The following is a 57671-nucleotide window of genomic DNA, read 5'->3' as shown; positions in this document are numbered from 1 at the left end:
CTTCACTTTCCGGGACAAGGACTTCCTTGCCCAAGACGTCACACAAAATCTGCCGCCATACCGGGGACCGGGCAAAGCCGCCGGAGGCACGGAAATCCTTGGCTGGCCCGGCGAGGTCTCTGAGAGCGACTCCGATGGAGAAGACATTCATGACCACGCCTTCCAGTACGGCGCGGATAAAGTGTTCCCGCTTGTGGTGCAAGCCGATACCGAAGAAGGAACCGCGGGCGTTGGCGTTCCAATAGGGCGCCCGTTCACCGGACAGAAAAGGGAGGAACAAGAGGCCTTCCGATCCGGGGGGTACCTTTTCCGCGTACTCGATCATAAGGTCGTAGGGGTCTTTGCCCAACCGTTTGGCTACTTCCATCTCCGGCGCGGCAAATTCGTCACGCAGCCAACGCAGCAGGATACCACCGTTGTTGCTCGGTCCGCCGACCACCCATTGACGGTCCGTCAGAGCGTAACAGAACGTCCGGCTCTTCTCGTCGGTCCGGGGACGATCGGTCACCGTGCGGACTGCGGCAGAAGTACCGATGGTGACAGCCACTTCCCCAGGATCGACGGCACCGACTCCCAAGTTGGCCAAAACGCCGTCGCTAGCTCCGATTACCCACGGAGTTTCCGGAGACAGGCCCATTTTTTTCGCCCACTGGGGATCCATCCCCTCCAGGGTGTAGGTGGTGGGGACCGGGACGGACAGCTGTTCCTGATGGACGCCGGCAATGGAGAGGGCTTCGGAGTCCCAGTCTAGTGCCTCCAGGTTGAACAACCCCGTCGCCGAGGCGATGGAGTAATCAATGACATACCGGTTGAAAAGGCGGTGGAAAAGGTACTCCTTGATGGAGATGAACTTGGCGGATTTGGAGAATACTTCCGGGTCCTCTTCCCGCATCCAGAGGAGTTTGGGCAGAGGAGACATCGGGTGGATAGGCGTCCCTGTTCGCCGGTAGACATCATCCCCGGACAATTTGTTTTTAATCCGTTTCGATTGCTCGATGCTTCGGTTGTCCGCCCAGATTATGCTTCGGGTCAGTGGCTGCCCTTGACGGTCGACGGCCAAAAGGGAATGCATGGCTGAACTGACCCCCACCGCTGCCACATCCTGAGCGTCCGCGTTTGACTTGTCCAAAGCATGGCGAATAGCGCTACAGACCGCTTCCAGGATCTCGTCAGGGTCTTGTTCCGCCCAGGAAGGTTGCGGGTGAATCAAGTCATATCCCACAGCATGCTTACCGCGGATCCGCCCCCGCGGCCCGAATACGACGGCTTTGGTGCTGGTCGTTCCGATATCCAAACCGATGATGACTTGCCAGTCTTGCATGCGGTTTCCCCCGTTTCTCTTATCTCTATGTATCCGCTTTCAATAAACCATTATATAAAATTATTTTTTATTAAACAAAGGCAAAAGAGAAATAATTTTTTTCCAATTGGTTACTCCCGTTTCATCGAGATGACATCCCGGATCTTGCTCAGGTTGGATAGGGTGACATCCTGGCGTAGCAGGGAGAGGCCGACGTAGATCGTGTCGAGCAGGCAGAGTTGGGCAATGCGGGCCGAGATGGCCTCCGTCCGGAAGTTGGTTTCCCGGGTGGATGTGTACAGCGTAACTTCGGCCAGCCGACTGAGCAGGGATCTTTTGTAGCTGGTGATGGCCAATATCCGTGCGCCGGCGGATTTGGCCACCCGGCATGCTTCTAGAATATCCTTGTTGCTGCCGGAATGGGAGATGGCGACGATCACGCTGTTTTTCGGCAGTAGAGCGGCAGACATCACCTGCATGTGGGCATCCGTATGGGCTATGCAGTTCAACCCGGTGCGCATCAGCTTGTGGTAGGCATCCACCGCGATAGGACCCGATCCTCCGGTACCGTAAAACTCCACATGATCAGCCTCGTGGATCATACGTATCGCTTTTTCCAAGGCCTCGGGTTCGAGCAGGTTCAGGGTATCGTTCAACCCGGACAGGTTGGCGTGGAACACTTTGTGAGCCACGGCCATCATATCGTCGTCCTGGTTAACTTCTTCATGAATGTTTTGCAAAGGTTCTTCCGCCAAGTCCTGGGCCAGGGTGATTTTCAAATCTTGGTATCCTCGAAATCCCAGCTGCTTGCAAAGGCGGAAAATGGTCGCCTCGGATGAACCGGTCACCTCCGCCAACTCGTTGATAGACAGGTGAACCACGTCCTGGGGATTGGCCAGAATATGGTCGGCGATCCATTGCAGTTTGGTGGTCAGTCCGGGATAGGCAGCCCGGATCCGTTTTAAACTGCTGGAAGGTTGAGTTTTACCCATGGCATCCTCCACACTTTCGATTTCACATTTTTGTGCAAGATTATATCATACCTTGCAGTTATCGCCCCACACCGACTCCGCTGCCGATTCATTTTGCCGCGTAAGATGATATGAAACGGAAACACAGAGGGTCTTGAATGCGCGGTTTTCGGCGGCCTGGCCCTGTTTCTTACTGTACTGGTCGATTTTTTCGCCACCCCATTAGGACTGAAAGAAAGTTCTTGGTAAGTCATTGACTTCATATGCAACATGTATTCCGGACTCGATGGCACCTTGGATCCAACCGTGGGTAGATGAAGCGTGTTCGCCAGCAAAATGAACCCTTCCTTCGGGAGTAGAAATATAGGGACCTAGTTCTGTTGCCTGTTCTGGTTTAAACATCGTAAAAGCTCCACCAGAATACGGATATCGAATCCAGCTGTGGCTCGCTCCTGTTAGAAACTCACGAATTATTTGTTTACCATGGATAATGGCCAAGTTTTTTAATGCATATTCCAAGCGGTTTTCACTGCTCAAACTGTCCCAAGGTATAGCATCATCCTCCCATGTATAACTAGCCACAACAACACCCGGTTCTGATGTACCGAGACCATGGCTCGGGTATAGAGTATACGTAATAGGGAGATCAGAAACTGTTTTCCCACCATACATACCTTCCCTTTCCCAGAACCTGCTTTTAAACTGGATGCCGGTCTTCGTAGATCCCACATAGTGTAATTCCCGAATCGCCTTCCATTTGTTATGAGAAATAGAGTTACGCGGTTCAAAATCTACAAATTGCAAGATGGAAAAAGGAATGGTCACAATCGCAAGGTCACCGGTGATTTGAAATGGCTGCATGAGTTTTGTATGGACAGAATGAATGGTTACTTGGTTGTTGTGCTGCACAATTTTCGTCACCTTTTGTCCGTACATGAGATCATCTTTCAATTGTGAGACAAATGCTTTAGGAAGTTTGTCGTTCCCACCCGTGATCTCATAGAAGCGAATATTGGGGGCAAACAAGACCATGATTTCTTTTAACAGTTCCAGGAAAGAAAGCTCCGGAAATCCTTCCTGTGAAAGAATTAATTTGATCATGTCGATGGCTCCCGGAGATAGCGTGGTTCCAAACGGGTTATATCGCAAATAAGCGATCATCGAGTATTTATCAAATTCTTTTACGACCAAAGGCCAATTTCTCCGCGGGTTTTGGTTAATAAAATCCGTCACGGGTTTTGTTGCGTATTTGAGCAACTCCGTAGCGGTTTTCCCCCTTTCATGTGGGGCTACTGGAAAGCCCAAAATATCAGGGTTCTGCTCATACATCTTTAAACGGGTTTTGGTTCCTCTGGCATAGATAATGTCGTTGGGAGTTTCATTGATAAACCGATTAACCGGAAGGCGAAATTTTCTTATATATTCCAAAGTCAAAAAATGAATATTAGGAATACGCAACGCACCAGCTTCAAGATACTGCTCATCCATAAAATCGGATCGCAACGTATAAACCCGTCCTCCCACCCTATCAGAAGCTTCAAGGATGGTAACATTGTGTCCAGCTTGCTTGAGTAAAGAGGCCGAGACGAGTCCTGCCATCCCTGCACCAACAATGATGATCTTCTTGGGTATTTTGGTTTTTTTAAGTCCCTTTCTAATGATTGAAATCATTTTATCGGATGATAACTGAGGAAATATGTAATTTGACATACTTTTCATCCTCCACAATGCTCATTAGACCATGAGCTGACCAAAAGGTGGCTTAACTGTCACCTTATTCAGCTAGAAAGCAGTTATGCAAAAAAAGAGCAGCATACAATACATGCTGCTCAAGGCTGCTGACAGAGGGGATTACAGATGGGGTAAAAGCGTGGATGGATTTACTCGATAAAGTGGTTATTCCCAAGAGGCGCCTCCTTACACCAAAGAAGACCCACTAGTTACCGCTATGTATATCTCTGTATGTCTTTGTAGGGGCAATCGTGGCAAGCGGAGCGTGGAATAATTCCCGAGCATGCTGTGGACAATATTGCAGTAAACGGTGGAGCCCCAACACGCCCGAAGATTATACCATTGGGTACGAACCGATGGAATCGTGGAAGAAGTCGGTCACCCGGCATTCAGCTAGCCCATGCCGGACGGAAGGCGTCCACGTACAGGCCCTGGAAACAGAAGGAGTTCGGGCTTTCGGTGTCCGACGAAGCAGGGGGTTGGGATGTGGTTGGCCCCAGCGCGTTGCCCTTCTCAAAGCAAAGCCGGACCCCTGTCGAACTTACCATCGACGAGATCCGAGAGATCCAGGAATCCTTCCGTGTAGCGACCATCCGGGCGAGAGAAGCGGGTTTTCAGTGGGTGGAATTTCATGCAGCTCATGGTTATCTCGCCCACAGCTTTTATTCACCGCTTTCCAACAAACGCGGGGATAAATACGGGGGAAGCTTTGAAAACCGAATCCGGTTCACTCTGGAAACCGTCCGCAGTATGCGCAGGGAATGGCCGGAAGAGCTGCCGTTTTCGGTGCATTTGTCCTGTTCGGATTGGGTCGAAGGGGGATGGACGATCGAAGATTCCATCGAGCTCTCTAAGCGGTTGAAAACGGAGGGTGTCGACCTGATCGATTGCAGTTTCGGAGGAAATGCCATTGATGCTAAGATCCCGGTGGGTGCAGGCTATCAAGTCCCTTTTGCGGAGGCGATCCGCCAATCCGCGGAAATGTTGACGGCCGCCGTCGGAATGATAACCAAAGGTATGCAGGCAGATGAGCTGATCAGAAATGGCAGGGCCGATCTGGTATTACTGGGCCGGGAAATGTTGCGAGACCCGTATTGGCCATTACGTGCTGCGCAAGAGGTGCATCAAAAAGATGCCTTGCCCGTTCCCCCGCAGTACGAACGGGCCTGGTAAAAAAACACCGATACGTTTCGCTTTTATAAAGTGGTCATCATTCGGCGGAGAGGAACGCCGAATTTCTTTTATCTACTCCGGGCACTTTGGACATGATCCTTTTGCTAATCTAGAAGATCCCCCCGGATTTTAACGGTTGCGATAATAACGATGAACGTTATATCGTGGCCAATCCCAAAACTTAGTACCTTGGGCGATGATAAAATGGTCGAATAACAAATAACCACCATCTTGATACCCAATAGGATACCACGAGGATGGATGGAGACCAGCAACTTGATTCTTTATGATCTCTGATACTCGATACAGTTCAAACTGCCCCCCAAACCAGGGCTGAAAGAGAATCACCCCATTATGGAGTCGTAAGAAGGTTTGGTAATCTTCTGGCAATTGCACTCCTGTTGAGTGAATAAATCCTTGGATCTCCTCATCCGTTGCGGGTTCCCGAAATTGAAACTCCATCTCTTCCACAAACCCTTCATTATTCTGAACCGTTAATTTACCGTCAACCAAACGTTTCTGAAGTCCGGTTAGGGTTTTTTCGAAAAGAGGAGATTGCATGGTTATATCCCCCTAAAGATCTATCTGCACCCAGTATAAACCAGGTATAGATATTTTTTCAGCTCAATCCCTTTATTCAGATTCAGATGCAAATCGGATCATACAAAAGCATTAGAACGATAATACGAGAAATTAACGGATTATTGTCTATTTTTCAAAATTGAAAAAAGAAAGAGGGTTTGGTAGTTTTGATTTGAAACGTTTTAAAATTCGATCAAATAAATTACAAAAACTCTTATTCTAGTAATTAAAAACGTTTGTATATGCAGTCCGTATGGGGGTGGCCTAAATGGCGACGATCAAAGATGTGGCGGAGCGGGCTGGGGTGTCGATTTCCACAGTGTCGCTGGCTCTGAACAATCAGCCCCATGTTCGGCCGGAGACGAGAAGAAGGGTGTTGAAAGCGGCCAAACAACTCAATTACCGGCCTAACGGCATCGCCCGGGACTTGAAGTCGAGCAAGACTGAAACGATTGGACTGATTTTGTCCGATCTGGCGGGTCCCTTTTATTCGGAGTTGATCCGGGGGATTCAGGATGTGACGGCAGCCTATGGCTATGATCTGGTGGTCGTGAGCGCCATCGGAGACAGTCCCAAGTCCGCACGCTACATCCAGGAAAAGCGGACCGACGGGATGGTGGTTCTGGCGCACAGCATCCCATCCGATCTGATTCTGGAGGCGGCCCGTCCCGAATTTCCCATTGTTGTCTTGGACCGAGAACTGAAGTCGGACCATGTCTACAGCGTCGTGGTGGACAACCGGAAAGCCGCCTTCGATGCGACGATGTACCTCTTGGATAAGGGATATCGACAAGTGGCCTATCTTGGTGGTCCGTCCGATTCGGCAGACAACGCCAAACGGTTCGACGGCTTCCGGGAGGCGATCATGTCCCGCCAACTTACCGTCGAGCCCAAGTGGCTCCTGCAAGGGAACTTTACCAAGGAGGGGGGGCACCGGGCTGTCCGGCTGCTCGCCGCTCAGGGTCTCCTGCCGGAAGCCATCTTTTCCGCCAACGATGAGATGGCGATCGGGGCGATGGAAGCACTGGCGGAGCTTGGGGTGAAAGTTCCGGAGGAAGTGGCTGTCGTCGGCTTTGACGATATCCAGCTGGCCCGGTATGTGCGGCCGGGGTTGACCACGGTGCATCAGCCGATGTACGACATGGGCACCATTGCCGCCAATCTGTTGTTCAGGCGATTGCAGGGGGACGACAGTGTCCGGTCCGTGGTGATGGAGACGAAACTGGTTGTTCGGGAATCCTGCGGGGCAAAAAGTCGTCCGGGTACCGGCTCTGCATGATCCGGGCACCGATGCCTTTACTACGGTCCTTTGATGGTGTAAGGGACGGACGGATACTAATACGATAATCCCTTGTTTCGATAAACCATCATTTTTTCGAGGAGGTCGGGCAGATGAAAAAAATGAAAACGCTTGCGGCACTGGGAATGGCGCTGGTGTTGGCCGCGGGAGTTTTGGCGGGATGCAGCACCGTTTCCCCCGGGCAGGTGTCCAAGGCGGACCGGGAGGAGGCCGAAGTCGATCCGAAAAAGCTGGAGGCAGATATTTCGGTGGTGGTGCCTCGGGGGGATTACCTGGACTTCATGAAAAAAGAAGTGGTGCCCCAGTTTGAGAAAGCGTATCCCAAAGTGACGGTCAAGGTGGAGCCTGAGCCGGACGGCGGCCAGCTGGATGCCCGGATCGCGGCGGGGGACGCCCCCAATCTCTGGGTAGGGGTCTTCGGATACCTTCCAGCCAAATATGCCAAAGTGGGCAAGCTGGTCGACATGGACGACCTACCGGGTTCGAAGGAGCTCTTTAACCGTATCGATGAGAACTTCATCCACAGGGATTACGGCGGCCTGTATTACGTGCCCTGGAACGCGACCACCCAGATGCTGATTTACAACAAGGATCTTTTCAAAAAAGCGGGGCTGGATCCCAACAAGCCGCCGAAAACCTTTGACGAATACCTGGAATACGCCAAGAAGATCGATGCGCTTCCCGCCCAGGACGGCAAGGAAGTATACGGCAACACTTTCTGGAACAACCAGCTTTCCAGCGGCGGCTGGTACTGGACGATGCTGGCACAGATTTACTACAACATGAACGACGGCAAATATCAGCTGTTTAACAAATACGGGACCGACATCGTGTTTGACAAAGAACAGGCCAACATGGACGAGTTTTTCCGGTTTGCCAGAGAAGCGCAAAAATACGCTCCTAAGACTATGGATCCCGAGAAACAGCAGGACTTTTTCAGCCGAAACACCGGGATGTGGATCCAGTACGGATACGGATGGAAAACCAACCTGGAACAGGCCAAGGGCAAGCCGATGAAGATCGGAAAAGATGTCGGCGTCGCTCCGCTTCCCACCATGAAAAAAGGGCAGACCTCCTGGTCTACTTTGGACGGCCGGGCCCTGATGATCTTCAAAGGAGACAAAGCGGAAGAACAGGCTTCCTGGGAATTCACGAAATTTCTGATGAAAGACGACATCAACTTAAAAGCCTGCAAGGAACTGGGTCAACTACCAACCCTGAAGTCGATCAAGGATGATCCCTACTTCAAGCGGCCGGAGACAAAACCTTTTGTGGACCAACTGGAACATACACTGCCCAATGAAGCATTTGCGGTGCTGGACCCGGTTTCCAACGAATTGCTGCAAACCTACCAGCAAGTGGTCGTGGACCGTTCCCTTACTCCTGAAGAAGGGGTCAAGCAGGCAGCCGAAAAAGCAAGGAAGATCCTGCGAAAGGAGAAGTAGAAAGAGGATTTCTTTTGTCAGAGACAGCCTGTATGAAGGAAGCTTTGTACAGGCTGTTCTTTAAGACTCCACACGGCTGAAGCACCACGGGCACTTCCTTCGGTCGCCGTGGGCTTTCAGCCGGCACTTTCTGTAAAGAAAAGGAGTGATCCCGCGTGATATCCGGACGGAAAATCTCCTCCGACACATGGTGGGGGTATTTCTTCTCATTGCCCTTTATCCTCACCTTTGCCATCTTTATCAGTTATCCATTGATTTTGTCCGTGAAACTGAGTTTCCTGGACATCAATATCCTGCAACCGGAAAAAGCGCGGTTCGTCGGAATCGGAAACTACGTCGAGGCGTTGAAGGATCCCTTGTTCTGGCGCTCCATTTTCAATGTCCTTTACAACCAGGCGATTTTTATCGCCCTCTCCTTCGTTATTGCCCTCTTTCTAGCGGTGTTGTTGAAGGAGATCCGCTGGGGCGGCTCATTTTTCCGGACGGTGTATTTCCTGCCGGTCATCACTTCGATCACGGTGGCGATGATTATGCTGGAGTATCTCGCCAACCCTGCGGGACCGATCCAGACTCTGTTGGTACAGTTCGGGTGGATCCGCGAGGGAGTTTTCTGGACCTTTTCCGAATGGCTGCCGATGCCGGTGTTGGCGGTGTTCAACTCCTGGAAATGGTTCGGTATCCAGATGATCATTTTCCTCGGCGGGTTGTACGCGATCAACCCGGAGCTGTACGAAGCAGCCGCGATCGATGGGGCCGGTTGGTGGAGGCGGCTGTTTTCCATTTCCCTTCCCCAGCTGAAGCCGCAAATTCTGTTTGTGCTGACGGTCAACCTGATCAACGGAATGCAGATGTTTACCGAGGTCTTTATGAATTTCGACCTGTACGGAGGTCCATACCACGCGGCGCTGACACCGGTGATGTATTTGTACGCCCTGGGCTTCGACAAGAACGAGATGGGCTATGCGGCAACCATCGGATTGCTGTTGGCAGTCGTCATCTCCATTCTCACCTTTGTACAGTGGAAGCTGTTGAACCGAAAAGGGGAGTCCTAGGGGGTGAAGCGGATGAAGACAAGCATGGGCATGAAGAATCAGCGGAGGATGGCGCTGGTCCTGATCTACGCATTACTCACTGTCGGGGCGGCCATCGTTCTCTATCCCTTTCTGTTCATGGTGATCAACTCCTTCAAGCCGGGGCCGGAGATCCTGCACAACCCGACGTCCCTGCCGTCGCGGTGGACGGTGGACGGGTATGTGAAGGTGTTCGATACGTTGAACATCGCGAACCTGTTTAAAAACTCGCTGATCATCTCCGGCAGCGTCACGGTGTTAAACGTCTTCTTCAGCGCCATGGTCGCCTTTGCCCTGGCCAAGATCCGTTTTCCGGGCCGGAATCTCTTGTTCAGCATGGTGCTGGGGACCATGATGATACCATCGATTCTGTTGTTAATCCCCAAATACTCCCTGTTGTTCAACTGGGGCTGGGTCAACACCTACAAGGCCCTAATCCTGCCGGTTGCCGTGCAGCCGTACAACATCTTTTTAATCCGGCAGTTTTACCAGCGGATTCCCGACGATTTTCTGGACGCAGCCAAAGTGGACGGATGCAACCTGTGGGGGGTCTTCTGGCGGGTGATCCTGCCGATGTCCAGTCCGGTGCTGGCTACAGTGGCCGTCTTAAGTTTCATGGGTGCCTGGAACGATCTATTGGAAGCGCTCCTCTACCTGCGGGACGAATCCATGTATACCGTCCAGCTCGGTCTGTTAAGTTTCCAATCGGAAATTCCCGGCAAAAACGCAGAGCAATTGTGGGCGGGGACTACCTTGGTGACGGTGCCAGTCGTCCTGGTCTATTTCCTGCTGCAGCGGCATTTTATCAAAGCCTTCTCCGGCGTGGGGCTGAAGTGACGGCTTGAGAGGGGGATCGTCCATGAAAAAATGGTGGCGCAACCTGGGGATCGGACTGATGGCGGTGGCTCTCATCTATGGATGGGTATGGCTGGAGATGTACCGCACTTCCCAGGTCTATTTTGATATGGCAATGGCCAGCTATGAGAAAGGCGAATACGGCTCGGCCCTGAAAGGGATGGAGATGGTAGGGGAGGATGGTCAGACGGAACTGAACGGCGGTTTCCAGCAGGTGGTGGACGCCTGGAGGGAGCCCTATGCATGGCCCCGCCCTGCCATATACAGTGAGGCGCAGAAAAAAGCCGACACCATCATTGAAGAGAAGCTGACCATCGAAGAAGGAGAGGCCTTATTTAAGAGTTATTTCAACCGGGACAACACCTATCTCAGCCGCATTATGCTGCGCGTCGGGGAGATGTATGAGGAGAGGCGGGATTTCCGGGGAGCGAAAGAAACCTACAAACTGGTGACGGAAGCCTTCGCCATGGACAAAGATGTCTCCGGAACCGCCAAAGCGCGGCTGAGCAAGCTGCCGTAACCGAAGAGACATGAATTTTTGAAAAATGGAGAGATGGTAATGGGAATCCAGATGAAGAACGGACAATTCGTCATTGACGGCAAGCCTCGATTTCTCTACGGGGGGGAGTTTCACTATTACCGTTGCCCTAAGGGGGAGTGGGCGGATCGCCTGGACAGGTTGAAGGAGGCTGGCTGCAACCTGGTTAGCACTTACATTCCCTGGGTGTGGCATGAGCCCACGGAAGGAGAAGTGGATCTGACCGGCGAAACGCGACCGGAAAAGGATCTGCAGTCTTTCTTGGAGCTGATTGCTGAAAAAGAACTGTATTGCATTGTGCGCCCGGGTCCCTATGTGATGGCAGAGGTGCGATTGGAGGGGATTCCGCCTTGGATTCACGACGACTATCCTGAAGTGGTCGCTCTGCAAAAAGATGGCCGGCAACATCCCAACCGGATCGTTTCTTACCTGCATCCCGTCTTTTTGGAGAAAGTGGCCGCCTGGTACGGACGGGTATGCGATGTGATTGTTCCTTTTCAGAAGGACCGGGGCGGGCCGGTGATCCTGTTCCAGCTGTGCAACGAGATCGGGATGCTACATTGGGTCAGCAACACATCGGATTATAATCCCGTGGTGCTGAAGCGCTTTCAGGAGTACCTGGCGGAGAAGTACGGATCGATGGAAGGACTCAACAATGCCTATGGTACGTCCTTTGCCGATATGGAGGCATTTGTTCAGTCTGCAGTTCTGAAAGGTCAACAAAGTTTGGCGGAAAAACTGCACTGGGAATGGGGCAGGTTCTGGCGGCAGCAGATCCGGGATTATGTCGATGAATTGAAGGGAATTGCCCAAGCCTACGGGATTCATGTCCCGTATCTCATCAACGTCCACGGGTTCAAGGACTTTTCCGTCTACAGCAGGGGTGTCGACTACCCGATCGGCCTTTCTCAGCTGTATCGGACACCGGAAGTTGAAAACACGGTGTTGGCCGGTGATTTCTATCCCGGACATATCGGGTATGACACTTACCACGATCTCGTGCTAGCTTCTGCGTTGACGAAAGCCGTCTCCCAACCGGGACAGCCGCTTTTCTCCGCGGAGTTCCAGTCGGGCCGGTTGGCGGATCGGCCGCGGGTGTATCCCCAGGACCTCGACCTGAACGCCCGCACCTGCATCGCCCACGGTATGAACGCGATCAATTGGTACATGTTCGTTGCGGGGGAAAATTTTGAAGATATCGGACTGTTCGGACGGCGCCACGAATGGCAGGCTCCCGTCGATTCCGACGGCAATCCACGCCGTTCTTTTACAGCGGCGCGCCACATCGGCCGACTACTCCAGGCGAACGGGGACAAGCTGCTCTGCTGTACTAAGCGGATCGACACCCACCTCGCATTTTACCCCGACTACTATATGACGGAAACGGTGGAAAGGGGGACAACCGCTGGATCAATGGTCAGCGAGCTCGCCGGCGAGCGGGAACGTTTCTTCTTCGATGGGATCGGGCGCCTTTTGACGGCAGCCAATCTTCACTTCGAAGCCGTCGACGTGCTGGCGGAGGACCGGATTGACCCCGAAGCCGTAAACACCCTGTGGATGTTCAGCGGAGAACGGATGGACGAAGGGGTGCAGCGTAAGCTGGTTCGCTATGTGGAAGAAGGCGGGAAGTTGATCCTCTACCCCCGGCCCCCTGTCAAAAACCTGGACGGTAATCCTTGTACCATTCTTGTTGACTCCCTTGACATCCCGCAGTGGAAAGCGGTCCATGGCATAGAGACAGCCCGCGTGCTGGAGATCGACTCCGTTAAGGTGGATGTACGGTTGGAGTTTGGTAAAGTGCCCGGTACGCCCATTGCCTGGGATCGTTTCGGGGAAAAAGCGGCGGGCTTTGTCCGGGCGCACGGGAAAGGGGCTTTCATGATGCTGGGATTGGGGTTGGCTCACGACTACAACTACCAGCTGGACGTGATCCGGGCCATTGCCGGGTCCTTTGGCATCCGCCCGTCCCTCACGTCCTCCAACCCGGACCTCTCCCTTACCGAGCGCTCCGACGGTAAGACTTCCTTCCTTTTCATCCACAACTACGACGAAATCACACAACAAGGGGTGATTTACCGGGAGGGTGAACCGCTGTTCGGAGGCAAAGTCCTGACCGTCGCCCCCCGCTCCGGTGTGATGCTGCCCGTCTGTCTACCGCTGTGGGAGGGGCTCACGGTGGACTACAGCACGATGGAGATCCTCTCTTTCCGGCGGGAAGAGGAGAAAGCGGTGTTGGAACTCGCCTTCTCCGGGGAGACGGGAGAGATCGCTTTTTCCGGCGAGCGGGGGGTCAGGGTGAACAACGGCTCCCAAGTGACATCCCGTGACGGGAAAGGGAGCACAGTCGTCCGATTCACCGGCGAACCGGGCAGCTCCGTCACCCTGGAGCTGTACCTGGAAACAGGGAAAGAGAAGGTGTAACAGATGGGAGAATCGTTGAACGGGACGTGGCGGTATTCACTGGATGAGGCGTACACGCTCGGCGCGGGGCATGGAACGCTCTCCCTTACCGTATTCGGAATCTGTATAAAAATGGGGAAGGGGGGGTGATGGGGAAAGCAGGATCACTTCGTTCTAAACTCCAAGTGCTGCACAATGGGTTGACCAAACCATACGACACGAGGTGAAACCGATGCGAAAAGGGGCCTTATCCCTGCTGGCGATGCTCCTGGTCTTCAGTATGAACCAAGCGTCGGCACAAGCATTGGGCGGGGCGGAATCCGCAACGGATTTCGATGCTGAACTGAAAAACACCGCCCGGAAAACCTGGACATATTTCGAGGACCATACCGACCCGACCACCCAACTGCCCCTAGACGAAGTCCGTATCCTGGACAGCGGGGTGAAAAAGGCGGAACACACCTCTCCCACCAATATCGGGATGTACATGATGAGCACCGTATCGGCCGAGGAGATGGGTTTCATCGAGCGGGCGGAAGCGGTAAAACGGGTGCAAGGGACACTTGACACTCTGAAAAAGATGGAAAAGTGGCGCGGGTTTTTCTATAACTGGTACTATACCGATGACGCCACATTGAAAAAGGATTGGGGCCAATTCATCTCCTCCGTGGACAACGGCTGGCTGGCTGCCGGTCTCGTCGTCGTGCGGCAAGCCTACCCGGAAGTTTCCGACGACGCCACTGCTTTGCTGGACGGAATGAACTTTGCCGACCTGTATAACGAGGACGCAGGGCAGCTTTACGGGGGGTATGATGTAGCCAAGGGGGCATATACCAGCCATACGTACGGCATGTTCAACACGGAACCCCGCGCTGCCAGCTATATCGGCATCGGCAAAGGGGATCTGCCCTCGGAGCACTGGTGGAAGATGTTCCGCACGTTCCCGCCGGAGTGGGAACAGGAGCAGACCCCGACCGGCACCACCAAAACATACGACGGGATCGACGTGTACGAGGGGCATTACGAATATCAAGGAATCAAGTTCGTCCCCAGCTGGGGCGGCAGCATGTTTGAATCCCTGATGCCCACCATCGTCATGAAAGAGAAGGAGTTGGCAACCAAAGGCCTCGGTTTGAACGACAAGCGGCAGGCACAGGTGCAGATCGCCTTCGCCAAGGAAAAAGGATACCCGGCCTGGGGCTTTTCTCCCTGCGCCATCCCGAACGGATACTCGGAGTTCGGCGTGGATCAAGCCGGCACCTGGGCTGACGGGTACAAAGACGACGGCACGGTGACTCCCCACGCCAGCCTTCTCGCCCTGGACTTCCTGCCGAAGGAAGTGTACAAGAACATGAAGGTGCTGAAGGAGCTGGGGGCTTACGGCAAGTACGGCTTCTATGACTCCGTCAACGTGAAGACGGGAGAAGTGACTCCTGCTTATCTGGCGCTGGACCAGGGGATGATCCTCGTCTCCATCGCCAACCACCTGAAGGGAGGCGTCATCCGGGATTACTTCCATCAAGACCCGGTTGGCCGTACCCCGGAGCGGCTGTTGGAGATAGAAGAATTTTCCATTAGCGACTGAGGCGGATGCTTCCAGAAAACAGTGGGAGGTTGCAAGATCTCCATGAGCATTCACCCAGCATCCATCAGTAAGGGGATCTATTCAAGCTAGACAGGCAATCCACAATGTGTACGCATCAATGGTCTGCACCCCTTCAAAGCAGAAACAGGAAATCTGGGGGATGAAACTGCTTCTTGGGGGGTGCTTTCTCAGCAAAAAAGAACGACCTTGACCAAAGGATGAACTGGCGGCCAGACCTTTGGCCACTCACTCAGGACAAAAAGCGGTTACGGCGTTAGGAGATGTGCTGTATAAGGGCAAAGTGACTGTGGGGCGATAATCGAAACGTTTCTCGTTCCAACGACCCTTTGGCGGCCGCAGCCAGTATATATAAGATATAGGAGACAACGATTTGACAAACATCAGAATACTTTTATATTGGTACTATAATGGAAATAAAAACGTTTTGAGGAATGGAGGGAGCACCGGTACCCTATTGCGGATGTTGCGATGAAAAACTCGATTCTCCACTTTGGACAGAAGCGGTCTTTCATTCATTGAGCGAGGAGAAAAATCGAAACGTTTATAATTTTCCATATGGATACTTTTCGGTTGTTATGAAAACCGCGGTTCGCAAAATGAAAGCGATATCCAATCGATTCCCTGTTCTTTGTCGGTTGAATAAGCCGAAGATCCGGAAGTGGTGGCAGAAACGCTTCCAATCCACATCACTCAAACGAAAAGGGGTGCCCACATGAAACGCTTGCTAGCTTTGATGACGACGGTCTGCCTGGTCGCCGTCGCGGGCCTTTCGGGCTGCAGTCCGTCGGAAGGCACGGGCGGGGGAAAACGGACGGAGATCGACTTTTGGTACACATGGATGGGTGACGGATCCACTTCCATGAAGAAGCTGATCGACGAATTCAACCGGAGCCAGGATGAAGTTTACGTCAACGGACTGGCCCAGGGGGACCTCCGGAAGCAGATGACGGCGATCGTCGGGGGGAACCCGCCGGACCTCGCCTCGCTGCCCGATGAGATCAACCTGGCGTCCTGGGCCGACAAAGGCGCCATGATGCCCCTGGATGCGTACATCAAAAAAGACGGATACGACATGGAAGACTATTTGCCCGCCGCGAGAGATGCCGTCACCTATGAAGGGAAGACTTACGGACTTCCCCTCGGCATGAATACGTGGATGCTTTATTACAATAAGGATCTTTTGAAAAAGGCTGGATTTGACCGCCCGCCGGAAACGATCCAGGAACTGAAGAAATACGAAGCCAAGCTGAGCGAGGAGAAAAACGGACGGATCACCCGCCTTGGACTGTGGCCAGGACAGATCCCCCACGTGTGGATGCAATCCTTCGAGGGCCGCCTGTGGGATCCCGAAGCGAAAAAAGTGACCCCCCTCGATCCCGGATTCAAGTCCGCCGTCGAGCTGACCTCGAGCGTCTGGCAAAAACACGGACCGGAAAAGATAGACCGCCTCCTTGCCGGGAACGGGAACTACGGTTCTCCCCAGAATCCTTTCGCCACCGGCAAATACGCGATGACCCTGGACGGGGAGTGGTTAGCTCCCATTCTGGGCAAGAACGCACCCAAGCTGAATTACGATGTGGCCCCGCTTCCCTACGATGAGAACCATCCGGAGGCCAAAAACGCGGGCTACATCAACGTCAACCTGTTGTACATCCCGAAAAAGGCGGACGAGCCGGAAGCCGCCTGGAAGTTCATGAGCTGGCTGGCCAAGAAAGAGCAAATGGTTAAATTCGATAAGGCTCTCGGCAACCTCCCGCCGCGGAAAAGCGCCATGGATGATCCGGCGTTCAAGGATGTTCCGAAGTTCGATCGTTTCCTCAAATACGCCAACAGCGAAAAGATGGAGCCCCTGCCGTCCCTGCCCTTCATGGAGAAATACATGCAGGAAATCCACAAGCAGAACGACCAGATCAACCGCGGCAAAGTCCCCGTTGAAAAAGGGCTGAAAGACGTGGAAACAAAGATTCAACCCCTGGTGGAAAAGACGATGAAATAACTTAAAATCCCGTAGATATCTACGGGATTTCCCATTCACCAGGGAAAGGATGGAGGATGGTGCAATGGCGCAAAAAAGTCTGGCGATGCGGAGAAAACGGCGGGATTTCTGGATGGGACTGGCCTTCGCCTTCCCGTTCATCGCTGGTTTCCTATTTCTGACCGTGATTCCCTTTTTTCAATCCCTTTACTTCAGCTTTACCGAATACGACATTTTCACGGAAGCGAAGTGGGTGGGTCTGGACAACTACACCCGAATCTTCCAGGACGAAAACTTTTACAAGGCCCTGAGCAACACCTTTTTCATGGCTTTCATCGCCGTCCCGGTCTCCATCACCGTCAGTCTCTTGATCGCCCTCCTCTTGAACATGAAGGTGAAGGGGATCGCCTTTTACCGGACGGTCTACTATCTGCCGACGGTGATTCCCGGCGTTGCCAGCTCCCTGTTGTGGCTGTGGATTCTCAACCCCGAGATGGGGATCCTTAACACGGCTTTGCGGGCCGTGGGCCTGCCGGATCCCGCCTGGCTGTCGGACCCGGCTTTCACCAAGCCCTCCCTCATCATCATGGGACTATTCGGGACCGGAGGCGGGGCCCTGATCTATCTCGCGGCGCTGCAGGGGATCCCCCGGGAATTTTACGAAGCCGCCTCCATCGACGGGGCCAACGCGTGGCATAAGTTTAAATGCATTGTGTTGCCCGCCCTGTCTCCGGTCACCCTGTTTCAGCTGATCATGGGGCTGATCGGGGCGTTCCAGATCTTCACCGAAGCGTTCATCCTATCCCAGGACAATCTGGGCGGGCCGGATCAGAGCATGCTCTTTTACGCGGTGTATCTGTACAATGAGGCCTTCGTCAACCTCAACATGGGATACGCCAGCGCCCTGGCATGGGTATTGTTTGTCATCGTGATGCTGATCACCCTGGTCATTTTCAAATCGTCCCTTCGCTGGGTCTATTACGGAGGTGAATGAGGATGGGCTTTTCCACCGCGTCGGCGAAGAGCGTCGCCTTGCCTGCTGGGAAAGAGCGGTCCCGGCGATGGTTCCGGCTGAAAAAAGTGCTTCTGCCCCATCTTGTCTTGTCGTCTCTGGGGCTGGTCTTTCTCTTTCCCTTTATCTGGTTGCTGCTTTCATCCCTGAAGACACCCGCGGAGATTTTCCAGTTCCCGCCGACCATCTGGCCGAAAGATCCCCAATGGGGCAACTTCGTCCGCGCCTTTGAAGCGATGCCGTTTTCCCGGTATACGATGAACACGTTGTTCCTGTGCGCCGTCAACATCATCGGCCAGTTGATCTCCGCTCCCCTGGTCGCTTATTCTCTGGCCAAGATTGAGTGGAAAGGGCGTAAGTACATCTTCGCCATCATCATCGCCACCATGATCCTTCCGCCCCAGGTGACGATGATCCCCGTCTACATCATATATGCGCAGCTCGGATGGGTGAACACGTACCTGCCGCTGACCATTGGCGCCTTTTTCGGTTCGTCCTTCAACATCTTCCTGTTGCGCCAGTTTATGATGGGGATCCCGAGGGAATTGTCCGAAGCCGCGCGCATCGACGGGGCTTCGGAGCTCAGGATTTTCTTCCAGATCATTTACCCACTGCTGAAGGCTCCCCTGACAGCGATTGCCATTTTCACCTTCGTCGGGGTATGGAACGACTTCATGGGCCCACTCATCTACCTCAACGACGACAGCCTGTGGACGATTAGCCTGGGCCTGCAAGGGTTCCAGTCTGAGCACGGTGCCCAGTGGGAACTCTTGATGGCGGCTGCGGCCGTGTTCACCCTTCCTACGGTGCTCATCTATTTCATCGGCCAGAAAAAATTCATGGAAGCCGGGGCTGCCATGACGTCCTTCAAGTAATGCCAGATTGAAAAGGAAGGGGTGGATGGATCGTGAAGAAAAAGACCGGACCAGGCCATGCGGCCTTTCATGTGAACCAAGAGACGGAGCGCAGGATCGACAAACTCCTTGCCAAAATGACACTGAAGGAAAAGGTTGGACAGTTGACCCAGCGGGGCAAAATCACCTCCAAAGAACGGGAGATGGTCCGGGAAGGGAAAATCGGATCCTTTCTCAACCTCCGCGGGCCAGAAAAAGTGAGGGAAATCCAGCGGATCGCCGTGGAGGAGTCCCGTCTCGGCATCCCGCTGCTCATCGGTGACGACGTGATCCACGGCTATCGGACGATCTTTCCGATCCCCCTCGGAGAAGCCAGCAGCTGGGACCCGGAATTAATGGAAGAAACCGCCGCGATCGCCGCCGGAGAAGCGGCGGTGGACGGCATTCGCTGGATCTTCGCCCCGATGGTGGATATCGCCCGGGATCCCCGTTGGGGAAGGATTGCGGAAGGAGCGGGGGAAGACCCGTACCTGTGCGCGACGATCGCCCGGGCAAAAGTGAGGGGTTTCCAGCGAATCAGGGAAGGGGGAGGGCCGACGGCGGCCTGCCCCAAGCACTTCGCCGCCTACGGACTGGCGGAAGCGGGCAGGGATTACAACACCGTCGACGTATCCGAGCTGCGCCTCCGGCAGACCTACTTCCCGCCCTTTCAGGCTGCGCTGGAAGAAGGGGCGGCGACGATCATGGCCGCTTTCAACGACTTGAACGGCATCCCCTGCACCGGCAACCGCTGGTTGTTGAAGGAGGTGTTGCAGGAAGAATGGGGCTTTCCCGGTTTCGTCGTCAGCGACTGGTGCTCCGTCTACGAGCTCGTCTCCCACGGAAACGCCGCCGATCGGGAAGAGGCCGCCCGTTTGGCAATCGGGGCGGGCACCCATATGGACATGCACGCCAGGGTTTATCCGGAGCATCTCCCGCGGCTTGCGGCGGAAGGGAAGGTGCCGGAGACAGCCATTAACGACGCGGTTCGCCGGGTCTTGCGCGTCAAATTCTGGCTCGGGCTCTTCGATGATCCTTATCCACAGGCGGGAGGGGGAGAGACGGTCTTCCTGCGAAAAGAACATCGGGAAAAAGCCCGGGAGGCAGCGGGGAAATCCATGGTCCTCCTGAAAAATGAAGCCGGATTGCTCCCCTTGGACCCGTCTCTCGCTTCGATCGCCGTCATCGGCCCGCTGGCGGATGCCAAGAGTGATCTGTTGGGTTGCTGGGCCGGCCAGGGAGAGAGTTCAGATGTGATTTCGGTGCTGGAGGGAATCCGGCAACGGGTGGGCCCGGACACAGATCTGCACTACGTCCGGGGCTGCGACGTGGACGGCGATGACGAAAGCGGAATCGCCGAAGCGGTAAAAGCCGCCCGGAAGGCGGATGTGGTGGTGCTGGTGGTTGGAGAAGGGGCGGATATGAGCGGTGAGAACCATAACCGGACCTCTCTGGATCTGCCCGGCGTCCAGCCGGAGCTGGTCCGGGCCGTCCACGGGACGGGGACGCCGGTGGTATTGGTGCTGATCAACGGCCGGCCGCTGGCTCTCCCTTGGGAAGACCGACACATCTCGGCCATCCTGGAAGCCTGGCATCCAGGGACAGAAGGCGGTCGCGCCGTCGCCGACGTCCTCTTCGGGGACGTCAATCCCGGCGGGAAACTGCCCGTTACCTTTCCGCGCTCGGTGGGGCAGGTGCCAATCTACTACAGCCACAAGAAGACCGGTCGGCCGGAGATGAAATCCTATGCAGACAGTCCGGTCACCCCCCTCTATCCCTTCGGCCACGGGCTCAGCTATACCCGGTTCGAATACCGGAACCTGCGCCTGAGCGTTACGACCGGCTCCTTGGACGAACCGCTGACCGTTACCGTGGAGATCGTCAACGCGGGGGAACGTGCGGGAGAAGAGACCGTCCAGCTGTACATCGGGGATGTGGCGGCCCGAATCACCCGGCCGGTGAAGGAGTTAAAAGGGTTCCGGAAAGTCTTTCTCCAACCCGGGGAACGCCGGGAGGTCAGTTTTATCGTCACTCCCGAAGACCTGGGTTACGTGGACGAAAAGGGCAGGTTCATCCTGGAACCGGGAATGTTCCGCGTATGGGTCGGTCCCGATTCCGCACGCGGGTTGGAGGCGGCATTCGAGCGGGTGAAAAGGGAGGAGATGGCATGATCGAGATTCAAAACAAGCAAATCCTCATCGACGGGAAGCCGCGGATCATCTTATGCGGGGAGATCCATTACTACCGGCTCGACAGAGAAGATTGGCAGGACCGCATCGACAAATTGAAGGCGGCGGGGTGCAACGCTGTCGCTTCTTACGTGCCGTGGCTCTGTCATGAACCCGTGGAAGGGGAGGTCGATCTGGAAGGTCGAACCCGTCCCGAATTGGACCTGGCAGGCTTCATCGACTTGTGCAGGGAGAATGGCCTCTGGTTTTTCGTACGGCCGGGGCCCTTTATCATGGCGGAAATGAAAAACGAGGGCTTGCCCCATTGGATATACGAAAAACATCCGGAGATCGTCCCCGTCAGTTGGGACGGCAAACCCGCGCCGACGAAGACCGTCGATTACCTGGCGCCCGCCTTTCTGGAAGAGACCCGCAAGTGGTACGCTTCCGTTATGGAGGTGATCGCTCCACGCCTCATCACCCGCGGCGGAAACGTCCTCGCCGTTCAACTGGACAACGAGATCGGAATGCTTTCCTGGGTGAGCAATTCCCCGGACCTGACGGAAAACGTCCTCGCTGACTTCGCTGTGTGGCTGAAGGAACGGCATGCTCCGGCCGTGTTGGCTCAGCGTTACCCTTTTGACCTGGATGATGCGGAAGTCCGTCGGCGGGCGGTCCGCTCCCCTGGGGAGGAGTATGCCGCCGAACTGATGCGGGACCTGGGATATTACATGCGACACCGCTTTGCCCGCTATGTGGCGGCGTTGCGCGGTTTTGCCGAAGAATGCGGAGTTACCGGCGTCCCCTTTGTGGTCAACATCCACGGCACCTCCGAGGGACGCGGTTTCACCTATCCCATCGGGATCAGCCAACTTTATGAATCCTACATCCAGGCGCCGGGCTATCTCTCCGGCTCCGACATCTACTTCGGTAATCTGGACATGAACAGTTTTCAGGATCTCTACCTGATCAACGGGTTTATGGACGCCGTCCATCTTCCGGACCAACCGCTGACCTCGGTGGAATTCAACTGCGGTGACGGCAATTTCGGCTGTACATACGGGGGCCGGTACGATCCTTCCGCCGCCGATTTCAAACTTCGAATGTGCATCGCCCAGGGGAACCGGATGATCAACTACTATCTGTTCGCCGGCGGCCGCAATTACCGGCTGGATGATGCGCCCGATGACGGCAACGGCCGGATTGCCTTCACCGGCGAGCGGCACGGCTTTGCCGCCCCGGTCAGCCCGGAAGGGGAGCTCAACTACACCTATCCGCGGATGGCCCGAGCCAACAGGGCGGTAATGGCTGTTTCCGAGAAACTGGCGCTCATGGAGGAGGAGCGGGACGGGGTGGCCTTCGCTTTCATCCCCGATTATTTTATGACGGAATCCCGCTACCCGGACAGCGGTCGGATGGGGGACATCGTGGAAAACCTCCAGGCGAACCGGGCGGGCGGATCCTGGGAGATCGTGGCGCGGGCGATGCTCCTCGCCGGGTATCGCTTCGGTGCCGCAGATATCCAGAACCGTCCTCTCGATCCGAAGGAGACTCCTATGCTGGTGCTGGCGTCGGCGCGGTACATGGATGCGGACCTGCAACAAAAGCTGGCCGACTATTTGCGGGTGGGAGGCGGGGTTTTTCTCTACGGGGAGGTGCCCCTTTTCGACATGGAGGGAAATCCCTGCACCATCCTGGCCGGCGCACTGGGTGTGCGGCCGACCGGGAACCGAAGTGCCGGCGAGCACTATTACCTCTCTCTGTGCGCCGAGGGTTGGGCTGTTCCGCGTCCGGAAGTGCGAACCCATTTCGCCCAGGTGTTTGAAGCCGGGGAGGGAGTGGAGCCGATCCTCCGCGTTTACGGCACCGGTGAAGTGTGCGGGTTCGATGTTCCGGTGGGAAAGGGGAGAGCGATTGTGATCGCCGCTGCCTATGACTGTGACATCCCCCTGTTCCGGAGCGCTTTGGAAAAGCTGGGAGTTCGGGCGGCACTCGGCCACGACTGTCCCTATCACGGGATCTTCATGACCTCCACGGCGTCGGCGGAGGGCGAGCGGTTCCTGCACCTCCTCAACCTGGACGGTTTCGACAAGGAATTCACCGTCACGGAGAACGGTTCTCCCCTCCTGGAGGGGAGGAAGATACTCCTGCAGGCGAAGGACGGTGTTATGTTGCCGATCGGAGTCACTTTCGGCGAGGTGAGGATTGACTGGTCCACCGCTGAGATCATGGGATTGGAAGGCGACGGGATCCATTTCCGCCTCACCCAGCCGGAAGATGTGATCGCTCTCCGGACGGCAAGGGAAATCGTCCCCTGTGAAGATTACGATATCCGGCAACAAGGGCAGACCATCCTTATACACTCCCGCAAGCACGCAAAGGTGGACGACCGTCTGACCGTCCGTTTCCGCTGATCCTCCCCTTTCTAAGCATGGATTGGAAGAGTAGGGGTAATAGCATAACAAGCGGGAAAAACAGGTGCGCGAGAGATCCCGCTCGTGTGCCAAGCCTGATCAAAGCCCCTGCTTTGATCAGGCTTTTTTCATGGGGATAACCGGAAGCCTGAAGGGATATTCTCGCCTCCTTTTCGCGTGGTCGCAAATGCTGCAAATTACATCGAAGCGAAGGGGTATGCTACACTAAGAGATAAGGGGGTGCCATCTCAGTTGGAAAAAATATCGGAAAATTTGGACCTCGAGAACTTGTTAAGAGCCTATCAGCAGTGTAGGAAGACGAAAGAACTGATTCAAGCGGCTTTTGAGAGCGCTTATGAAGGGATTGTCATCACCGATCCGGAAGGCGTCATCACCATGATCAACAGGACATATGTGGACTTTCTCGGTGTTGATGTGGACGAAGTGATCGGTCGGCATTGCACGGAAGTGATCGAAAATACAAGAATGCATATCGTGGGGAAAACGGGGGAAGCGGAGCTGGCCCAAGTACAGCGAATCAAAGGGGGCGACATGATTGCTCACCGCATTCCTATCCTGCGTGACGGAAAAGTGGTCGCAGTGGTAGGGAAGGTGCTTTTTCAGGATGTACGGGAGCTGCATGCCCTTTCTTCCCGTGTCCTACAGCTTCAGAAAGAGCTCAGTTACTATAAGGACGAGTTTTTGAAGAGTCAAGGGACCCGTTTCAGTTTGAATGATATCGTCGGTACCAGTTCCAGGATGAATCAAGCAAAAGAGGTGGCCCGCCGTGTGGCGGCCAGCGACACCACAGTGTTTATCGGCGGGGAAAGCGGAACGGGAAAAGAACTGTTTGCTCACGCCATTCATACCCACAGTCATCGAAAACGGGGCCCTTTTGTCAAAGTGAACTGCGCCGCTATCCCGGAACAGCTGATGGAATCAGTTCTGTTCGGGTATGAGGAAGGGACCTTTACCGGTGCGGTGAAGGGGGGGAGAAAGGGAAAGTTTGAAATGGCTCACCGGGGGACGATCTTCCTTGATGAAATCGGGGAGCTTCCCTTAACAATGCAAGCCAAATTGCTTCGGGTCTTGTCGGAAAAAGAGGTGGAGACCGTCGGGGGCATCCACCCGGTGAAAGTGGACGTACGTGTGATCGCAGCCAGTAACCGGGATCTCGAACAGATGGTGAAACGGGGACAGTTCCGTCAAGATCTGTTTCACCGCCTGTACGTTGTTGCTCTTCATATTCCTCCCCTAAGGGAGCGGCGGGAAGATATTTCCCTCCTGGCGGAACATCTTTTGGATGAGTTGATCCGCGAAACCGGGGTCTACGCGGAAGGCATCGATCCGGATGCGATGGATGCCCTGCTGCGTTACGATTGGCCGGGCAATGTTCGGGAAATGAAAAACGTGCTTGAACGCGCCCTCCACTTAAAAGAAGGAAGTACCATCCGTGCGGATCACCTTCCCTTGCATGTGGTTGGAGGGAGGGGCGGCGAAATGCAACACTACTCTCTGCGTGCAGCGGTGGAACAGGCGGAAAAAAACACCATCCAGAGGGTATGGAGATTGACCAACGGAGACAGGGAACGGACCATTCAACTGTTAGGCATCAGCAAGTCGGGATTCTACCAAAAAATGAACAAATACAATCTTCTTAAAAAAGATGGATGATCCGGATTATTTTTAATGCCTTTCAGTCCGATTTTCTGTACTTCAGTCTAAAAAAATAGACTGCGATAAAAGCGGCTAGACCATAGGATGTAGCTGTCGGATCGATGCAATGGTTCCAAAAAAGTGGAACCAACCGGTCCATTTTCAAAAGATTTTCACTTGGCATAAGAATTGCACTTATAAACAGGGTGAAAGGGGGTGTACACCAGACGGGGGGTCTTTTGTGTCGCTCAAGGATGAAAGCGCTTTAAACCACTGTTGAAGGGAAAGGGGAGAATACTATGGCAGTATTGGGGATTTTTTTGGCTCTCGGTCTGTTGATGTTTATGGCGTACCGGGGGTATCCGGTTATCCTTTTTGCCCCTGTGTTTGCCTTGTTGGCTGCAGCTTTATCGGGGCTGCCGCTATTGCCCACCTATACAGAGCTGTTCATGGTGAAAGCCGTTGATTATATCAAGCTATTTTTTCCCATTTTCCTGTTGGGAGCGATCTTTGGCAAGGTAATGGATGACAGCGGGGCGGCCCGTTCTATCGCCCAGGGATTGACGAAGCGTTTTGGACGGCAACAGGCTATTTTGGCCGTGGTACTCACCTGTGCGGTCCTCACCTACGGCGGGGTCAGCTTGTTTGTTGTCGCGTTTGCGGTGTATCCCTTCGCCGCTGCGATGTTCCGGGAAGCCGACATTCCCAAACGCCTAATCCCGGCTTCGATCGCCCTGGGCTCCTTTACTTTCAGCATGGATGCCCTGCCTGGAAGCCCGCAAATCCAGAATGTCATTCCCACGACGTATTTTCACACGACCACGTTTGCCGCCCCCGTGATCGGTACTTTCGGAGGGGTGATGGTGGCAGCGGCGGGGTTGTGGTGGCTGTATCGCCGCAAAAACCGACTGCTCGCCCAAGGGGAGGGATACGGCAATCACACCTTGAACGAGCCGGAGATCCGGGAAGGGGAAAAGTTGCCGCCGGTTTGGCTGTCCATCATCCCGCTGTTGTTGGTCCTGGGAGGGAATGCCCTGTTCACCTATGTCGTGCTGCCGGGCTGGTATCCGGAATCCCTACTGAAACAATATGAGGGTCTAAGCATCGATAAAGTGCTCGGGATCTGGTCTCTGATCGTCGCACTGGTCATCGGGATCGCTTTCGCGATCGGCTTGCAATGGTTTTACCGAAAAGCGGATGGGGAAGCTGGTTCCGACGTAAATACCACGTCCGGAATCGGTTTGTCCGAAACCCTGACCGCCGGTGCCGTCGGGTCGTTGTTGGCCATCATGAACACGGCGTCAGAGGTCGGCTTTGGCAATGTGATTGCTTCCCTTCCCGGTTTCAAGGCGGTATCTGAATTCCTGCTCACCATGAAGACCAGTCCGCTGATTTCCGAGGCTCTGTCCATCAATATTCTGGCAGGGATCACCGGCTCCGCTTCCGGCGGAATGAGTATTGCTTTGGATACGATGGGTGCGAAATATCTGGCATGGGCGAACAGCGTCGGGATCGATCCCGAACTGCTGCACCGGGTTGCTTCCATGTCCGCAGGCGGAATGGATACGTTGCCTCACAACGGGGCGGTAATTACCTTGCTCGCCATTTGCGGTCTGACCCACCGGCAATCCTACCCGGACATTTTCGCCATCACGATCATCAAAACCCTGGCGGTTCCGGTGGTTATCTTGGTGGCGCTCCTGACCGGTCTGGTGTAATGAATCGGATGGAAAGGATGAGTGAATCATGAAAAAAAAACAGCGGTTGATCATCGTGACGGGGGCGGCCCGCGGAATCGGATACAGCATCGCGGCAGCCTTCTCCCGAAACGGTGATCATGCCGTCATCGCCGATCTCACAGAAGAAGCCGCATTGTCTGCAGCCGAACAAATCCGTCGGGAGACAGGCGGTTCGGCATCGGGAGTTGCTGTTGATGTGACGGATGAAGAAGCGGTTCGTTCCTTGATCGACCAAGCAGTTTTTGATTACGGGCGGATCGATGTGGTGGTGAACAATGCCGGTTTGCAGCACATTGACCGGGTGGAAGATTTCCCTCTGGAAAAATGGAACCGTTTGATCGCGGTGATGCTGACGGGTCCGTTTCTTCTCACGAAGCATGCAGTTCCGCATATGAAAAAGCAGAAATACGGGCGCATCATCAATATCGCCTCTGTCCACGGGAGGGCGGCCTCCCCTTTTAAATCCGCCTATATATCCGCCAAACACGGGGTGGTCGGGTTGACGCGCACCACCGCGCTGGAAACGGCGGAACACGGGATTACCGTAAACGCCATTATGCCCGGAGCCGTCGATACCCCCTTGGTACAAAATCAATTGGAGAAGCTGGCCAAGGAAGAAGGGATCTCCCGGGAAGAGGCGCTCCACCGGCACCTGTTGCATAAACAGGCGATCAAGCGGTTCGTCCGGCCGGAAGAAATCGCCGAGTGTGCCCTTTATCTCGCTTCCGATCCGGCTTCGATCATCACCGGGGAGTGCATCGGTGTATCCGGCGGTTGGTAAGTGGAAATACCAGAATGGAGGGAATTCCCATGTTTGCGAGAACAACTCGGTTTTTTGTCGGACTCGCCCAACGGTATGTTCCCGACCCTTATTTGTTTGCTGTCATCTTGACATTACTGGTGGCCGTTGCTGTAGCACTGGCCGTTCCCGGTACTGATTTGTCGGCAATCGTCAATGCCTGGTATGCCGGAGTCTGGGGTTCACAGAACATTTTTATCTTTGCGTTACAGATGATCCTGATTTTGGTGTGCGGATATACCTTGGCCCAGGCCCCCCTCGTAAAACGAGGTCTCCGATGGCTGGCAGACAGGCCGAACAACCAGGTACAGTCAGCGGTCCTCGTCTTTGTTACCGGTGCTGTCACCTCGTTTTTTAATTGGGGGTTGGGCTTGGTCGTCGGGGCTCTTCTGGCCAAGGAAATTGCTAAAAGGCGCGATGATGTGGACTTTGGATTCCTTGTCGCAGCGGCCTATATGGGCTTTATCACTTGGGCTTCCGGGTTTTCCAGCTCGATCGTCCTGGCCAACGCTGATCGTGCGTCGGCCCTTAACTGGATCTACAAACTGACAAAGCAGACGGTACCGGTGTCGGAGACGCTGGGCGCAGCCTACAACCTTGTCCCCGTTTTCCTCACGATCATTGTTCTATCCGTTGCTCTGAAGTATATGGCGCCAGAGAAGATCCGAACCGTGGATCGGCAGCGTCTGGCGGATGCCGACACATCGGAAGAAACGGCGGCAACGGTGGAAAGCCGGCCCTCTTTTGCCACCCGGGTGGAACAAGCCTGGATACTCAATGTGTTTGTCGCCGCCGCCGGTTTGTATTATTTCGTATTCATTGCCAAAGGGGCGCTGACGATCGACACGATGATCATGCTGTTCACGGTGGCCGGGTTGCTTCTGCACTGGAGGCCGATCCGCTTTATCGCAGCTTTTAAGGAAGCGGCCAAAACTTCCGGACCCCTGTTGCTCCAATATCCCTTGTACGGGGGAATTATGGCCCTGATCGTCTTTTCCCCCGATCCGGACAAGGTCGACTCACTGGCAGTCTGGCTGGCCGAATCCTTTGTCTCGGGTGCGTCAGCCACGACGCTTCCTTTCCTGAATTACCTGGCGTCGATTGTCATTACCTTGTTCGTCCCCTCCGGGGGAGGGCATTGGGCCGTTCAGGCGCCGATTTCCATCGAAGCGGCTCGCCTTCTTGGGGAAACAAGCCCGCATTATCTCGGGAAAATCTCGATGTCCGTTGCTTTCGGCGAGCAGGTGGGCAACATGATCCAACCCTTCTGGGCGTTGCCTTTACTTGCCATTGCGCAACTGGGCATTCGCGATATTATGGGATATTGCGTGATCGCCCTGTTCATCGGCACGGTTCTGTTCGGCGGGGCTCTCCTGCTCCTGTGACCCCCCGCCGTGGGGGAAGCGGCGGCGATCGGGGTGCCGGACGAGGAAGGGCACCTCCGCCGTCTGCTTCGTCGCCCGGCGATTTCTGACCGCCCGCAAAGCAGCTGGAAGTGAAACTGAAGGAATGGGTTGCCTACCATCTTCTATGAAGGAATCAAAGCCCGGTGGATCCTGTGCCCTTCCTACATCCTTATTTCCTAGGTCTACCGCCTTTATCTTGATCATTCCCTTTGATTTAGACGGACTTCTACACGCCACAAAATATCCTATTCTGAAATTGCAAACGATTCCAGGTTATGTTTTATTAAAATCAAGGAAACATCCACTGCTCCCGATAACTGATCACAGAGGTGAGTCCGTATGACTATATTACTGGCGATTTTACTCAGCTTCATCGCTTTGATTGGAACGCTGTTTGTCGGAAGAGAAGTGAACCGAAAGATCCGGGAGTTTGGACCCAAGGAAAATCAAGCCCGGGAGGAACACTCCCGTTCCCTTCAGTATGAAAAAAGCACCTTTTCCAGGGTGCGCGTATACACCCTGATATACGGCATCACTTTTTTGATCGCTATCCTCTCGTTAGTTGTCTATTTTTCTCGTCTGTAAAGAGTGTTTGGGATCCAAAAGTCCTTTTCCTTCAAACCCACGGATATCGAGTAATACCGGCGATGCTGTCAAGAAAGTGAAGCAACGTAGGGGCGAAAGCAGTTCTCCCCGCGTCGAGGAGAAAAGACCCATGTGAAGTTGCATGTTCGGATAATTGGCTAGCTCCACTAGAGAAACACTAAATAAGAGTGATAAGTTGAGGATGGTATCGACTTTCGCTTCCATGCGGGTTTGCGATACATACCTCAAAAAAGGATAAAGCCGATCCTTGGTGAAAAAGGAGTCGGCTTTCATCAACGTTCGCAAATCACCCAACATTTCTTATATGAACCAATCTGTCTTTCTTCAATCTGGTTTATTTTAATATCCGATTACACCGACCAAAGCAAAGATCGTCGCAATGACCAACAGGAAAAGCAACAAACGACGCAAACCAAAACCGTATCCGTACCCTCCGTAACTCATAAACGAATCCTCCTTTCTTCAATAGCTCAATACATCCTATGTGTCATTTACTAAATTCGTTAGTCTAAACGTACATATTGGATCATAAGGTCATTCTGATAGACAGATGCCTTTTCAATTAATGTACTCTTTCATTCCTCAAACAAATGAGCCTTATTACAGAAACACCCCCAGCATTTTTGAGGGTGTTTTTTGATGCCAGAAATCATAGAAGAGAGTACGTAAAACATGTACCCTCTTGTTGTATGATGGATCAGCCACGTCGATTGATGTAATTCGTTTCTCGTTTCCGGGTCCAATGATCGGATTTGATTCAGTAAGTTGCGCTTTGCCCATAGTCTTTAGCCTTGTTTTGCTTTTTTTAGAAAATTTGGCCTCAAAAGCGGAATCGCCTCCGAATTAATAAGTGGAGGGGGTTAAACAGATTCTCTTCACTATGCTCAAGGGGGAAGCGCATTGAAGCGTACAGCACGTACGGTATCTCTGGTTTGGCTGTTTGCATTTGCATTGGTGTTGTTGGTGTCTCCACTTCAGGTGTTGGCTTCTGACGAATATACGGTGGCGGTATCCGCCCAAGCAGATGGGAATACCATCCAAGTAGACGGAAAGGTTATGGGTAGTGACACAGAAGCTGCGGCGCTGGAAGGCAAGTTTGTGTTTGCGTTGATCGAGAAGGAACAGAAAGTGGAGAAAGACCGAGCGGATTATCCTGTGGCAAATACCGATGCGACAACATCGGCTGCCCACACTTTTGAAAATGTAGAGCCCGGTGATTACTATGTGAAGGTGCATTTTGAGGGGACGGTCAATCAGGGTGGCGATGTGAAGATTGAGGGCGATTCAAATGTAGTCACGGTTGGGAATTCAAACACCGGTGCCGATGATACCGGGGATATCACTGGGGAAGGTGGAACCGGCAGCGATAACGATACCACCGGCGGGAACAACACCATCGTCAACGATAATGAAGTGCAACAAAAGGATATCCATATCGATGCCTTCCCGCTGGACTCCGAAGATGGTGTGACAGGAACCAAAGTGAATGCCGTCTTGGATGTGATGGGTACGCAGCAAGCCGGCGGTTCAGGGATCAACGGGGATTGGACGATTACCATCTCCAAAAAATCCAATGGTACGGTCGTGGATGAGAAGTCCAAGTCCGGGCATGAGGGTCCCTCCTATGAAGATGTGTTGAATGTGACGGAAGAAGGGCAATATGTTGTCAAAGTCACCTTCGACGGCACGGTGGACGGGGCAGCCACCAAAGGAGAGGGGACGAAAGAGTATTCCATTCCTGAGCCGGGTGAAGAGCCGGTTGCCGGTGATGAAGAGCTGAAAACGGGTTATTCCTTTGAAAACGGCAAACATGTGTTGACCACGGTGATGCTGAATGCGGAAGAAGCCCACGGTAACTGGTTGATTGCGTTTGTTCACGAAGACAATGTGGATAATCCGACCGAGGATCAGATTATCTGGGATGAAAAAGTGGGTCATAATCGGGTCATCGCGAGCTATGAATTTGACAAGTTGAAGCCGGGCCATTATTACGGGATCTCTCTCTTTGAGGGGGAAGCTGACGGTGAAGAAACGGGTCTCTATGAGGAATTCGAATTCACCGTGGCAAAAGACGGCACCGTCAAACCGGGTCCGGGCAACGGAGATAAAGGCAGCGGCAAAATCGACCCGGATCAAGCCAAAAAGCAAATCGATGACATCAAAGGCGGCCATATGCCGAAAACCGGCAGTGATTCTCCGCTGGGCACCTACATCGGTTTGGGAGTGTTGTTCCTAGGTCTGATCATCCTGGTGGTTTGGAAACTGTGTACACGGATGACCAATAACTGATAACGAATTTATCCCAAGGCCATGGCAAAAGCTGTGGTCTTTTTTTGCCAAATGAGATTGCCCATCTAGTATAGACATCCCTGCCATCGCCCAGAATGAGAGTGAATCGGGTGTGGGAGAGGTGGATCGCGTGCGATTGGCAGAGGGTCAGTTTCACCACGTGTTTGGGATACGGATGGTGATTGTGAGCGTTGGGGAAGAGTATGTAACTTACCAGTGGCGGGATGGGGATCTCCTCCATATCTACGGGCAGACAAAGACGTGCCAACGTCAAACGCTGGAACGGGTATTGAATCGACAACCATAAGAAGCTGCCGAGATCTTTCACGACTCCGGGGAGCTTTTTTTGTTTGGGTTTGAACAAGGGAGGATTCCCCGATTCATTTCCGAAGCTATATATATCGGAATAATCAAGCAATTTGTAGGGGGACACCACGTGGTTGAGCGCCAATATGCCGACTATGCCAAAGGATTTGCCGATGTGCCGATGCCTTTTGCTTATCTCGATTTCGACCTCCTCAAGGAAAACATTCAATGGATTCTTCAGGCCAATCGAGGCAAAAAGATCCGCCTGGCTACCAAATCGATCCGCAGTGTGGCTGTGCTGAAAGAGATACTCCGCCGTTCGGATACCTTTCAGGGGGTCATGTGTTTTACGGTCGCGGAAGCGCTGTACTTGGCAGAACATCAACTGAATGATCTCTTAATCGGTTATCCCGTCTGGGAAGCGAAGCAGATTCAGCAGGTAGCCAAAGCGATAGCAAACGGACATCACATCACACTGATGGTGGATTGTACGGAACATGTAGAACGGGTGGAGAAGATCGCCAGGGAAGCGGGGGTATGCTGTCCGGTTTGCGTGGATATGGACATGTCGGTTTCTGTTCTGGGATTTCACTTTGGCGTCCGCCGTTCTCCCATTCGAACCAAAGAACAGTTGCTCCAGCTGGTTCAGCGTATTGATCGTTCCAAACATTTACGATTGGACGGACTGATGGGGTATGAGGCACAGATCGCCGGAGTGGGAGACCGGATCCCGGGACAGCCGATCAAGAGCGCCCTGATCCGGCGGCTGAAACAGCATGCCGTGCAAAGAGTGGCCCAACAACGGGCGGAATGGGTAGGGGCGATCAGAGAGATGGGGATTGCTGTTCGCTTTGTCAACGGAGGCGGAACCGGCAGTCTGGGAACAACCAGCAAGGAGGACTGTGTGACGGAGGTAACGGTGGGGTCTGGTTTTTATTCACCGCTTCTCTTTGATCAATACCGAGATTTCCGGTACCGGCCCGCCGCAGGATTTGCCGTGGAAATCGTACGCAAACCCGCTCCCGGTATTTACACCTGTGCAGGCGGGGGATATATCGCATCCGGTGCTGCTGGGAAAGACAAGCTTCCCCGCCCGCATTTGCCTGAAGGAGCCCATTTGCTTCCCTTGGAAGGGGCGGGAGAGGTACAGACCCCGATTCGCTATCGGGGACCCGTTCCACTGGATCTTGGCAGTCCCGTTTTTTTCCGACACAGCAAGGCAGGGGAGCTGTGTGAACGTTTTGACCGCCTATTGTGGTTTTCCGGTGGCAGCGTGATTGGGGAATCCACTACGTACCGGGGAGACAGGAGGTGTTTTTTATGAAAAAGAATCGACCGATCCGTTGGTCCAACTGGTCCGGTTCTGTTCGGTGTCATCCGGAGGCCGTCGTGTACCCGGCATCGGTAGGGGAGGTTGCGGAGATTGTTCGTCACGCAAGGGATCAGGGAAAACAGGTGCGGATCGCCGGGAGGGGGCACTCTTTTACACCGTTGGTGCAGACAGAGCATATCCTTCTTTCTCTGGACAGCCTGCAGGGGTTGTTGGAGGTGGATGAAGAGGGGCAGACGGCTACCCTGTGGGCGGGAACACAGCTGAAGCAGGCAGGGAAACTGCTGCATCAGGAAGGATGGGCTCAAGAGAACATGGGGGATATCAATGTCCAGTCGCTGGCAGGAGCGATCAGCACAGGTACACACGGTACCGGAGCGCAGCTGGGAAGTTTGTCGACTCAGGTGGAAGAGCTGACAATGGTTACGGCTTCCGGAGAGATCATCCGCTGTTCCAAACAGGAGCGGCCGCAGTTGTTCCGGGCGGCCTGTCTCTCCTTAGGAACACTGGGAGTGATTACCCAGATCAAACTGCGGGTATTGCCTGCCTATCGCCTGCATTATGCTAGCCGCCGTTGCCGTTTGTCGGAGTTGCTGCAACGTCTGGAGGAATGGAAAAAGTACAACCGGCACTTTGAATTTTACTGGTTTCCCTATACAGAAACCGTTCAAGCCAAATGGATAAACGTTACCGATCTTCCCTCGGGGGGAAAAAAGTGGTGGAAGGCTTGGAATCAAGTGGTGTTGGAAAACGGGCTGTATTGGCTGCTATCGGAGGGAGTGCGCCTCCTTCCGGGTTTGAGCGGTCCGGTCAGTCGCCTCTCGGCCCGTGCTGTACCTGTTAGTGAGGAAGTAGGGGAAAGCCACCGGATGTTTGCTACTCCGCGCTGGGTTCGGTTTAACGAAATGGAGTATGCGGTACCGGCAGAAGCGATGGCTTCCGTCCTGGAGGAGATTCGGTTCTTTATCCAGCGGGAGCAGATCCAGGTTCACTTTCCCATTGAGTGCCGCTTTGTACAAAAGGATGACCTTTGGCTCAGTCCTGCCTACGATCGGGATTCTGCCTATATCGCTGTTCATATGTACAAAGGGATGCCTTATGATAAATACTTCACCGGGGTGGAACAGATCTTCCGCCGATATGGTGGGCGCCCGCATTGGGGCAAGTTGCATTATCTTACTGCAGAAGAATTGGGGGATCTGTATCCGAAATGGAACGATTTCCGGGAGATTCGCGCGGAGTGGGATCCTGACGGCGTCTTTTTAACACCGTATCTGCAAAAGTTACTGGGAGGAGGGAAGCGGGAAGCAGTGCAGGTATAAAAAACACCCCGTCAGAGCTATGATCTGAACCCGTAGAAGAAGACAAGATAAAAACCCCTAGCCTTGCAATATATTGTTACTGAGATTAGAAAAAAGGAATATACCGTTCTGAATTGTTCAAAGTCGTGTAGGTAGATGGTATAAATACATCTCAAGCGCATCAGTATGCTTCTTCAACACATGGGATGTTTGTGGTGTGGCGTAAATAACGGGATAATCGATTTCATCCATTTCTGGTCGAACCGGGAAAGCTAATTTTTCCTCATCGATAGAAAATTCAGCCTGTACCCCCGGCTTGTTACCTCTCGCATCCAGACGAATCCATTTGCCAACGCTATCGAGGTAAAAGGCGTTTAAGGCGTGAACTACGTATCCGGTATCCGGGGTGGAGCCTAACGTCAATCGCTGGTAACAAAATCCTGCAGGGATTCCCTGTGCCCTCAGTAAGGCTGCAAGGAGATGGGATTTGGCATAACAGATACCTTCCCCATACTGCAGGACTTCGGATGCATTGCAGGTGACTCTCGTACTTTGAATATCCCAGGAATGATGGATGTTGTCTCTTACAAACTCAAATGCAATTCTCACCCGTTCTAGTAATGAATAATGTGCTGATTGAATATCCTTTACTTTCTCTTGAATCAACGGATGGGAATAGTCCACTTCTTCCAGTTCGCATAAATATGCTTTCTGTTCATGAGAATCACAAACCAGTTTCATCAAACGCCCCCCTTTTGATTTAAGTAGTTCGTTCTCACAGGGATTTTTCCTGTGTCTACTTAAAGGGGTGCACATCATGCCTCCGACGGGTGTTCTCTACACTCATATTAAACCGGTAAGCTATTATTGGTGTTTATTTCACAGCGTGGCGGAACAGGAGCAGACTTGCACCTGCTGCCATCAGGCAGGCACCGAAGAGCAAGAAATTGATTTGCGGAACAGCAGTTTTGGGCATTTTTCCGCCTTTCACTTCTTTGCTTTTTCTTTGTCTTCAGGAGTGGTGGGCTTTTTGTGATCTTCTTGCGGCGGGGTCACTTTTGTGTCAAAAAAAGACGAACAATAAAAAAATAGATCCATTGGATTGCTTTTGACGGAAAGGTAGGATTTTAGTATTGTTCCGGGGGTTCTTGGATATGGTATAGGACTTATATTGTTGAAAGGAGGTTTGAGTGGCTGACCATAGTGAAATCAAGAGAATAAAGAGGGTCATAGATCACAAACAGGGGGTTGAAAAGCGTGGAACAGCAACCGGAGCGTTATGAACAAGAGCATGCAGTCGATCAAGTGGCCGGGTATTGTGAGTTGTGCGGTGAACCTTTGGGGGAAGATCGTGAAATCGAGTATTGCGATGTATGCCGAAAGGTGATCGTATCGTCCTTGGTTTTATAGAAGGGATCATCGAGGCGATCATTTAGAATGAACCAGGGATGTTTCACTAGAGAGAAGCACCCGCAGCGATCTTCGGACGGTGACGGGGTGCTTTTTCTGTTTGGGGATCGTTGTCAGCCTCCTGCCAATTCGGCGCGGCCGGATGATATATGTTTAGCCGCTCGTGGCCCATGGAAGGCGCAAGAAGGGGATCCTTCCCTATCCGGTTTGGATTTTACGATACACGACTTTGTGAGGTTTATAAACTGTGCGAGCAGGTTCACTCTATATTCTTCATGCAAGACTTCGCAAATGTTCCTGTCTCACTCCTGGAGGTTACGTTCTCAATAGTTGAAGGTGGAGGAGTTAGATGCTTATGGTATAAGTACAAACGTACCGGAAAAGGGTGATAACCAATGGAATACAGAGACCTGATGAAATGGAAAGGTTATATCTCTTTACATGAATTGATGGAACCCGAAGAAAATTCATTAAGGGTACTTATTGATAGATGTGTAGTTGGTAATGAAAGCGAGGCTATTGAGGTAGGGGAACGAGTAATGATGGGATTTCCCATTGAAGTTGATGAGGGATTGCCAATCATTCAATTGGATTTTGAATCATATGTTTCTTATAACGTTATAAATGAGTCTTTTACTGTCTTGGACGAATATGAAGTTTTTGAGGGTGATGTATTCAGAATTTATACGAAGTCAAGATACTTAGATTTTATTACATTAGGGACAATTGCAGAAGATATATATGCTGATCAACATTTTGTTCATTATCAACTGGTTTGTTTAAACCACATCATTGACATCATTTCATATGAAGAACCCAAAATAACAGAATTAGGAAGGGTTTCATTTTCAATAAAGTTTGAATAAAAATAAAGGAACCTCCATAACTGGAAAGTTCCTTTATTTTTTTTGGAAATAATCATCTCCGTTGAATTGCCCGCGTACGAATCCTTTTCCGGCATCGCCTGCCGGTTTGGTTCTGATCCCTTTACCCCTTTTGCGGGCGGAAGCTCCAGACTGCTGCACCAAGTAGAAGCAGGGCTGCACCCATCATCATTCCCAGGGGATAGGGGACAGCCGTTATGGGCAGGGAACCGCCGTTTTGTACTTGATCCGTGGCTTGTTGGGGTTTCTCTGTTTGGACAGGCTTTTGGATGGTTAGCTCGTCATCGCTCGGTTTTTGTTCCGAGTATCCGGGGTCATCGTTGGGTTGGCCACCATCACCGGGTTGGGTGCCGGGGACTTCGAACTCCACCGCATCATCAAACTCCGCCAGTTGACCGTCCACTTCTCCATAGAAATAGACGGCGGCGGAATAGCGGCCAGGCTCCAATCGATCCGCAAATTCGGCAGTGAACGTGTGCCCATCCATCTCCGGATCGGAGAATTGCGGCTCGGTTAAGGGTACGCCTTCTTCATCCAGGATCGCAGCTACCCACATACCCGTTACTTCTTCGCCTTCCAGAATGAAAGCAGTCACGGTGTGTTTGCCGTTTTTGTATTCATGCTTTACTTCGTGTTTCGGTTCAAAGGTTTCCTCGTCTTCCACTTCTACATCAACTTGATCCGACCGACCTCGGATATCGATCTTCTCACCGTTATAGGTCCCCGTGAATTGGGCAATCCCTTGGTATGTACCGCTTTCGAAGATCGGGAAAGATACGGATTCTGCGCTACTATCGCTTCGAAAGGAGACCTTATCAACAATCTCTCCGGTTTCTGCATCTTTCAGTTTGAAAATCCATTTTCCCTCGATTTTGTCTTTCTTTTTGGCTCCGGGCATTTGCGCATCGACGGTGAGCAGGGGCAGACCCATTTCTTCGTCCATCTCCTGTTTAGCAGTGACGTTCAGCTTCTCAGGATGAGGCCGCCGGTCAGGAGCAGGAGCCGCTTCTTTTGCCGGTGCAGCCGGTTGCTGTTCAGCCGGTTGCGCTCCGTTGTCTGTAGGTGTTCCCGATTCAGTTGCCGGTTCTGTCGGCTCCGCGGCAGGTTGTGGAGCTTCACCGGCAGATGGTTGAGCAGCTGGCTCAATGGTGTTTGCAGCGGGAGCGGTGCTTTGCTGTTCAGAGGATTCCGTCTCCGGTTCGGTTACCGTCTGTTGTTCCGGATCCTGGGTGGATTGCCCTTCGGTGGCTGTTATCTCAGCGAAGGCCTGGACCGGGGACAGCAGGAGCATCATGGCAAATACCAGCAGCCATGATATGGAAAGAATGCGGACCGTGCGTTTCAACTCGGTTCCCCCTTGAGATGAGATCAGGCTGACGAGCCTGTCATCTCATTATTCGAAGGGGTATTTGGAGTTTGGGGTCGTTTTTTCCAAAGCCGTGGGCATCGACCTGGGATTGAAACATTTTGCGATTCTCTCCACTGGAGAAGTGATTCCCAACCCCAAACATCACCGGAAGTACGAGAAACAGTTGATCCGTTGGCAGCGGATTCTGTCCCGGAGACGAAAGGGCAGCCAAAACCGTAACAAAGCCCGATTAAAAGTGGCCCGGCTCTATGAGAAGATCCGCAACGGTCGGCAGGATTTCCCGCACAGCTTTCGACTCGGCTCATCCGTGAAAATCAAACGGTATGCCTGGAAGACTTGCAAGTGCGGAATATGGTGAAGAACCGCCGGCTGGCCCGCGGCATTTCGGAGTCGGCGTGGTCCGAGTTCCGGTCCATGCTGGAATACAAAGCCTTCTGGTACGGGCGAAGGATCCGCCTCGTCGGGAAGACGTTCCCGTCCAGCCAGCTGTGTTCGCAATGCGGATTCCGAAACAAAGAGGTGAAAAAGCTGAACGTGCGGGAGTGGACCTGTCCCGCATGCGGTATTCACCACGACCGGGATCTCAATGCGGCGAAAAACATCCTCAAGGAAGGATTAAATCCCGCAGGATAACGTTTTAGGCCGTGGGACACACGGTGTCAGCTTGGGGACTGTACGGCAAGAGCCGGCAGGAAGAACCAAGAATCCCACAGGCGTGGGAGTGTCAATGTGCCGGTTTGGGTTTTGAGCCGACCATTCGGTGGAACGGCGCCTTGTTTGTGTCCGCCGGAGGCTATCATCATCACATCGGTTTGAACACGTGGGCAGGCGTTGGAGCTTCACCGCCGCCTCCTGGCTCCGCTGGGCTACGTTACTTCGTCATCCATGTAACGGGCCCTGATGAGCTGGAACGAGTGGCGGAACGGCTGCGAAAAATCGGTGCCCCGGTCGAAACCAAAGCAGAAACCGTGTTGACCAAGGACCCATTTGAAAATGAGATCCGAATTCACCATCGACCATCGGTTTTGCTAAAAAAAGTGGGCACAAATTAGCTGGTATGAATTGACAACGGTTGATTCATCCAGTTAAAATAGTAGCAACTTCATTTCGGGAAAGGTGGTATCAACCTCCAACATGGGCACATTGTTTGTATTCTAAGATCTCTCCAAGCAAAGAGAGTTGGAATGCAGACCCTGCTGGTAAGCAGTCGGGGTAATTTCACATGCCCTGAAAAAGCAGACCCATGGTGGAGGGCTATACAACCCGTTCATACGGATTCTTTCCCTGCAGAAAATAGGGACCAGCCTGTTCGCCGTGGGTGCATCTGCATCCGCGGCTTTTTGCATGGAGAGGGTTACTTTTCCTAGAGAGTTGGTAATTTTGATGGAGTAGGGAGGAATCCATATGTCATCCAGTCTGTCGAATCTGTTTCGCAACCGAGTGATCCGGGCGATTCTACTGTCCGCGTTGTTTTTGCAAGTCGGGATCTGGGTTCGCAACTTTTCCATCCTGTTGTTTGTGATGGAGAAGACCGATGGGGATCCCTTTGCGGTATCGATGATCTCCGTGGCCGAATTTGCCCCGATTTTTATCTTTTCGTTTATCGGGGGGACCTTTGCGGATCGGTGGCGTCCCAAGCGGACCATGATCGGAGCGGATCTGCTGAGTGCCGCATCGATCTTTGCGGTGCTGGTTACCCTTCTGTTTTTTTCATGGAAAGCGGTATTCTTCGCGACGCTGTTTTCCTCGATTTTGTCCCAGTTTTCCCAGCCATCCGGAATGAAACTGTTTAAAATGCATGTACCGGCGGATCAGATTCAGATGGGGATGTCGATGTATCAAACCACCTTTGCCCTGTTCATGGTATTGGGACCGGTACTCGGAACCTTTGTCTACCAGAGCTTCGGGATTGATGCGGCAATCGGGGTGACGGGGGTTGCGTTTTTGCTGTCGGCGGCCATGCTGTACTTTTTGCCGCCGGATAGGGAACTGAAGGGAGATAAGAAAAAAACGACGTTGCGCCAGGAAATGGCGGACGGCATCCGGTATGTCCTGTCGAAGCGGGAGTTGACCTTGCTTGGAGCGTGCTTTGTCAGCGCCGGGCTGGCCATCGGCATCATCCAGCCGCTGAACATCTTTTTGGTGACAGAAAGGCTGGCCTCGCCAAAAGAGTTTCTGCAATGGTTTATGGCAGCCAACGGTCTGGGCATGGTTTTGGGTGGTGTGGTGGCGATGGGTATTTCCAAAGCCATCGCCCCTCAAAAGATGCTGATGTTGGGGATGCTGGTCAGCGCACTGGGCATGTCCGTCTCCGGGATCTCTACCCTCCCGTGGCTCACCTTGATCGCCCAGTTTGTCATGGGCTTGGTCATGCCGTTCATCCATGTTGGTATTAACACCATGGTGCTGCAGCATACCAAAGAGTCCTTCGTTGGACGGGTGAACGGAATTCTCAGCCCGCTCTTTACCGGAGCGATGGTGCTGATGATGACGGTGGCCGGAGCTCTGAAAAAACTATTCTCTATCGTGGCCCTGTTTGAAGTGGCGGCGCTGTTGTTTATTATCGGTTTGACCTTCATCCTGCCGCTGTACCGTCAGGCCGTAAAAGAGGTACCTACGATGCCGGAAGCCCCGTAAAATCCATCAGCATACGGAAAGCTGCACGGATGTGTAGCTTTTTTTGAGCGATCCAGATGTCAGAAGAGGTAACAGGTAAACAGCTTCGGTACACCTACTCGGACCAGAACCGCGCAGGGGATCATAGGTATATCAAGTGATCTTGTCTAGTTTAAAAGTGATTATCCGGAGTAGAAACAAAGTACAATGTGCGCATGATCATGGAAGGGATCCACTCCGAGAACTTGGTGCGGTGGGACTGAGATGATTAATAAAGGAGTTTATCCCATCTTGGGAGTCCTGGATAATCAACAAGATGCATTTTCTACACAAACTCTTAACCAAAACTTTAATCTCCGGAGGGAGAAACTTCGGGCGGTTTTCGTTATAATAGGAATGGGTGTTTCCATATGAAAGAAAATACAAAATATTCCAATTATATTTACGAAGTGCACTTCCTGCGGGCGTGGGCTTGTCTGATGATCTTGATGGTTCATGTATCGGCGGGATTTTATTATGTCCACGGGGAAAGTCATCATTGGAGCACACTGATGTTGAACCAGCTCAGCCGGTTTGGGACGCCGATGTTTGCTGTGATCAGCGGGTTTTTGCTGTTTCATCAGCGGCGGAGGTTTGAGTGGAAACGGTTCTTTTATTCCCGCACGGTGAAGGTGCTCATCCCCTTTGTGCTGTGGACGGGAGTGTATCTGGCTATCCAGGTAACCGTTTTTGATGTACAGATTGCCAAAGGGTTTAAGTCCTTTGTCGTGCAGTATCTGTACATGGGAAAAGGGTTCTATCATTTGTGGTTCATGTCGGTGGTACTGCAGTTTTATCTGGTGTTTCCGCTGTTGCAGCGGCTGCTGAAGGGTTTTCGCTCCTGGTTGGCGGGAGTGTTGGCGGCCTTTGTGATCAATGCCTGGTTTGCCGGGGATTGGGTGGGGGACCTGCTCGGGTCGAACAGCTACCTGATCCATGACAAAGCCTTCTTGTTCCATTGGATCTTTTACTTTGTCTTCGGCGGTTTTCTGGCCTTTGGATGGGACCGGATTCGGGCATGGTGCCGGGAGCAGCGGGCGGCGATGCTGATATTGGCGATGTTGTTTATCGTGGAAGCGGTCTGGGAGACCTTTACCTTTGGCGTAGCGCCGTCGGAACGATGGGTTAATTTGGTGGCCGTGCCGGTTCTCTGTCTGGCTATGGTAGCTTGGTTTCCCGTGTTGGAGCGGCTGCCGGGAGTGTATCGGGCTGGTTTGGTCATCGGACAGTGCTCTATGGGAATCTATCTGACGCATCCGCTGTGGATTATGCTGATCATCCGGGATATGACCCACGCCCTTTGGCAGCCGGGCACCTTTGGCTTTACGTATGGCTTGTTTCTGGCATTGAGCGTGTCCGGTGTGAAGCTGGCGGAAAAATTGCCCTGGCATCAGTATTTGTTTCCCATTCCCCAAGTCCGCATGCAAAGATGAGGAGGTCGACCGGCGAGTCCCTTACGGGAGAATGGCTGTACGGGCTGTTTTAAATACAGAGGACGACTTCTTTATACCGACTTTTGCGAGAGTTAAACGAAATCGCTTTTTCCCCTTGACAGATCCGGCAGGCTTGGTTAAACTATATCTTGTCGCCGCGATGAGCGGCACAATCAGATAGGCGATATATGGGGCATTAGCTCAGCTGGGAGAGCGCTACACTGGCAGTGTAGAGGTCAGCGGTTCGAGCCCGCTATGCTCCACCATTGAAGAACCCTTCGGAAAATCCGAAGGGTTTTGTGATACCACAATCTAAAGGACATTGGGTTTCCGGGACTGACGCAAACTCGCCTTACGGACCGGCTCCTTCGCGAACAGGGGGGGCGGTTATTTTATGCGAAAAATGACCATGAATATCTGACTAAAAATGGGGAGATAAAAATTCATTCCTGTGGGAAGGGGTGTCATTGCCGACGGCATTGAAGTACTACGGATAGAGATGGCCGGAGAATCCTTACAGAAAGCGTCGGTTGAAAGCCCAAGGCGCCCATAGGAAGTGCCCTTGGGGTATTATAATCGTGGGATGAAAGGCGTCCTCCCTGAACCTCCCCCGTCCGAAACCGTCACAATCCCAAGCAGGGCATGAGATTGTAGCGGTTTTGCATAATAAAATCAAAAAAGCTTCTTGCAATATTCGGTCTCATCCGCTATAATATATTCCTGTGTAAAACCAAATGCATCAAAACGTGGGGCATTAGCTCAGCTGGGAGAGCGCTACACTGGCAGTGTAGAGGTCAGCGGTTCGAACCCGCTATGCTCCACCACCAAAACACCCTTTCACAGGCGAAGGGTGTTTCTTTTTACCACTTTTTTATTCGGAAAATTGGATTTACAATGAAAATTGACTACTCATTCAGAAAGGGGCCTGCTCAGTGATCGATTACAGCCGGTTGGAAGATGGAACAGATCTGAACTGGTATACGGAAGATTGGACCTTGCGGCATATGGTGAACCGGTATCTGGGGGACTTGCGGGAGTGGGGCGAAGAACGCCTGATCCAGATGGGGGAGTACGCTTCCGGACCGATGGAGCGGCGGGCGCGGCATACCGACCGGGAAGGACAGCCCAGGCTAATTCGTTACAACCGAAGCGGGGAAGAGATTAACGAGATCTGGTACAACGAAGGGTATTTGGCGACGGTAGGGGAAGGCTTCGAGTCAGGCGTGGTCGGGTGGCGTTACCGGAAGGACGTACCGCGCAAAATTCCCTTTTTCTATACCCAGCTGCTGCATACGCTGATGTCGATGACGGAAGTGGGTTTTACCTGTCCAGTGACACTGACCATGTCGGTTGCCTTCGTACTGGAGAAGTTTGGCTCTGAAGAACAAAAGGCCAAGTATTTGCCCAAGCTGGCCAGTATGGATCGCCGGACCCTGGAGCAGGGAGCCACCTTCCTCACGGAGATCCAGGGCGGTTCCGATGTTGGGGCGACGGAGACCCGGGCGGTTCAGAAGGGGGACCATTACCTCCTGACAGGGGAAAAATGGTTTGCCAGCAATTGTGACGCCGGGATTGCTATTACCTTGGCCCGGGTGAATGAGGAGCCGGGGACTCGGGGACTGGGGCTGTTTTTGGTGCCGCGGGTGCTGGAAAACGGGGAGCGCAACCGGGTGACCATCCGCCGCCTCAAAGACAAGCTGGGCGTTCGGGCGGTGGCCAGCGGCGAACTGGAGTTGAAGGAAGCCGTGGGTTACTTGATCGGGGAGCCGGGAAAAGGGTTCAAGTACATGGCAGAGGCGTTGAATATCTCCCGGATGTGTACAGCTACGGGAGCGTTGGCGATTTCCCGCAGGGCTTTCTGGGAGGCTGCGGTCTACACAGCGAAGCGCAAAGCCTTTGGGCAAGTGGTACAGCAGTATCCCATGGTGCGGGAAACCCTGCTCAATATGACGGCAGATATTGAGGCGGGGTGGGCAATGACCGCTCAGATGCTGCTGGCGATGGATCGCTGCCACACGACCGGGGAGGGGAACCCCGACGAGGAGATTCGTCTGCGTCTGCTTCTGGCCATGAGCAAGTATCGGACGACCGAACAAGCGGTGAAGCATGCCAAAGAGGCGTTGGAACTTCACGGCGGCAACGGGTATATCGAGGAGTATGTGACGCCGCGCCTGCTGCGGGATGCCCAAGTCAATACGGTCTGGGAAGGGACTTCCAATATTATGGGGCTGGAAGTGTTGAAACTCCTGGGCAAAGAGGTGCAGGCCAAAGGCCGGGCGGACAGCGTACTGTTTCGGGATATCCAGGAGACGCTGGATGCGGTGAAGCTGCCCGAGCTCCAGGATGCGGTGGGGGTCGTGCGTCAGGAAGCAAAAGAAGTGCACCTGGATGCCGGTTATCTCTTAGTGGCGAACCCGATGGTGCAAAATGCGTATGCTCGCCATTTCACCGATCGGTTGATCGATGTGTACAGTGCGGCGCATTTGCTGGAGGAAGCCCAATGGAGTTACCGTGAGACGGGCTCCCGCCGATTGGTGAAGCTGGCGGAATACGTGGTAGACCGAAACTTCCGCCCTGAAGTGTACAGCATCGGTTCGGGGAATATACCGAGCATTCATCTGTTTGAGGAAGCAATGTGTCTGAAGACGGAAAAGGTAGAGGCTTTGTAGGCAAAGAAACGTTCGTAGAAAAAGCGACTCCCACCCCATGGCCTTAGCCGTGTGGAGCAAGTCACAAACTTTTCCTGCCATAACGCCCCTCTCCTTAAAAAGAATCCAAACTTTAAAAAGTCATCCTTTTCTATATCAAAAACCTTCGGAGACTCCGAAGGTTTTTTTCGATGCATTGCTCTCCTGTTGGGTGGACAGCCAGCCGCCCCATTCGTTCCGCCGAGTACGAGAGGCCTTAACGCGCAGGGGGTAGTTCCTGGATATGGGAACGTGGAGATCGATCTGTGCTCCATCTTAAATCGATTATTGGGATAACAACGCAATGAAAGGTGGAAGTCAATCCGTCGTGGATCGGTTTTTTCATTCTGTTTACTCCGTGGCAGTTGCAGGCGGTTCCAACTGGTTGTTCGGAGTGGAGTTGTCTCCCGAAGCAAGTTCCGCAGTGGGCTCTGTGCTGATGGTCAGCGTCTGTTGTTCTTGGGCGGTGGCGTCCATTTTCTCCAGCTTCTCCAGGATGCGGCGTTTGCGGTAGAGCATCTGACCCGCTTCGGCCACTTCCTTGATTGTGGATTTATTGATCCAGGCACCAAAAAGGATCCCGACGATGGGGATGATCTGAAACAGTTTCTTCCATCCGTAGTTGTCCCGATAGTTCCAAAAAACTTCTCGCCAGCCTCGAATCTGGGAGATCGTCTCCCGCTCGGTGACACCGTGATGGTACTCCGACAAGTTTTTCAGGATGGAGCGTTTGCCCACATAGTCGGAGGAGGCGAATTGGAGGCACTGGATAATGAAGATCCGCTCTTTTTTGTCCAGCGGGTTATAGCCGTACGCAACCGCCATCTCTTGGATCACTTTGAGCGAGGTGCCGAGCAGCAGCGGAATGTCCGCAGCCAAGGTAAAAATGCCCCCGATCCCGGTGCTGGCCCCCTGATAGGTAGCAAAGCGGACATGATTCGTTTTGATGGACTCGGTGACGGTGTTGAGTACCGGAAGGGGGATATCCGCTACTTCTTCCAGCTGGAGCGATCCTTTGGGGCGGCCCAGTTGTTCCGCGATTTTGTTCAGTACGGGCTCTTTGCGGATCAGGTATTGTCCACCGTTTTGGATATAGGCGCCCATCTCGTCCAGCACTTTGCCGATCACTTTATGAACTTGTTTGGGAGTGATCCGATCCAGGATCGCAAAAGGAATACGCCCGAGCTTTTCCCAGAACCACAGGTCCTTTTGATCCTCTTCCCATTCCAGGACCGCTTTCAATTCGTCTTCCAAATAGTTTCGGGTATCTTCACCGGTGTTGATCTTCATAGGATCACCTCGGATTGAATTCATTGGGCAGAAAAAAGAAAATTCTTCCCATATGATATCGTAAATGAGGGAAAATGCAACGAATCGATAGAAGATGGGACAGAAAAATATCGAAATATTGGTATGATAGAGGTTGGCTATTATTCATTGGAACTACTATCGGAAGAATGGGAGGAATGTGCGTGTCAGTGCCAGAGAAGAAAGGGTATGTGACCGTTTTCGCTCCAACGAGCGGACAGGTTGTTCCCTTGAAACAGGTGGGATTGTCGGGGCAAGGCGTTGCTGTGTTGCGGGAGATCTCAGAGGTGATCGCTCCGGTGGACGGAGAAGTGAGAGATGTTTCCCGTATTTCCGCAAGTATTGACATGTTCAGCGTTCATCCGAAAAGGGTAAACCTCTCCATCCAGGTGGGGCGTCTTCTGCCTCGGGGGATTCCCGGGAATATATAGCGGTATTGGTCAGAGGTGTGGATGGGGCGGAGTGCATCCCAACCACAGCGAATTATGTGAAGGCCGGGGACTTTTTGATGTATGCTCGGGACATCGTGGACGATGATGCCATTGAGGATGAGGACAGTAACAGTAATAGTAACAGTGGGGAGGGGGGCGGCAGTCGGGAGGATGACGATGGTCTGATGGATACAGTGGAAACGGGTTTTGACATCATCGAATTACTCTGGGAAATCCCCCGGTTTCTTTTCCGGATGGTGGGCTGGGTGTTTCGCGCCATTTGGTGGCTGATCAAGCTGCCCTTCAAGATTCTGGGGGCGTTTCTGGATTGATTGTAGGGAGGAATCGATCACCCGCATCGCTTCTACGGTGCGGGCTTTTTTTTATTCCCTTCCGTGGATCGATCCTTTGTATCGATCAGATAGGGCGATTGACATATTTTCCTTTTGGAAGAGAGGAGATTGGAAGCGGGAGAAGAATTCTCTTTTTAAAGGGAACGTTAATTTGGGATGAAAAGTGACTGAACCGCTCTTTTCTTTGTTAAGATGATGGAAGTTGCATTTGTGAGGAATCGATCCGGGATACCCGATACTAGCGGGGTCCGGTCAAGATAGACAGGCGGCGTCCGAACCTGAAGGGTCTCCTTCGGGGTGTTGGCGTGTGCTTTTTTGATAGGAGACGATATGGCTTTTCGGAGGGATGACATTGGGAACGGAACTGATCGTAGTATCGCAAAAGGGAGATGCTCCTTACCAAAGCATTCAGGAAGCGGTAGATGCTGCAGAGGAAGGCGGACGCATCCGGGTAAAACCGGGTGTGTATGACGAATCGCTGCAGATTAATAAATCGCTGGAAATTCTGGGGGACGGAGCAGGAGAAGTGGTGCTCCGCTCCTCGGTCGAGAACTGTTTATTGGTGGACCGCGGCTCGGTGGTAATCAAGCGCGTGACGGTTCAAAAACAGGAGGATCCGGAAGAGTTTATCGCTGTCTGTGTCTTGCCGGAAGGGAAGCTGCAGATGGAAGATTGTGTCCTTCGGTCCGAATCGGGAGCTTGTGTAGGGGTGCGGGGAGAAGGAGCCCAAGCCAAGCTTTATCGCTGCCGGATCGAAAACGGAGCCAAAGAAGGAGTATACGTGGATGCCGAGGGTCACGTTCATTTGCAGGATTGTGTGCTGAGCGGTTTCCGGCTGGAACCGGCAGTGGGAGTCTACGAGGACGGCACATTGGAAATGCTGCGCTGCCGCGTACATGACGGGACGGCTCCCGGCCTTTCGGTGGAGAGGGGAAAAGCGCTGGTCGCTGAATCCTATTTTGCCGATTTTGTACGGAGCCCGGCGGTGTTTAACCGGGAGGGGTTGTTGGATATGCGCGAGTCCCGGGTGGACGGCGGGGTGATTTTTGGCGAAAACGGGGACGGTGTACTGGCAGATTGTGATCTGACCGCCCGGGAATTCCCCTGCATCTGGATTGACGCCGATGCAAACCCGTTGATTCGTAAATGCCGTATTCACGATGGAGGCGACTGCGGTCTGCGAGTGACAGAAAACGGGATGGGGCGCGTGGAAGATTGCGATATCTACGGCTTTCACCAGGCTCCGTCCCTGTGGATTTACGAAGGCGGCGACCCCAAGCTCACCCGGTGTGTTTTTCACGACAGCCGTCATGTGGCTGTAGCCGTTACAGAGCGAGGGTTCGGAACGCTGGAAGCGTGCCTGTTTGAACAATTTGGAGGCAATGAGTTGGAGATATCTGAAGACAGCAACCCTGCCGTGCTTCACTGCCGTCGTATTCATGACGGGAATGATGTGGATGCAGCAGACCTTCACCGGGAGCGGCGTACCTACCGGACAGAACCGAAAATCGCGGGTTACCTGCCGGAAGGGTGATCGGTTGCTCAAAAAGTACAAGTCACGCCTTGGTCGCAAGTTCCAAAGTCGTGCGATGTGCCGATTTTTTGTCTCGTTTGTCGCTGGTTTCATCGTCAGTCGCTCCTCGGATAAAAGGGCTCTTCCGCTCCTTTCGAGAAACTTTGTCAGCAGCCTCAGCCTGAACATAAAAGTTCAGGCTTTTTTCCTGCTCATTCCTTCACCGCTTCTGTGCTTAGTGTATAATAATCTGTGAAGTTGGTCGATTTTTCCGGATACTGGACGATTTTATTGGAGGAAATAGCATTGATACGCATCGACCATTGGCTGTGGGGCGTTTTTTTGTTTGGATTGGTTTGGGCCGGAGTGGCCCCCGCCAGCCCGGCACAGTCTGCTCCGTCTGCAGCCCCTGATCAAACATCCGCTACACCTCCCGTTGACCTTTTCTACCACTATTGGGACGGTGAGGATGATGAGTGCAAGGAGTTTGCGATTCAGGCCAAACAAGTGAAACAAATCCAGGGAACGTGGACCTTTCAGTTACAGGGAGCAGATGGGAAAAACGCCCCTGATACCAAAAGAGTGTTGAAGAATGAGAAGAGAACTTCCTTCAGTGTGGCATTCTGCGACAAGGATACAGAAGTGTCTCCCCCGTATCGACTGGGAGTTCATTTCGAGGGAATGATCAACGGCAAAAAAACCGAGTTTCAGGATACATATCAAGTGCATCCGCCGGAAATCCAGGTTCAGCCCGTCTGCACCGACAGCGGCCTGCGGGTGAAGGCGCGGATGGACCATGCAAAAACGGCTGAGGGAAACTGGTTGATTACGCTGTCCCGGAAAAAGGGAGGCGATCTGTACCGTGTGCTCGATTATAGTGCGGAATCCCGCGAGGGAGTGAAACTCAACCATTTGTTCAGTCATTTGGAAGTGGCCGCTCACAATGAACGGATCACTCCGGGAGAGTATACAGTTTATGTAACTTTCAACGGAGAAATCGATCACTCCCCAGATACCGCTCACCCGGATCCGAAACAGGAAAAGGTGGTGTTAAAAAAAGGAGACGGATGTATCACCCCGCAGGAGGTCAGCCAACCTGCACCGCCGCTGAAAGGAGATCAATCCAACTGGATAATGGCCGGTGTGATCCTCGTCGGTTTGCTTATCGGGCTTTTTTTCCGGCGCAGGGTGTGAAGACAGGCTTGTCTGGCGGTTGACAATCTGCTGGGGATTTTCTATAGTGAGAAAAACGCGAACGTAGGAAGCTGCTGAAAAACCCATATCAGACTCATCCAGAGAGGCGGAGGGACTGGCCCGATGAAGCCCGGCAACCTACCCATTTTACGGGGTGTGGTGCCAATTCCTGCAGAGATTTTCTCTGACAGATGAGAGTGATCCTGAATAGGCAACCTTTCATCTTCAGAGATGAAAGGTTTTTTATTTCCATTGAGAAGGATGGATGACAGATGGCTCAACCGACAACCAAACCTTCACTCAGCGAACGCATCAAAGAGAAGATCCTTATCTTGGACGGGGCCATGGGGACGCAGTTGCAACAGGCAGGGCTGACCGCCGAGGATTTCGGCGGAGAAGCGTACGACGGCTGCAACGAGTTTCTCAACATCACTCGGCCCGATGTCATCCGAAGCATCCACGAACACTATCTTGCCGCCGGTGCGGATATCGTGGAAACCAATACCTTCGGCGGCACTTCGGTGGTGCTGGCAGAGTACGAGTTGCAGCACCGGGTGGAGGAGATCAACAAGGCTGCCGTGGCCTGCGCACGGGAAGCGGTAGAAAAATGGTCTACACCGGAAGATCCTCGGTATGTAGCCGGCGCGTTGGGGCCGACTACCAAAACCCTCTCCGTGACGGGCGGGGTAACCTTTGACCAGCTGGTCGATTCCTATGAGGAACAGGCCCGGGCACTGGTCGAGGCAGGTGTCGATGCCCTATTGTTGGAAACTTCGCAAGATACCCTCAATGTAAAAGCGGCGGGGATCGGGATCCGGCGGGCCTTTGAGGCGTTGGGTGCGGAAGTCCCCCTGCTGATTTCCGGCACGATCGAGCCGATGGGGACGATGTTGGCCGGGCAAAACGTGGAGGCTTTCTATATGTCCATTCAGCATCTCAATCCCCTGACCGTGGGTTTAAACTGTGCTACGGGACCGGAGTTTATGCGGGATCACCTGCGGACCCTTTCCGGACTGGCCCAGTGCGGGGTCAGTTGTTACCCCAATGCCGGCTTGCCCGACGAGGACGGCAACTACCATGAAACCCCTCGGGGGCTGGCGACGAAACTGGCCGCATTTGCCGATGCGGGCTGGCTGAACATGGCGGGGGGCTGCTGCGGGACGACACCGGAGCACATCCGGGCTATCGCCGAGGTGCTGAAAGGGAAGAAGCCGCGCATTCCGAGGAAAGAGCCGCTGTCGGCGGTTTCCGGGATCGAGCCGCTCTTCCTGGAAGAAGACAACCGGCCGGTCTTGGTGGGCGAACGGACCAATGTGATCGGATCGAAGAAATTCCGGGAGCTGATCGCTGAGGGCAAATATGAGGATGCTTCGGAGATTGCCCGGCGTCAGGTGAAACGCGGAGCCCAAGTGATCGATATCTGTCTGGCGGATCCGGACCGGGATGAACTGGCGGACATGGAGCAGTTTCTCCAGTTTGCCACAAAAAAGGTGAAAGTGCCCCTGATGATCGACTCCACAGATCCGGAAGTGATAGAGCGGGCGCTGAAATATTCCCAAGGAAAAGCCATCATCAACTCGATCAACTTGGAAGACGGGGAAGAGCGTTTTGCCCAAGTGGTGCCTCTGATCCATCGCTACGGGGCAGCTGTCGTGGTCGGTACCATCGATGAGAAAGGGATGGCCGTGACAGCGGACCGGAAGCTAGAGGTGGCGGAGCGTTGCTATGACCTGTTGGTCAACCGTTACGGGGTGGCGCCGGAAGATATTATCTTCGATCCGCTGGTGTTCCCGGTTGGCACCGGTGACCAGGCTTATATCGGTTCCGCTAAGGCTACCGTGGAAGGAGTCCGCCGCATCAAGGAAAAGATGCCCCGCACCCGGACGGTGCTGGGCGTGTCCAATGTTTCCTTCGGCTTGCCTCTCGCCGGGCGGGAAGTGCTGAATGCCGTCTATTTGTATCATTGCACCCGGGCCGGACTGGATTATGCCATTGTCAACACGGAGAAATTGGAGCGCTATGCCTCGATTCCGGAAGAGGAACGGAAGATGGCGGAAACCTTCCTCTTTGAAACCGATGAGTCTAACTATGATGAAGTGTTGGCGGAGTTTACCCAATTTTACCGGGGGAAAAAATCGACGGTCCATGCCCAGCCGGCGGAAAGCCTCACCCTGGAGGAACGGCTGGCCCGGTATGTGGTAGAAGGAAGCAAAGACGGGCTGCTGGAGGATCTGGAGAAGGCCCTGCAAAAGTACGCCCCGCTGGATATTATCAATGGTCCGCTGATGACAGGGATGGATGAAGTGGGACGCCTGTTCAACGATAATCAGCTGATTGTGGCGGAAGTGCTCCAAAGCGCTGAGGTGATGAAAGCATCGGTTGCCTTTTTGGAGCCGCACATGGAAAAGACCGACACGGATACCAAAGGCAAGATCCTCCTAGCTACGGTGAAGGGGGATGTACACGATATCGGGAAAAACCTGGTGGAGATCATCCTCTCCAACAATGGGTACGAAGTGGTTAATCTGGGGATCAAGGTGGCCCCGGAACAGCTGATCGCCGCCTGCCGGGAGGAGCAGCCGGATATGGTGGGTCTTTCCGGGCTGTTGGTAAAATCCGCTCAGCAAATGGTACTGACCGCCCAGGATATGCGGGCAGCCAATATCGAAGTTCCCATTCTGGTGGGAGGTGCTGCATTGACCCGCAAATTTACCGACAACCGGATCGCCCCGGAGTATGACGGACCTGTGTTATACGCCAAGGATGCCATGAATGGACTGGAATTGGCCAACCAGCTTCGGGACGATGAGAAGCGGGCCCAACTGGTGCATGAGCTTCGGAAGAGCCGGGAGAGAGCTTTGGCAGTAACTGAACGGAAGCAAAAAGAGAAGCTGGCGGTGCAAAATACGGTGTGCCGTTCCAAAGTGGACCGGGAAGCGCCGGTGTATGAGCCGCCGGATTATGAACGGCATGTGCTTCGGAATTATCCCTTGTCCCACCTGCGTCCCTATATCAATGAGCAGATGTTGTTAGGAAAACACCTGGGGCTGAAAGGAAATGTGAAACAATTGCTGGCTGAAGGGGATCCCAAGGCGCTGGAGTTGAAAGAGCAGTTGGACGCTTTGATCGCTGATTTGGAGCGGGATCGGTTGATCCGGGCCGACGGGATGTATCGCTTTTTCCCTGCACAGTCCGATGGAGACACCATTTTGGTGTATGACGCGGATCAAACACAGGTGTTGGAGCGATTCACCTTCCCGCGGCAAACGAAGGAGCCGTATCTCTGTCTGGCAGACTTTTTGCGCCCGGTGGAATCCGGCGTGATGGACACCGTCGGCTTCTTGACAGTGACAGCGGGTGCCGGTATCCGGGATTTGGCCGAGCGATGGAAGGAGCAAGGGGATTATCTCCGCTCCCACATGGTGCAAGCTTTTGCTTTGGAATTGGCGGAGGCCTTCGCTGAACGGCTTCACCACGTGATGCGGGATGTGTGGGGTTTCCCGGATCCGCCGGAGATGACGATGCAGGAGCGCTTCGGTGCCCGGTACCAAGGGATTCGGGTTTCCTTCGGTTATCCGGCCTGCCCCGATCTGGAGGATCAAGCCAAACTGTTCCGGCTGCTACGGCCGGAGGATATCGGGGTGGAACTGACCGACGGCTTTATGATGGAGCCGGAAGCTTCCGTTTCGGCGATGGTGTTCTCCCATCCGCAGGCTCGCTATTTTAACGCTGTATAAGGAGGGGAAGCGGGGTGACAAAAGCGCAGCTGAAAAAGGTTTTGTCGGAAACGTTGCTGATCGGTGACGGGGCGTTGTCCACCTATCTGTATCAGCAGGGAATTCCCGTAGGAGTGACGGCGGAAGAGCTTTGCTTGTCCCAGCCGGAATGGATCGAAGAAGTTCATCGGTCGTACTATCAGGCCGGTGCCCGGCTGATTGAAACCAATACCTACGGGGCCAATCGGGAGCGCTTGGCCCGATACGGACTGGAAGGAAAGGTGACCCGCATCAACCGGGAGTCGGTGGCGATCGCCCGTCGGGCCATTGGGGAGGATGCCTTCATTTTCGGTTCGATCGGCTCCATTTGTGCCGGCCGGGTACCCAACTACTCCCGGGCCGAATACCGGGACATGTATGAGGAACAGGCGACCGCGCTCTTGTACGGCGGTGTGGACGGGCTGATATTGGAGACGTTCCTGGACTTGGAAGAGCTGCAGTTGGCGTTGGAAGTGATCCGGCCGCTTACGGACTTACCCGTCTTTTGCAGTATGGCCCAGATGGAAGTGGGGCGGACCCGGGACGGGGCGACACTGACCGAAGCTTTTGCCGAGCTGAAAAGGAAAGGGGCAGACGGAATCGGCCTCAACTGCCGTCAGGGGCCGCTGGAAATCCAGCGGGCCCTCGAAAAAACCGTGGTGCCCGAGGATGTTTGGCTGGCGGTGTTCCCTAATGCCGGCCGCCTCGGTCTTGCTGACGGAGAGTACCAGTACAAGTCGACGCCGGATTACTTTGCGGAACGGGCAGAGGCTCTCCGGGAACAAGGGGTGCATGTTATCGGCGGCTGTTGCGGTACGACACCCCGCCATATTGAAGCGATGGCCGAGCGCTTGGCGGGTCGGAGTCCGCTTCCCCGCATCAACCCGGAGCATCCGTTGGAAGCAGAAAAGAGCCGCCCGCGGATCACGGTACGCAATCGGCCCACCGTGGTGGAAAAAGTGAAAAAAGACACCACGATCATTGTGGAGTTTGATTCGCCTAAAGATTTGGATGTAACCGAGTATCTGCAAGGAGCGACGGCGTTGCACCAGGCAGGGGCCGATGCTGTGACGCTGGCAGACAATTCCATGGCCACCACCCGCATGAGCAACATGGCTTTGGGAGCCATCCTGAAAAATCAAACGGATGTGGAACCGCTGGTCCATATCACCTGCCGCGACCGGAATTTGATCGGCCAACAATCCCATCTGATGGGTCTTCACGCCTTAGGAATCGATCAGATTCTGGTGATCACGGGAGATCCGACGCGGATTGGCGATCTTCCGGGTTCCAGCTCCGTTTACGATGTGACCTCCTTTGATTTGATCCGCATGGTTAAGCAGCTCAATGAAGGTATTTCATTCTCGGGAAAACCCTTGAAGCAGAAAGCCCGCTTTGTCGTTGGGGCTGCCTTCAACCCCAATGTGTCCAAAATCGAGGCAGCGGTCCGCCGCTTGGAGAAAAAGGTGGAAGCCGGAGCCGACTTTGTGATGACCCAGCCGGTCTATGATGTGGAATCCATTCAGCGGGTGGCGAGAGCGGTCCGGCATATCCCCATTCCGGTGTTTATCGGAATTATGCCGCTGACTAGCCATCGGAATGCCTTGTTCTTGCACAACGAGCTGCCGGGGGTAAAAATTCCCGACACGGTCATGGAACGGATGAATGGGTTGAAAGGCCCCCAAGCGCGGGATCTCGGCGTTACCCTGGCGAAAGACTTGCTGGATGAGGCGGTCCGCCATTTTAACGGCATTTATCTGATCACGCCGTTTGCCTATTGGGAAATGACCGCGGAGCTGACTCGGTATATTCGGGAGAAGCAACCTGCCCGGCAAGTGTCTGGGGCGTAAGCGGTCATACAGGTTCATCAATCTGGGCCATCTTCAGCAGATGACTTTTTTTGTCATCCCGGGACCGAAGAGGGAAGGTCTAAAGTCATAGTTTCCCCGTAGTCGGATAGGTCGATTTGCGTAAAATCCGTCGGCAGGAGGCTTCTTCCTGTACAAATTCACCAAATTGGGTTATACCAGAATCACGGGATTTTTACATGGAAGAAGGAGGTTGCCCCATGCTGCAATCCTGGCTCAACCCCAATACGTTTATCGCACTGATGATGGTGGCTTTTATGGTGTTGATGAGCTTGTACATTCGGGAGCGGGGGAAAAACCACAAGTCATGAACTGTTGAAGAGGGTCAAAACTGTTTGGGATGACTGTTGAACGCCTCATCGCCATCCGGAGGCGTTTTTGTTTTGCACAAATAGACCTCCCGTTTGGGAGGAAGTGAAGGGGGCGGGTAATGCAGATAAACTGTCAGTCGACCGATCCGTCCGAATGAGAATAGGGCATAGGGCCGCCCATACTGGAGCTGCCGAAGCAAGAAGAGCTTTCGCATGGATGATGGTGATGATGGTAGGGATGGCAGTACTTTTTCCAGTACTTCATCATGTGACGTTCCATTCTGTGACACATTTTCATGTAGTAGTACATGGAACACGGATCGTACACATGGTGCATGGGATACATGGGTACATGCATCGGCATTTGCGGCACCTGAGGCTGCGGGTATCTTTCTGCCATATGGATCACTCCTTTGTTGTTTGGTAGGAACTTCAGCCACGATGTATTGTATGAAGGCAATTGGGGATCTGTACCTGTCCACCGTCCATTTTGGTCCAATGGGAAATCTGTCAAAGGCAATGCTGTCTGTTGATACGCGTGCTGGTTCGTCCGAAGAGCACCTTGGTATCGCTAAGGATCTGCGCTATAATAAGGGGGAATGCGCTCTGATCCATTTCAGGGCCGGGAGGTAATAATCATGCAAGTGTTGCGAATTACCCCACGGGGTTATTGTTACGGTGTCGTGGATGCCATGGTGCTGGCCCGGCAGGCGGCCAAGAACCTGGACTTGCCCCGACCCATTTACATTTTGGGAATGATCGTGCACAATCGGCACGTCGTCGATGCATTTGAAGAGGAAGGCATTATCACACTGGATGGTCCCAACCGAATGGAGCTCTTGGATCAGGTGGACAAGGGCACGGTGATTTTCACCGCTCACGGTGTTTCGCCGGAAGTGCGCAAACGCGCCCGGGAAAAAGGACTGACCATTGTGGATGCCACTTGTCCGGATGTGACCCGGACCCACGATCTGATTAAGGAAAAAGTGGCCGAAGGGTACGAGATCGTCTATGTCGGGAAAAAGGGTCACCCGGAGCCGGAAGGCGCCATGGGTGTGGCTCCGGGCCATGTGCACCTGATTGAAAAAGAGGAAGACGTGGCCGAGCTCGACCTGGATACGGACAAAGTGCTGGTTACCAACCAGACGACGATGAGTCAGTGGGACACCCGCCACCTGATGAACAAAGTGCGGGAAAAATATCCGACGGCCGAGATCGTCAACGAGATCTGCCTGGCGACGCAAGAACGGCAAGAAGCCGTTGCCGAGCAGGCCAAAAAGACGGAACTGGTCATCGTAGTTGGTGACCCCCGCAGCAACAACTCCCAGCGCTTGGCCCAAGTGGCTCGGGAAATCGCCGGTGTGGAAGCTTATCGCGTCAGCGATGTGACGGAAATCGACATCGAGTGGCTAAAAGGCAAACAAGTGGTTGGCGTCACCTCCGGTGCCTCCACTCCGACACCGATCACCCGGGAAGTGATCAAGTTTCTGGAACAATTTGATGAGAACGATCCCTCCACATGGAAACCGCAGCGCACTGTGGACAAGAAACGGCTGTTGCCGCCGGTACGCAAGAAAAAAGCCAACTGATATTTACACGCAAAAAAACGGGAAAGGTCATGGATTCATGACACTG

General features: G+C 53.4%; 44 protein-coding genes, 2 tRNA genes, 1 pseudogene and 1 riboswitch (1 of these 48 cut by a window edge). Of the genes and pseudogenes, 39 read left to right on the top strand and 8 right to left on the bottom strand.

Features of this window, described 5'->3' with window-relative positions; all coding sequences use genetic code 11:
* The 3 genes from gntK to IEW70_RS00530 all read right to left on the bottom strand — a co-directional run.
* A protein-coding gene (gene gntK, locus IEW70_RS00540; protein WP_188645985.1) for a gluconokinase crosses the window boundary here: on the bottom strand, positions 1 to 1321 show its 5' portion. Its footprint begins 224 nt before the window's first position; only the first 1321 of its 1545 coding nucleotides appear in the window; it begins with the start codon at positions 1319 to 1321; its stop codon lies off the left edge, out of view.
* A 110-nt stretch (positions 1322 to 1431) separates the two neighbouring features.
* A complete protein-coding gene (locus IEW70_RS00535; RefSeq protein ID WP_188645984.1) occupies positions 1432 to 2292 on the bottom strand; it encodes a MurR/RpiR family transcriptional regulator in 861 nt (286 codons plus the stop codon).
* A 201-nt stretch (positions 2293 to 2493) separates the two neighbouring features.
* Positions 2494 to 3981 (bottom strand): flavin monoamine oxidase family protein, encoded by a 1488-nt coding sequence (locus tag IEW70_RS00530; protein WP_188645983.1) that lies wholly within the window; start codon positions 3979 to 3981, stop codon positions 2494 to 2496.
* 309 nt (positions 3982 to 4290) lie between these two features.
* Between IEW70_RS00530 and IEW70_RS00525 the strand changes: the two genes are divergently transcribed.
* On the top strand, positions 4291 to 5175 hold the full coding sequence (locus IEW70_RS00525) for an oxidoreductase (RefSeq protein ID WP_229751708.1): 885 nt from the start codon (positions 4291 to 4293) through the stop codon (positions 5173 to 5175).
* A gap of 129 nt (positions 5176 to 5304) precedes the next feature.
* Here the strand turns inward: IEW70_RS00525 and IEW70_RS00520 are convergent, their stop codons facing one another.
* On the bottom strand, positions 5305 to 5736 hold the full coding sequence (locus IEW70_RS00520; RefSeq protein WP_188645982.1) for an SMI1/KNR4 family protein: 432 nt from the start codon (positions 5734 to 5736) through the stop codon (positions 5305 to 5307).
* 289 nt (positions 5737 to 6025) lie between these two features.
* Between IEW70_RS00520 and IEW70_RS00515 the strand changes: the two genes are divergently transcribed.
* The 21 genes from IEW70_RS00515 (at position 6026) to IEW70_RS00415 (ending at position 34886) form a co-directional block, all read left to right on the top strand.
* Positions 6026 to 7036 (top strand): LacI family DNA-binding transcriptional regulator, encoded by a 1011-nt coding sequence (locus tag IEW70_RS00515; protein WP_188645981.1) that lies wholly within the window; start codon positions 6026 to 6028, stop codon positions 7034 to 7036.
* Between the two features lie 113 nt (positions 7037 to 7149).
* Positions 7150 to 8502: an extracellular solute-binding protein gene (locus IEW70_RS00510; RefSeq protein ID WP_188645980.1), complete on the top strand. Its 1353-nt coding sequence runs from the start codon at positions 7150 to 7152 to the stop codon at positions 8500 to 8502.
* Between the two features lie 155 nt (positions 8503 to 8657).
* A complete protein-coding gene (locus IEW70_RS00505; protein ID WP_229751706.1) occupies positions 8658 to 9554 on the top strand; it encodes a carbohydrate ABC transporter permease in 897 nt (298 codons plus the stop codon).
* A gap of 12 nt (positions 9555 to 9566) precedes the next feature.
* Positions 9567 to 10409 carry a carbohydrate ABC transporter permease gene (locus IEW70_RS00500; RefSeq protein ID WP_229751704.1) on the top strand — a complete coding sequence of 281 codons (843 nt, stop codon included), beginning with the start codon at positions 9567 to 9569 and terminating at the stop codon, positions 10407 to 10409.
* A 22-nt stretch (positions 10410 to 10431) separates the two neighbouring features.
* Complete coding sequence (locus IEW70_RS00495; protein ID WP_188645979.1) at positions 10432 to 10947, top strand: hypothetical protein; 516 nt, start codon at positions 10432 to 10434, stop codon at positions 10945 to 10947.
* Positions 10948 to 10986: 39 nt separating this feature from the next.
* The gene (locus IEW70_RS00490) at positions 10987 to 13386 is read left to right on the top strand and encodes a beta-galactosidase (protein WP_188645978.1); all 2400 of its coding nucleotides are present in this window, start codon (positions 10987 to 10989) and stop codon (positions 13384 to 13386) included.
* A gap of 211 nt (positions 13387 to 13597) precedes the next feature.
* Complete coding sequence (locus tag IEW70_RS00485; protein WP_229751702.1) at positions 13598 to 14950, top strand: glucoamylase family protein; 1353 nt, start codon at positions 13598 to 13600, stop codon at positions 14948 to 14950.
* Positions 14951 to 15683: 733 nt separating this feature from the next.
* Positions 15684 to 16967 (top strand): ABC transporter substrate-binding protein, encoded by a 1284-nt coding sequence (locus IEW70_RS00480; RefSeq protein ID WP_188645977.1) that lies wholly within the window; start codon positions 15684 to 15686, stop codon positions 16965 to 16967.
* A gap of 64 nt (positions 16968 to 17031) precedes the next feature.
* Positions 17032 to 17940: a carbohydrate ABC transporter permease gene (locus tag IEW70_RS00475; protein WP_229751700.1), complete on the top strand. Its 909-nt coding sequence runs from the start codon at positions 17032 to 17034 to the stop codon at positions 17938 to 17940.
* Positions 17941 to 17942: 2 nt separating this feature from the next.
* On the top strand, positions 17943 to 18833 hold the full coding sequence (locus IEW70_RS00470) for a carbohydrate ABC transporter permease (protein WP_188645975.1): 891 nt from the start codon (positions 17943 to 17945) through the stop codon (positions 18831 to 18833).
* A 32-nt stretch (positions 18834 to 18865) separates the two neighbouring features.
* Positions 18866 to 21022 carry a glycoside hydrolase family 3 N-terminal domain-containing protein gene (locus tag IEW70_RS00465; protein WP_229751698.1) on the top strand — a complete coding sequence of 719 codons (2157 nt, stop codon included), beginning with the start codon at positions 18866 to 18868 and terminating at the stop codon, positions 21020 to 21022.
* Complete coding sequence (locus tag IEW70_RS00460) at positions 21019 to 23433, top strand: beta-galactosidase (RefSeq protein WP_188645974.1); 2415 nt, start codon at positions 21019 to 21021, stop codon at positions 23431 to 23433. The genes IEW70_RS00465 and IEW70_RS00460 overlap by 4 nt, the downstream gene beginning before the upstream one ends.
* A gap of 252 nt (positions 23434 to 23685) precedes the next feature.
* Positions 23686 to 25107 (top strand): sigma-54 interaction domain-containing protein, encoded by a 1422-nt coding sequence (locus IEW70_RS00455; RefSeq protein ID WP_308423110.1) that lies wholly within the window; start codon positions 23686 to 23688, stop codon positions 25105 to 25107.
* Positions 25108 to 25388: 281 nt separating this feature from the next.
* Entirely contained in the window at positions 25389 to 26807 is a 1419-nt protein-coding gene (locus IEW70_RS00450) for a GntP family permease (RefSeq protein ID WP_188645972.1), read from the top strand.
* A 28-nt stretch (positions 26808 to 26835) separates the two neighbouring features.
* On the top strand, positions 26836 to 27609 hold the full coding sequence (locus tag IEW70_RS00445) for a 3-hydroxybutyrate dehydrogenase (protein WP_188645971.1): 774 nt from the start codon (positions 26836 to 26838) through the stop codon (positions 27607 to 27609).
* Between the two features lie 29 nt (positions 27610 to 27638).
* Positions 27639 to 29012 (top strand): short-chain fatty acid transporter, encoded by a 1374-nt coding sequence (locus IEW70_RS00440; protein WP_188645970.1) that lies wholly within the window; start codon positions 27639 to 27641, stop codon positions 29010 to 29012.
* A 360-nt stretch (positions 29013 to 29372) separates the two neighbouring features.
* On the top strand, positions 29373 to 29618 hold the full coding sequence (locus IEW70_RS00435; RefSeq protein WP_188645969.1) for a hypothetical protein: 246 nt from the start codon (positions 29373 to 29375) through the stop codon (positions 29616 to 29618).
* A gap of 921 nt (positions 29619 to 30539) precedes the next feature.
* Positions 30540 to 31928 (top strand): LPXTG cell wall anchor domain-containing protein, encoded by a 1389-nt coding sequence (locus IEW70_RS00430; protein WP_188645968.1) that lies wholly within the window; start codon positions 30540 to 30542, stop codon positions 31926 to 31928.
* Positions 31929 to 32049: 121 nt separating this feature from the next.
* Positions 32050 to 32235 (top strand): hypothetical protein, encoded by a 186-nt coding sequence (locus IEW70_RS00425; RefSeq protein WP_188645967.1) that lies wholly within the window; start codon positions 32050 to 32052, stop codon positions 32233 to 32235.
* Positions 32236 to 32415: 180 nt separating this feature from the next.
* Positions 32416 to 33558: an amino acid deaminase/aldolase gene (locus IEW70_RS00420; RefSeq protein ID WP_188646276.1), complete on the top strand. Its 1143-nt coding sequence runs from the start codon at positions 32416 to 32418 to the stop codon at positions 33556 to 33558.
* A complete protein-coding gene (locus tag IEW70_RS00415; RefSeq protein WP_188645966.1) occupies positions 33555 to 34886 on the top strand; it encodes a D-arabinono-1,4-lactone oxidase in 1332 nt (443 codons plus the stop codon). Before IEW70_RS00420 ends, IEW70_RS00415 begins: the two co-directional genes overlap by 4 nt.
* A gap of 117 nt (positions 34887 to 35003) precedes the next feature.
* Here the strand turns inward: IEW70_RS00415 and IEW70_RS00410 are convergent, their stop codons facing one another.
* Positions 35004 to 35606: a transglutaminase-like domain-containing protein gene (locus IEW70_RS00410; RefSeq protein WP_188645965.1), complete on the bottom strand. Its 603-nt coding sequence runs from the start codon at positions 35604 to 35606 to the stop codon at positions 35004 to 35006.
* Positions 35607 to 35682: 76 nt separating this feature from the next.
* Here IEW70_RS00410 and IEW70_RS00405 point away from each other — a divergent pair, with 76 nt between their 5' ends.
* From IEW70_RS00405 to IEW70_RS00395, 3 genes are all read left to right on the top strand, one after another.
* On the top strand, positions 35683 to 35901 hold the full coding sequence (locus tag IEW70_RS00405) for a hypothetical protein (protein ID WP_188645964.1): 219 nt from the start codon (positions 35683 to 35685) through the stop codon (positions 35899 to 35901).
* A 221-nt stretch (positions 35902 to 36122) separates the two neighbouring features.
* Positions 36123 to 36275 (top strand): hypothetical protein, encoded by a 153-nt coding sequence (locus tag IEW70_RS00400; protein ID WP_188645963.1) that lies wholly within the window; start codon positions 36123 to 36125, stop codon positions 36273 to 36275.
* A 395-nt stretch (positions 36276 to 36670) separates the two neighbouring features.
* Positions 36671 to 37141 carry a hypothetical protein gene (locus tag IEW70_RS00395; RefSeq protein ID WP_188645962.1) on the top strand — a complete coding sequence of 157 codons (471 nt, stop codon included), beginning with the start codon at positions 36671 to 36673 and terminating at the stop codon, positions 37139 to 37141.
* A gap of 121 nt (positions 37142 to 37262) precedes the next feature.
* On the opposite strand, the gene IEW70_RS00390 is transcribed toward IEW70_RS00395, so the two are convergent.
* On the bottom strand, positions 37263 to 38504 hold the full coding sequence (locus IEW70_RS00390; RefSeq protein ID WP_188645961.1) for a hypothetical protein: 1242 nt from the start codon (positions 38502 to 38504) through the stop codon (positions 37263 to 37265).
* A gap of 88 nt (positions 38505 to 38592) precedes the next feature.
* Between IEW70_RS00390 and IEW70_RS00385 the strand changes: the two are divergent.
* From IEW70_RS00385 to IEW70_RS00355, 7 genes and pseudogenes are all read left to right on the top strand, one after another.
* Positions 38593 to 39161, top strand: a pseudogene (locus IEW70_RS00385) (RNA-guided endonuclease TnpB family protein); the annotation flags it as partial.
* 11 nt (positions 39162 to 39172) lie between these two features.
* Positions 39173 to 39580 (top strand): VOC family protein, encoded by a 408-nt coding sequence (locus tag IEW70_RS17680; RefSeq protein WP_373285882.1) that lies wholly within the window; start codon positions 39173 to 39175, stop codon positions 39578 to 39580.
* A 352-nt stretch (positions 39581 to 39932) separates the two neighbouring features.
* Complete coding sequence (locus IEW70_RS00375) at positions 39933 to 41165, top strand: MFS transporter (RefSeq protein WP_188645959.1); 1233 nt, start codon at positions 39933 to 39935, stop codon at positions 41163 to 41165.
* Positions 41166 to 41554: 389 nt separating this feature from the next.
* A complete protein-coding gene (locus IEW70_RS00370; protein WP_188645958.1) occupies positions 41555 to 42616 on the top strand; it encodes an acyltransferase in 1062 nt (353 codons plus the stop codon).
* A gap of 190 nt (positions 42617 to 42806) precedes the next feature.
* Positions 42807 to 42882, top strand: a tRNA-Ala gene (locus tag IEW70_RS00365).
* Between the two features lie 482 nt (positions 42883 to 43364).
* A tRNA-Ala gene (locus tag IEW70_RS00360) sits at positions 43365 to 43440 on the top strand.
* A 108-nt stretch (positions 43441 to 43548) separates the two neighbouring features.
* The gene (locus IEW70_RS00355) at positions 43549 to 45285 is read left to right on the top strand and encodes an acyl-CoA dehydrogenase family protein (protein WP_188645957.1); all 1737 of its coding nucleotides are present in this window, start codon (positions 43549 to 43551) and stop codon (positions 45283 to 45285) included.
* Between the two features lie 369 nt (positions 45286 to 45654).
* Here IEW70_RS00355 and IEW70_RS00350 read toward each other — a convergent pair whose 3' ends face one another.
* Positions 45655 to 46593 (bottom strand): EcsC family protein, encoded by a 939-nt coding sequence (locus IEW70_RS00350; protein WP_188645956.1) that lies wholly within the window; start codon positions 46591 to 46593, stop codon positions 45655 to 45657.
* Between the two features lie 182 nt (positions 46594 to 46775).
* On the opposite strand from IEW70_RS00350, the gene IEW70_RS00345 reads away from it, so the two are divergent.
* The 6 genes from IEW70_RS00345 (at position 46776) to IEW70_RS00320 (ending at position 55707) form a co-directional block, all read left to right on the top strand.
* Positions 46776 to 47042 carry a PTS sugar transporter subunit IIA gene (locus IEW70_RS00345; RefSeq protein WP_188645955.1) on the top strand — a complete coding sequence of 89 codons (267 nt, stop codon included), beginning with the start codon at positions 46776 to 46778 and terminating at the stop codon, positions 47040 to 47042.
* Positions 47043 to 47119: 77 nt separating this feature from the next.
* Positions 47120 to 47374, top strand: a complete 255-nt coding sequence (locus IEW70_RS00340; RefSeq protein WP_188645954.1) for a hypothetical protein — start codon at positions 47120 to 47122, stop codon at positions 47372 to 47374.
* 373 nt (positions 47375 to 47747) lie between these two features.
* On the top strand, positions 47748 to 48929 hold the full coding sequence (locus IEW70_RS00335; RefSeq protein WP_188645953.1) for a right-handed parallel beta-helix repeat-containing protein: 1182 nt from the start codon (positions 47748 to 47750) through the stop codon (positions 48927 to 48929).
* Positions 48930 to 49214: 285 nt separating this feature from the next.
* Entirely contained in the window at positions 49215 to 50102 is an 888-nt protein-coding gene (locus tag IEW70_RS00330) for a hypothetical protein (RefSeq protein WP_188645952.1), read from the top strand.
* Between the two features lie 91 nt (positions 50103 to 50193).
* Positions 50194 to 50300: riboswitch (SAM riboswitch) on the top strand.
* 74 nt (positions 50301 to 50374) lie between these two features.
* Complete coding sequence (gene metH, locus IEW70_RS00325; protein WP_188645951.1) at positions 50375 to 53839, top strand: methionine synthase; 3465 nt, start codon at positions 50375 to 50377, stop codon at positions 53837 to 53839.
* A gap of 14 nt (positions 53840 to 53853) precedes the next feature.
* Entirely contained in the window at positions 53854 to 55707 is a 1854-nt protein-coding gene (locus IEW70_RS00320) for a bifunctional homocysteine S-methyltransferase/methylenetetrahydrofolate reductase (RefSeq protein WP_188645950.1), read from the top strand.
* A 462-nt stretch (positions 55708 to 56169) separates the two neighbouring features.
* Here the strand turns inward: IEW70_RS00320 and IEW70_RS00315 are convergent, their stop codons facing one another.
* Complete coding sequence (locus IEW70_RS00315; protein WP_188645949.1) at positions 56170 to 56436, bottom strand: hypothetical protein; 267 nt, start codon at positions 56434 to 56436, stop codon at positions 56170 to 56172.
* A gap of 238 nt (positions 56437 to 56674) precedes the next feature.
* Between IEW70_RS00315 and IEW70_RS00310 the strand changes: the two genes are divergently transcribed.
* Positions 56675 to 57625, top strand: a complete 951-nt coding sequence (locus IEW70_RS00310) for a 4-hydroxy-3-methylbut-2-enyl diphosphate reductase (RefSeq protein ID WP_188645948.1) — start codon at positions 56675 to 56677, stop codon at positions 57623 to 57625.
* Positions 57626 to 57671 lie beyond the last annotated feature (46 nt).

Source organism: Marinithermofilum abyssi (genome assembly GCF_014641195.1).
Classification (GTDB): Bacteria; Bacillota; Bacilli; order Thermoactinomycetales; family DSM-45169; genus Marinithermofilum; species Marinithermofilum abyssi.
This window is presented reverse-complemented; position numbering and strand designations above follow the sequence as displayed.

Coding starts and splice junctions, on each gene's coding strand:
- metH (WP_188645951.1), top strand. CDS start 50,375: ATGGCTCAACCGACAACCAAACCTTCACTCAGCGAACGCATCAAAGAG.
- IEW70_RS00420 (WP_188646276.1), top strand. CDS start 32,416: ATGCCTTTTGCTTATCTCGATTTCGACCTCCTCAAGGAAAACATTCAA.
- IEW70_RS00490 (WP_188645978.1), top strand. CDS start 10,987: ATGGGAATCCAGATGAAGAACGGACAATTCGTCATTGACGGCAAGCCT.
- IEW70_RS00445 (WP_188645971.1), top strand. CDS start 26,836: ATGAAAAAAAAACAGCGGTTGATCATCGTGACGGGGGCGGCCCGCGGA.
- IEW70_RS00315 (WP_188645949.1), bottom strand. CDS start 56,436: ATGGCAGAAAGATACCCGCAGCCTCAGGTGCCGCAAATGCCGATGCAT.
- IEW70_RS00510 (WP_188645980.1), top strand. CDS start 7,150: ATGAAAAAAATGAAAACGCTTGCGGCACTGGGAATGGCGCTGGTGTTG.
- IEW70_RS00410 (WP_188645965.1), bottom strand. CDS start 35,606: ATGAAACTGGTTTGTGATTCTCATGAACAGAAAGCATATTTATGCGAA.
- IEW70_RS00375 (WP_188645959.1), top strand. CDS start 39,933: ATGTCATCCAGTCTGTCGAATCTGTTTCGCAACCGAGTGATCCGGGCG.
- IEW70_RS00500 (WP_229751704.1), top strand. CDS start 9,567: ATGAAGACAAGCATGGGCATGAAGAATCAGCGGAGGATGGCGCTGGTC.
- IEW70_RS00480 (WP_188645977.1), top strand. CDS start 15,684: ATGAAACGCTTGCTAGCTTTGATGACGACGGTCTGCCTGGTCGCCGTC.
- IEW70_RS00415 (WP_188645966.1), top strand. CDS start 33,555: ATGAAAAAGAATCGACCGATCCGTTGGTCCAACTGGTCCGGTTCTGTT.
- IEW70_RS00470 (WP_188645975.1), top strand. CDS start 17,943: ATGGGCTTTTCCACCGCGTCGGCGAAGAGCGTCGCCTTGCCTGCTGGG.
- IEW70_RS00350 (WP_188645956.1), bottom strand. CDS start 46,593: ATGAAGATCAACACCGGTGAAGATACCCGAAACTATTTGGAAGACGAA.
- IEW70_RS00440 (WP_188645970.1), top strand. CDS start 27,639: ATGTTTGCGAGAACAACTCGGTTTTTTGTCGGACTCGCCCAACGGTAT.
- IEW70_RS00405 (WP_188645964.1), top strand. CDS start 35,683: ATGCCTCCGACGGGTGTTCTCTACACTCATATTAAACCGGTAAGCTAT.
- IEW70_RS00435 (WP_188645969.1), top strand. CDS start 29,373: ATGACTATATTACTGGCGATTTTACTCAGCTTCATCGCTTTGATTGGA.
- IEW70_RS00515 (WP_188645981.1), top strand. CDS start 6,026: ATGGCGACGATCAAAGATGTGGCGGAGCGGGCTGGGGTGTCGATTTCC.
- IEW70_RS00520 (WP_188645982.1), bottom strand. CDS start 5,736: ATGCAATCTCCTCTTTTCGAAAAAACCCTAACCGGACTTCAGAAACGT.
- IEW70_RS00450 (WP_188645972.1), top strand. CDS start 25,389: ATGGCAGTATTGGGGATTTTTTTGGCTCTCGGTCTGTTGATGTTTATG.
- IEW70_RS00535 (WP_188645984.1), bottom strand. CDS start 2,292: ATGGGTAAAACTCAACCTTCCAGCAGTTTAAAACGGATCCGGGCTGCC.
- IEW70_RS00475 (WP_229751700.1), top strand. CDS start 17,032: ATGGCGCAAAAAAGTCTGGCGATGCGGAGAAAACGGCGGGATTTCTGG.
- IEW70_RS00395 (WP_188645962.1), top strand. CDS start 36,671: ATGGAATACAGAGACCTGATGAAATGGAAAGGTTATATCTCTTTACAT.
- IEW70_RS00530 (WP_188645983.1), bottom strand. CDS start 3,981: ATGTCAAATTACATATTTCCTCAGTTATCATCCGATAAAATGATTTCA.
- IEW70_RS00485 (WP_229751702.1), top strand. CDS start 13,598: ATGCGAAAAGGGGCCTTATCCCTGCTGGCGATGCTCCTGGTCTTCAGT.
- IEW70_RS00460 (WP_188645974.1), top strand. CDS start 21,019: ATGATCGAGATTCAAAACAAGCAAATCCTCATCGACGGGAAGCCGCGG.
- IEW70_RS00495 (WP_188645979.1), top strand. CDS start 10,432: ATGAAAAAATGGTGGCGCAACCTGGGGATCGGACTGATGGCGGTGGCT.
- IEW70_RS00340 (WP_188645954.1), top strand. CDS start 47,120: ATGTATGCTCGGGACATCGTGGACGATGATGCCATTGAGGATGAGGAC.
- IEW70_RS00370 (WP_188645958.1), top strand. CDS start 41,555: ATGAAAGAAAATACAAAATATTCCAATTATATTTACGAAGTGCACTTC.
- IEW70_RS00310 (WP_188645948.1), top strand. CDS start 56,675: ATGCAAGTGTTGCGAATTACCCCACGGGGTTATTGTTACGGTGTCGTG.